50 protein-coding genes and 1 pseudogene (1 of these 51 running past the window's edge) are annotated in these 56,045 nt (G+C 65.7%); 26 read left to right on the top strand and 25 right to left on the bottom strand.

Annotated elements, in window-relative coordinates; all coding sequences use genetic code 11:
- From PYV55_RS15295 to PYV55_RS15275, 5 genes are all read right to left on the bottom strand, one after another.
- Positions 1–963: the 5' portion of a Fic family protein gene (locus tag PYV55_RS15295; RefSeq protein WP_275852943.1), read on the bottom strand. The gene continues 141 nt to the left of window position 1, outside the view; only the first 963 of its 1,104 coding nucleotides appear in the window; its start codon is at positions 961–963; its stop codon lies beyond the left edge, outside the window.
- A complete protein-coding gene (locus tag PYV55_RS15290) occupies positions 960–2,483 on the bottom strand; it encodes a restriction endonuclease subunit S (RefSeq protein WP_275852941.1) in 1,524 nt (507 codons plus the stop codon). Before PYV55_RS15290 ends, PYV55_RS15295 begins: the two co-directional genes overlap by 4 nt.
- Positions 2,480–5,296, bottom strand: a complete 2,817-nt coding sequence (locus PYV55_RS15285; protein ID WP_275852939.1) for a type I restriction endonuclease subunit R — start codon at positions 5,294–5,296, stop codon at positions 2,480–2,482. Before PYV55_RS15285 ends, PYV55_RS15290 begins: the two co-directional genes overlap by 4 nt.
- Positions 5,297–5,359: 63 nt before the next feature.
- The gene (locus PYV55_RS15280; RefSeq protein WP_275852936.1) at positions 5,360–6,451 is read right to left on the bottom strand and encodes a hypothetical protein; all 1,092 of its coding nucleotides are present in this window, start codon (positions 6,449–6,451) and stop codon (positions 5,360–5,362) included.
- Positions 6,448–6,768: a metal-sulfur cluster assembly factor gene (locus PYV55_RS15275; RefSeq protein WP_275852934.1), complete on the bottom strand. Its 321-nt coding sequence runs from the start codon at positions 6,766–6,768 to the stop codon at positions 6,448–6,450. The genes PYV55_RS15280 and PYV55_RS15275 overlap by 4 nt, the downstream gene beginning before the upstream one ends.
- 108 nt (positions 6,769–6,876) lie before the next feature.
- On the opposite strand from PYV55_RS15275, the gene PYV55_RS15270 reads away from it, so the two are divergent.
- From PYV55_RS15270 to PYV55_RS15245, 6 genes and pseudogenes are all read left to right on the top strand, one after another.
- Positions 6,877–7,311, top strand: a complete 435-nt coding sequence (locus PYV55_RS15270; RefSeq protein ID WP_275852932.1) for a c-type cytochrome — start codon at positions 6,877–6,879, stop codon at positions 7,309–7,311.
- 33 nt (positions 7,312–7,344) lie between these two features.
- A complete protein-coding gene (locus PYV55_RS15265; protein ID WP_275852929.1) occupies positions 7,345–8,793 on the top strand; it encodes a cbb3-type cytochrome c oxidase subunit I in 1,449 nt (482 codons plus the stop codon).
- 45 nt (positions 8,794–8,838) lie between these two features.
- The gene (locus PYV55_RS15260; RefSeq protein WP_275852926.1) at positions 8,839–9,651 is read left to right on the top strand and encodes a CbbQ/NirQ/NorQ/GpvN family protein; all 813 of its coding nucleotides are present in this window, start codon (positions 8,839–8,841) and stop codon (positions 9,649–9,651) included.
- A gap of 35 nt (positions 9,652–9,686) precedes the next feature.
- Positions 9,687–10,649: a 4Fe-4S binding protein gene (locus tag PYV55_RS15255; protein ID WP_275852924.1), complete on the top strand. Its 963-nt coding sequence runs from the start codon at positions 9,687–9,689 to the stop codon at positions 10,647–10,649.
- 1 nt (position 10,650) lies between these two features.
- Positions 10,651–12,471 (top strand): nitric oxide reductase activation protein NorD, encoded by a 1,821-nt coding sequence (locus tag PYV55_RS15250; protein WP_275852922.1) that lies wholly within the window; start codon positions 10,651–10,653, stop codon positions 12,469–12,471.
- A gap of 170 nt (positions 12,472–12,641) precedes the next feature.
- Positions 12,642–13,394, top strand: a pseudogene (locus tag PYV55_RS15245) (Crp/Fnr family transcriptional regulator).
- On the opposite strand, the gene PYV55_RS15240 reads toward PYV55_RS15245, so the two are convergent.
- The 6 genes from PYV55_RS15240 to PYV55_RS15215 all read right to left on the bottom strand — a co-directional run bounded on the left by PYV55_RS15240 (position 13,395) and on the right by PYV55_RS15215 (position 18,682).
- Positions 13,395–14,045: a Maf family protein gene (locus PYV55_RS15240; protein WP_275852920.1), complete on the bottom strand. Its 651-nt coding sequence runs from the start codon at positions 14,043–14,045 to the stop codon at positions 13,395–13,397. It abuts the pseudogene before it with no gap.
- Between the two features lie 114 nt (positions 14,046–14,159).
- The gene (gene rlmH / locus PYV55_RS15235; RefSeq protein WP_275852918.1) at positions 14,160–14,627 is read right to left on the bottom strand and encodes a 23S rRNA (pseudouridine(1915)-N(3))-methyltransferase RlmH; all 468 of its coding nucleotides are present in this window, start codon (positions 14,625–14,627) and stop codon (positions 14,160–14,162) included.
- 17 nt (positions 14,628–14,644) lie between these two features.
- Positions 14,645–15,463: a ribosome silencing factor gene (gene rsfS, locus PYV55_RS15230; protein ID WP_275852917.1), complete on the bottom strand. Its 819-nt coding sequence runs from the start codon at positions 15,461–15,463 to the stop codon at positions 14,645–14,647.
- A 161-nt stretch (positions 15,464–15,624) separates the two neighbouring features.
- Positions 15,625–16,662 carry an oxygen-dependent coproporphyrinogen oxidase gene (gene hemF, locus PYV55_RS15225; protein WP_144733337.1) on the bottom strand — a complete coding sequence of 346 codons (1,038 nt, stop codon included), beginning with the start codon at positions 16,660–16,662 and terminating at the stop codon, positions 15,625–15,627.
- Positions 16,659–17,960 carry a phosphoribosylamine--glycine ligase gene (purD, locus tag PYV55_RS15220; protein ID WP_275852914.1) on the bottom strand — a complete coding sequence of 434 codons (1,302 nt, stop codon included), beginning with the start codon at positions 17,958–17,960 and terminating at the stop codon, positions 16,659–16,661. Before purD ends, hemF begins: the two co-directional genes overlap by 4 nt.
- Positions 17,961–17,962: 2 nt before the next feature.
- Positions 17,963–18,682, bottom strand: a complete 720-nt coding sequence (locus PYV55_RS15215) for a YebC/PmpR family DNA-binding transcriptional regulator (RefSeq protein WP_275852912.1) — start codon at positions 18,680–18,682, stop codon at positions 17,963–17,965.
- A gap of 87 nt (positions 18,683–18,769) precedes the next feature.
- Between PYV55_RS15215 and PYV55_RS15210 the strand changes: the two genes are divergently transcribed.
- The 3 genes from PYV55_RS15210 to PYV55_RS15200 all read left to right on the top strand — a co-directional run bounded on the left by PYV55_RS15210 (position 18,770) and on the right by PYV55_RS15200 (position 22,434).
- On the top strand, positions 18,770–20,341 hold the full coding sequence (locus PYV55_RS15210) for a helicase HerA-like domain-containing protein (protein WP_275852910.1): 1,572 nt from the start codon (positions 18,770–18,772) through the stop codon (positions 20,339–20,341).
- 123 nt (positions 20,342–20,464) lie between these two features.
- A complete protein-coding gene (gene upp, locus PYV55_RS15205) occupies positions 20,465–21,100 on the top strand; it encodes a uracil phosphoribosyltransferase (RefSeq protein WP_275852908.1) in 636 nt (211 codons plus the stop codon).
- A 44-nt stretch (positions 21,101–21,144) separates the two neighbouring features.
- Positions 21,145–22,434 (top strand): amidohydrolase family protein, encoded by a 1,290-nt coding sequence (locus PYV55_RS15200; protein WP_275852906.1) that lies wholly within the window; start codon positions 21,145–21,147, stop codon positions 22,432–22,434.
- 46 nt (positions 22,435–22,480) lie between these two features.
- Here the strand turns inward: PYV55_RS15200 and PYV55_RS15195 are convergent, their stop codons facing one another.
- Positions 22,481–23,308 (bottom strand): ferritin-like domain-containing protein, encoded by an 828-nt coding sequence (locus tag PYV55_RS15195; RefSeq protein WP_275852904.1) that lies wholly within the window; start codon positions 23,306–23,308, stop codon positions 22,481–22,483.
- Between the two features lie 141 nt (positions 23,309–23,449).
- On the opposite strand from PYV55_RS15195, the gene PYV55_RS15190 reads away from it, so the two are divergent.
- The 4 genes from PYV55_RS15190 to PYV55_RS15175 are packed head-to-tail and all read left to right on the top strand — an operon-like array spanning position 23,450 to position 27,187.
- On the top strand, positions 23,450–24,679 hold the full coding sequence (locus PYV55_RS15190; RefSeq protein ID WP_275852901.1) for a nucleoside recognition domain-containing protein: 1,230 nt from the start codon (positions 23,450–23,452) through the stop codon (positions 24,677–24,679).
- 56 nt (positions 24,680–24,735) lie between these two features.
- Entirely contained in the window at positions 24,736–25,548 is an 813-nt protein-coding gene (gene aat, locus PYV55_RS15185; RefSeq protein ID WP_144733377.1) for a leucyl/phenylalanyl-tRNA--protein transferase, read from the top strand.
- Positions 25,545–26,303, top strand: coding sequence for an arginyltransferase (locus tag PYV55_RS15180; RefSeq protein ID WP_275852892.1), 759 nt, complete (start codon positions 25,545–25,547; stop codon positions 26,301–26,303). Before aat ends, PYV55_RS15180 begins: the two co-directional genes overlap by 4 nt.
- A 53-nt stretch (positions 26,304–26,356) precedes the next feature.
- Positions 26,357–27,187: an IclR family transcriptional regulator gene (locus tag PYV55_RS15175; protein WP_144733383.1), complete on the top strand. Its 831-nt coding sequence runs from the start codon at positions 26,357–26,359 to the stop codon at positions 27,185–27,187.
- Between the two features lie 98 nt (positions 27,188–27,285).
- Here the strand turns inward: PYV55_RS15175 and pbpG are convergent, their stop codons facing one another.
- From pbpG to PYV55_RS15160, 3 genes are all read right to left on the bottom strand, one after another.
- Positions 27,286–28,485: a D-alanyl-D-alanine endopeptidase gene (pbpG, locus tag PYV55_RS15170; protein WP_144733386.1), complete on the bottom strand. Its 1,200-nt coding sequence runs from the start codon at positions 28,483–28,485 to the stop codon at positions 27,286–27,288.
- A gap of 126 nt (positions 28,486–28,611) precedes the next feature.
- A complete protein-coding gene (locus tag PYV55_RS15165) occupies positions 28,612–30,150 on the bottom strand; it encodes a 2-isopropylmalate synthase (protein ID WP_275852887.1) in 1,539 nt (512 codons plus the stop codon).
- A 260-nt stretch (positions 30,151–30,410) separates the two neighbouring features.
- Entirely contained in the window at positions 30,411–31,808 is a 1,398-nt protein-coding gene (locus PYV55_RS15160) for an aminotransferase-like domain-containing protein (RefSeq protein WP_275853210.1), read from the bottom strand.
- A 138-nt stretch (positions 31,809–31,946) separates the two neighbouring features.
- On the opposite strand from PYV55_RS15160, the gene PYV55_RS15155 reads away from it, so the two are divergent.
- The gene (locus PYV55_RS15155) at positions 31,947–32,810 is read left to right on the top strand and encodes a DMT family transporter (protein ID WP_275852885.1); all 864 of its coding nucleotides are present in this window, start codon (positions 31,947–31,949) and stop codon (positions 32,808–32,810) included.
- A gap of 51 nt (positions 32,811–32,861) precedes the next feature.
- Here the strand turns inward: PYV55_RS15155 and pssA are convergent, their stop codons facing one another.
- From pssA to PYV55_RS15135, 4 genes are all read right to left on the bottom strand, one after another.
- Positions 32,862–33,734, bottom strand: coding sequence for a CDP-diacylglycerol--serine O-phosphatidyltransferase (gene pssA, locus PYV55_RS15150; RefSeq protein WP_275852883.1), 873 nt, complete (start codon positions 33,732–33,734; stop codon positions 32,862–32,864).
- A gap of 140 nt (positions 33,735–33,874) precedes the next feature.
- Positions 33,875–34,891 (bottom strand): ketol-acid reductoisomerase, encoded by a 1,017-nt coding sequence (ilvC, locus tag PYV55_RS15145; RefSeq protein WP_275852881.1) that lies wholly within the window; start codon positions 34,889–34,891, stop codon positions 33,875–33,877.
- A gap of 60 nt (positions 34,892–34,951) precedes the next feature.
- On the bottom strand, positions 34,952–35,443 hold the full coding sequence (gene ilvN / locus PYV55_RS15140) for an acetolactate synthase small subunit (protein WP_144733401.1): 492 nt from the start codon (positions 35,441–35,443) through the stop codon (positions 34,952–34,954).
- A gap of 241 nt (positions 35,444–35,684) precedes the next feature.
- On the bottom strand, positions 35,685–37,478 hold the full coding sequence (locus tag PYV55_RS15135; RefSeq protein ID WP_275852878.1) for an acetolactate synthase 3 catalytic subunit: 1,794 nt from the start codon (positions 37,476–37,478) through the stop codon (positions 35,685–35,687).
- Between the two features lie 294 nt (positions 37,479–37,772).
- Between PYV55_RS15135 and PYV55_RS15130 the strand changes: the two genes are divergently transcribed.
- The 6 genes from PYV55_RS15130 (at position 37,773) to PYV55_RS15105 (ending at position 41,389) form a co-directional block, all read left to right on the top strand.
- Entirely contained in the window at positions 37,773–38,342 is a 570-nt protein-coding gene (locus tag PYV55_RS15130) for an RNA polymerase sigma factor (protein ID WP_275852876.1), read from the top strand.
- Entirely contained in the window at positions 38,339–38,830 is a 492-nt protein-coding gene (locus tag PYV55_RS15125) for a DUF3619 family protein (RefSeq protein WP_275852873.1), read from the top strand. The genes PYV55_RS15130 and PYV55_RS15125 overlap by 4 nt, the downstream gene beginning before the upstream one ends.
- A gap of 46 nt (positions 38,831–38,876) precedes the next feature.
- On the top strand, positions 38,877–39,734 hold the full coding sequence (locus PYV55_RS15120; protein ID WP_275852871.1) for a DUF3106 domain-containing protein: 858 nt from the start codon (positions 38,877–38,879) through the stop codon (positions 39,732–39,734).
- A 73-nt stretch (positions 39,735–39,807) separates the two neighbouring features.
- A complete protein-coding gene (locus PYV55_RS15115) occupies positions 39,808–40,314 on the top strand; it encodes an RDD family protein (protein WP_275853208.1) in 507 nt (168 codons plus the stop codon).
- A gap of 66 nt (positions 40,315–40,380) precedes the next feature.
- The gene (locus PYV55_RS15110) at positions 40,381–40,803 is read left to right on the top strand and encodes a diacylglycerol kinase (RefSeq protein ID WP_275852870.1); all 423 of its coding nucleotides are present in this window, start codon (positions 40,381–40,383) and stop codon (positions 40,801–40,803) included.
- On the top strand, positions 40,796–41,389 hold the full coding sequence (locus PYV55_RS15105; RefSeq protein WP_275852868.1) for an LOG family protein: 594 nt from the start codon (positions 40,796–40,798) through the stop codon (positions 41,387–41,389). Before PYV55_RS15110 ends, PYV55_RS15105 begins: the two co-directional genes overlap by 8 nt.
- A 198-nt stretch (positions 41,390–41,587) precedes the next feature.
- On the opposite strand, the gene PYV55_RS15100 is transcribed toward PYV55_RS15105, so the two are convergent.
- Both PYV55_RS15100 and PYV55_RS15095 read right to left on the bottom strand, forming a co-directional pair.
- Positions 41,588–41,926: a P-II family nitrogen regulator gene (locus PYV55_RS15100; protein ID WP_275852865.1), complete on the bottom strand. Its 339-nt coding sequence runs from the start codon at positions 41,924–41,926 to the stop codon at positions 41,588–41,590.
- A gap of 57 nt (positions 41,927–41,983) precedes the next feature.
- Positions 41,984–43,642, bottom strand: a complete 1,659-nt coding sequence (locus PYV55_RS15095) for an NAD+ synthase (RefSeq protein WP_275852862.1) — start codon at positions 43,640–43,642, stop codon at positions 41,984–41,986.
- A gap of 86 nt (positions 43,643–43,728) precedes the next feature.
- On the opposite strand from PYV55_RS15095, the gene PYV55_RS15090 reads away from it, so the two are divergent.
- The gene (locus PYV55_RS15090) at positions 43,729–44,928 is read left to right on the top strand and encodes a GNAT family N-acetyltransferase (RefSeq protein ID WP_275852859.1); all 1,200 of its coding nucleotides are present in this window, start codon (positions 43,729–43,731) and stop codon (positions 44,926–44,928) included.
- A 57-nt stretch (positions 44,929–44,985) separates the two neighbouring features.
- Here PYV55_RS15090 and PYV55_RS15085 read toward each other — a convergent pair whose 3' ends face one another.
- Positions 44,986–46,803, bottom strand: a complete 1,818-nt coding sequence (locus PYV55_RS15085) for a methyl-accepting chemotaxis protein (protein ID WP_275852857.1) — start codon at positions 46,801–46,803, stop codon at positions 44,986–44,988.
- A 175-nt stretch (positions 46,804–46,978) separates the two neighbouring features.
- On the bottom strand, positions 46,979–47,521 hold the full coding sequence (ppa, locus tag PYV55_RS15080) for an inorganic diphosphatase (RefSeq protein WP_275852855.1): 543 nt from the start codon (positions 47,519–47,521) through the stop codon (positions 46,979–46,981).
- A gap of 241 nt (positions 47,522–47,762) precedes the next feature.
- Here ppa and PYV55_RS15075 point away from each other — a divergent pair, with 241 nt between their 5' ends.
- Positions 47,763–49,844: a sodium-translocating pyrophosphatase gene (locus PYV55_RS15075; RefSeq protein ID WP_275852852.1), complete on the top strand. Its 2,082-nt coding sequence runs from the start codon at positions 47,763–47,765 to the stop codon at positions 49,842–49,844.
- A 94-nt stretch (positions 49,845–49,938) separates the two neighbouring features.
- Here the strand turns inward: PYV55_RS15075 and xdhC are convergent, their stop codons facing one another.
- On the bottom strand, positions 49,939–50,820 hold the full coding sequence (xdhC, locus tag PYV55_RS15070) for a xanthine dehydrogenase accessory protein XdhC (RefSeq protein ID WP_275852850.1): 882 nt from the start codon (positions 50,818–50,820) through the stop codon (positions 49,939–49,941).
- 20 nt (positions 50,821–50,840) lie between these two features.
- On the opposite strand from xdhC, the gene PYV55_RS15065 reads away from it, so the two are divergent.
- Complete coding sequence (locus tag PYV55_RS15065; RefSeq protein ID WP_275852846.1) at positions 50,841–51,356, top strand: hypothetical protein; 516 nt, start codon at positions 50,841–50,843, stop codon at positions 51,354–51,356.
- 33 nt (positions 51,357–51,389) lie between these two features.
- Here the strand turns inward: PYV55_RS15065 and uraH are convergent, their stop codons facing one another.
- On the bottom strand, positions 51,390–51,740 hold the full coding sequence (gene uraH, locus PYV55_RS15060; protein WP_275852844.1) for a hydroxyisourate hydrolase: 351 nt from the start codon (positions 51,738–51,740) through the stop codon (positions 51,390–51,392).
- A 95-nt stretch (positions 51,741–51,835) separates the two neighbouring features.
- Here uraH and puuE point away from each other — a divergent pair, with 95 nt between their 5' ends.
- The 3 genes from puuE (at position 51,836) to PYV55_RS15045 (ending at position 55,925) form a co-directional block, all read left to right on the top strand.
- Positions 51,836–52,792, top strand: coding sequence for an allantoinase PuuE (puuE, locus tag PYV55_RS15055; RefSeq protein WP_275853206.1), 957 nt, complete (start codon positions 51,836–51,838; stop codon positions 52,790–52,792).
- Between the two features lie 19 nt (positions 52,793–52,811).
- Positions 52,812–54,590, top strand: a complete 1,779-nt coding sequence (uraD, locus tag PYV55_RS15050; RefSeq protein ID WP_275852842.1) for a 2-oxo-4-hydroxy-4-carboxy-5-ureidoimidazoline decarboxylase — start codon at positions 52,812–52,814, stop codon at positions 54,588–54,590.
- 66 nt (positions 54,591–54,656) lie between these two features.
- Positions 54,657–55,925, top strand: coding sequence for a M20 family metallopeptidase (locus PYV55_RS15045; RefSeq protein ID WP_275852840.1), 1,269 nt, complete (start codon positions 54,657–54,659; stop codon positions 55,923–55,925).
- Positions 55,926–56,045 lie beyond the last annotated feature (120 nt).

Raw genomic sequence — 56,045 nt, 5'->3', positions numbered from 1 at the left:
GGGGATGCCCGAGCGCTGCACAAAGTCGCCGGACTGGAAAATCGGTCGATCAAACAAGGCATCGAGAACCGCAATGGCGTGCTGCGAGCGGGTCAGCTCGGCGATGCGGCGCTTCATGTCCTCATAAAGCGCCATCATGGCGCGCACCCTCTCGGTGTTGGCCAGCGCCTGCTGTGCCACCGCGTCCAGAAAAAACCCAATCCACCCCGTCCAGTCGCCCTCGCGGCTGATGGCCTGAAGGCGGGCGTAATACACCTCGCGGTGCCCTTCCAGATAGTCCGACAGGTAAAACATCGGGCTGCCCAACGCGCGTTTTTGAAACAGAAACAGCGGAATCAGCAGCCGCCCGATGCGGCCATTGCCGTCCTTGAATGGGTGAATCAGTTCAAACTGCGCGTGCGCGACCGCGCACTGCAACAGCACGTCCACGTCCGCGCCCGCCACATAGGCTTCCCAGGCCTGCAAATGATCCAGCAATTGCAGTGGCGAGGGCGGCACAAAGCTGGCCTGCTCCATCGTGCTGCCAGCGCCGCCAATCCAGTTTTGCTCGCGCCGAAATTCGCCGGGCGCCTTGTTGGCGCCGCGCACGCTGTCCATCAACACACTATGCATCTGCCTGATCAGGCCAAGACTGAGGGGCTCCTCGTCAAGCACCGCCGCAGCCAGCGTCAGGGTTTTGCGGTAATTGACGACTTCCTGAATATCCTTGGTTTTTTCGGCATCGAAATCCATGCCGGCTTCAAACTCCAACACCTCATCCACCGTGGCCTGCGTACCCTCGATTTTTGACGACAACACCGCTTCGCGCTGAGTCAGTGGCGACAGCATCACGGCCGGGTTCACCACGCTTTGCAACAAACCGTCGTAACGCGCCAAGGCCGCATTGGCCGGGCCGATTTTTGGCAGCAAACGCCCCAGATCAAGGTTCGTCAGCGGTAGGGCATCCGGTACATAGGGGTTCATGAACGACGCTCCCTCGGCTTGCCCCCGCGCGGTGTTTTCATGGCCGCTTGCGCCGCCCGCCCGGCGCGGATGCGTGCAAGCAGCACGGCGGCGGGCTCGTCGTTCAGGTCTTGCGGCACCAGTTGGCCGGCGAACGCGGCGCGCAGGATGTTTTGGCGCTGGGCGACGGATTGTTGGAGGGCGTGGTCTATGGTCTGCTCTTGGCTGGATAAAGCAGTCATCGCAGTTTCAATACTCCCGAGAAGCTCTTGTTGCTCATCTTTGGGCGGTAGAGGAAACGGTAAGCTCCGACATACCTCCAGCGTCAAATTGGTCTGCCCTGCCGTGGTTTTGGACCGAGACTTGAGCCACTTTTGAGCCACTGGGGAGAGCAAATAGCGACAAATGAACGATGGCAGTACGCCCTCAACCGAACGGAATATTGCGATCGCCTGATTGATATTCCATTCAGCAAAAGTTGGTGGCACTACAGCAACCTGCCCAAGAGGTGGGCCAACGATGTTCATCAACACGTCGTTAGGATAGACCGCAGATCGAGCCAGGAAACCCCGATGCGTCTCCACAGAAACAAAGACTTCATCAGACAGATCAAGCTCGCCACGATTGGTGAGATTCGTAACCCGCAAAAATGGAATTGTTTTCTGCCCCCTTGGGTCTAGCTCTTTCGGCGGTGTCGTGCCCTTTGTAATGAAATCGCAAATTTGCTCCCCGCTCGCCCACACCCACCCCTGCGGCAATTCCGGCAAACCGATGGTATCTGGCTGCACCGGTTCGGGGTATTTGTTTTGCCAGCCCTTGGGCGGGGTTTTGCCTTGTTCGGCAAACCTGGCAAGCTGCCTGGCTTCCCAGCGGGCGCGGCGCTCGGTAAGGATGCGCTGCAGCAATTGCGCCCCGGTTTCCGATGGCGTGTTTTTCGCCCGCCACTCAGCGGTAAGCACGCCTTCCACTGCGGCTTTGAGCAGCGACTGGCGGTATTGCGCCAGTTTTTTCTGCGCAGCCTTGAGTTCAGCCACACCGGCATCGAGGTCGGACAGCAGTTCTTCGAGTTTAGCGGCGATGCGGGATTGCTGCGCTGGTGTTTCGAAGACGAAGGTGAACGCTGCAATGTCCTTCGGTCGCACTGCAGGATACAGCGCGCCCTGCACGAGGGCTGACATTTCGTCCACAAAGCGTTGTGATTGGACCAGGCGAAGCAAAAATTCCGGGCGCAGCCAACGGGACCGGAGAACATGAAAGCCTGTGGAGCCGATTGCGCCATCAAGCTGCTCGGGGACGAGTGCGACTGCGTTCAGATTGGGACGCGTCATTGAAACCAGCACGTCACCGGCGCGAAGAAGCTGCTTGGCTCGACTCGGAGCCTGCGACAGCGTCAATGGCTTGGCTTCGGTGATTTTTTTGCTTTCACGGTCGATACTGCTGATGTCGACATAAACGAAATCGCTCGTTGGCCCAGTCTGCTCTACAGGCTCATCTGCTAATTCCCCAAGGGCAGCAAGGAAGCGTTGATTTAATTCACTCACGCCACCAACTCCATATTCATTTCATTCATCAAGGTATCCAGTTCCTTACCAAACAGGCCCCAGACTTTTTGCAGGCCGCCCTTGTCGGCCAGTTCCGCATAATCAAAATCTTCGCGGCTGATGCTGCAGCTGCTGGCGATGTGGTCTTTCATGAGGCGCAGCCATTCGGTCTGCTCGGGCGTGAAGGCGGTGCCGCGCTGCGCGTTGTGGCGGAATATCCGGGCCTGAAAGCGCTTGTCCACTTCGTCGGCAAAGGGCCGCAGTTCGCCCTCCAGCCCCAGCGCAAAGCGCACCAGCGACACCAGGTCGGTGAGCTGGCGCTTGCGGTCTGTGCCTTTGACCTTGCTGGCCTGCACGCGGGCGTAGGCGCTCCACAGGCGCTCGGTGGTGAGCATCAGCGGCGGCTTGCTCAGGTGCTGGTGCAGGTCTTCGACCATGTCGAAGGTGAGCGCGCGGCGCTGGTAGGGCTGCTGGTAAAAGAAGTCGAGCGCGGCGATTTCGTCCTTGTGCTGCCGGAGGTAGTCGGCAAAAGTTTGGGTCACTGCCTGGGCCTGCGCCTGGGCCTGCTCTGAGAAGCCGCTGTGCGTGACCTGGTCGAGGTTGATGTGGTCGATGAGCTGTTCGCGCTCGCGGCGGGCGTTTTCGATTTCGTCGCGCAGTTCCGGTTTGTCAAAGGGCGCGCAGGCAGCGGCCACGCGCTCGGCGCGGGCGGCTTCGATTTCTTCGGGCAGCAGGGTGTCTTCGCTGCGCGTGATGCCTTGGGCCCTGGCGGTGGCCAGCGCGGCTTGCACGATGGCGTCGGGGTCGAGTGCAACGATCAGGGCTTTGCCCAGATCGGCCACCGGGATGCCGCCACTGGCTTTGGCGATGCGGGCCTGCGCTTTGGCGTCCAGCTGCTTGGCCAGCCGCACCAGCCGGTTGGCCAGGCTGAGCACGGTGTCTTCGTCGCGGCTGCCCATGGCCACGCCTTGCAGCAGGTCTTTCAGCGGCACGCCGGGTTTCTTTTCCAGCGGACGGCTTTCGGTCTTGAGGCTTTTTTCCACGCCCACGGCGTCGATGAGCACGAAGCGGGTTTTGGCGCCGTCGGCGCTGTTGCTGACGCGCCTCAGGCTGTCGCCATCCAGGCTGCGCACGCCGCGCCCTTTCATCTGCTCGTAGTAGCCCTTGCTGCGCACGTCGCGCATGAACAGCAGCACCTCCAGGGGCTTTACGTCGGTGCCGGTGGCGATCATGTCCACGGTGACGGCGATGCGCGGGTGGTAGTCGTTGCGAAAGCTGCTGAGGATGCTGTCGGCGTCTTCTTCGGCACGGTAGGTGACCTTTTTGCAAAAGGCGTTGCCCTGCCCGTAAACCTCGCGCACGATCTGGATGATGTCGTCGGCGTGGCTGTCGGTTTTGGCAAAAATCAGGGTCTTGGGCGTCTCGGTGCGGGTGGGGAAGATTTCTGTTTCCACCGCGGTTTTCATGGCCTGGATCACCTGGCGGATCTGGCTCGGGTTCACGACGGAGCGGTCCAGCTCCTTGCCGGTGTAGGGGGTGTCTTCCTCAGTTTCTGCCCAGCGTTTCTTGCGCGTGGCGCGTTCGCGGTGGTCCACCCATTCCTTGGCCTTGAGTTCGGCGCCCTTTTGGGTGATTTCGGTTTCGATTTCGTACACGTCGTAGCCGACGTTGACGCCATCGGCCACGGATTGCTCATAGGTGTATTCGGCAACGATGTTTTCGTTGAAAAAGCCAAAAGTGCGTTTGTCGGGCGTGGCGGTAAGGCCTATCAGGAAGGCGTCGAAATAGTCGAGCACCTGCTTCCACAGGTTGTAGATGCTGCGGTGGCACTCGTCGATGACGATGAAGTCGAAGGTTTCCACCGGCACGGCGGGGTTGTAGCGGACGAGCTTTTCCTGCCTGGCGGTCTGCTGCACCTCATTCAGCGACACGTCTTCGGCCGACTCGTCGATCGGCTCGCCACTCAGGATGGAATACATGCGCTGGATGGTGCTGATGCACACCTGCGCGTGCGGGTCTATGCTGGGCGAGGCCAGCCGCTGCACGTTGTAGAGCTCGGTGAACTTGCGGGCATCGTCCGGCGGCGTGTAGGCCATGAACTCCTGCTGGGCCTGCTTGCCAAGGTTGCGCGTATCGACCAGAAACAGGACGCGCCGGGCGCCACCAAACTTGAGCAGGCGATACACCGCCGTGATGGCGGTGAAGGTTTTGCCCGCACCGGTGGCCATGTGCACGAGGGCACGGGGCTTGTTCTGCGCGAGCGACTGTTCCAGCCCCGTGACGGCGCTGATCTGGCAGCTGCGCAGGTTTTGCTCTGGCAGCGCGGGCATGTGCTCTGCCAGGCGGCGGCGCAGGGTGTTGGGCTGCGCGAGCCAGGCTGCCAGCGTTTCGGACCTGAAGAAGTGGAAGATTTCGCGCGAACGCGGCGCCGGGTCGGCGTTGTCGGTAAAGCGGATGATCTGGCCCGTGGCCTCGAACAGGAAGCGCAGGGGCGTGTTGTCTTTGCGCCACTTGAGGTTGGCAGTGGCGTAGCGCGCGGTCTGGCTTTCGACCACCGTGATGTTTTCGCCCGCGTTGTCTTTCTTGGCCTCGATCACCCCCACCGCATTGCGGTGGACGAACAGCACGTAATCCGCCGGGCCGGTGTCGGTGGGGTATTCGCGCACGGCAACGCCGACTCCGGCAGACAAGTCGAGCTGCTTCACGTCCTGCACCACCCAGCCGGCGGACACGAGTTTGTCGTCGATGCGTTGGCGCGCTTTTTCTTCGGGTTTCATGGCAAAAGCAGCCCCGCCCACGGGCGCTGTACCCATGGTCAGTGCGAAGCGTCGTTGATTCGTGCGCAGTATGCCTGCAACACGCCGACGACTCGGGCACTACCGCCCGCGCCGCACCGCGCGCACCATCACCACACCGAACAGCACCAAGGCCAGCGCATGGCCGGCACCGGCCAGCGCCAGCCCGGCCGGCCAGCCGCCGATCGAGGCCAGCACCCGCAGCAGCACGCTTGCGCCGAGCACGCCCAGCGGCAGCAGCGCCCAGCGCGTGGGTGCGGGGCGCCAGCCGGCCAGCGCGGGCAGCATGATGGGCGCGTGGCCGAAGACCATGGCCAACACAAAGCCCAGCCAGAGCACGTGCCAGGCAACCGCCTGCCCCGCCAGGCCCAGCGCGGCGGCCAGCGCGAGCCAGCCGTAGCCCACTAGCAGGCAGATCGCCGTGTGCCCGGCCCAGCCGCGTGCGCGCCATTGGCGCGTCGCCACATCGAAGCGCAGCAGCCAGACGGCCAACAGCGCCGTGGCCACCCACCAGACCGTGTCCGCCAGGCCCAGCCCGAGCAACGCCAGCAACACCGCCACTGCCGCACCGGCCCAGACCAGCAAAAAGGCCTGTGCAGCCCAGGGCGGCAGCTTGACCAGGCGCGTCAGTTCGCGCCGCTCGCCTGCGATGGTCAGCACGAGAAAGGCGCCCCAGCCTGTGCGCGCTGCGTCGGGGTGGGCGGCGGCAAAGACGACAAAGGCGGCGTTTGCAAGCACCAGTGCCACCGTGCCCGAGGCCTCCACGGCCAGCGGCAGGGACAACGCGCGGTGCGCTCCGGCCCAGACGTAAAGCCACACCAACCCCAGCGCCGAGGCGACCCACAGGGTACTGGCCGCGGCCCAGAGGCCACCGCCCCAGCCCAGCCAGCCGCCCAGCGCCGCGAGCACGGGCACCCAGAGGCCGCGCCGCAGCGCGACCGCGCGTTCGAGCGCGATCAGCGCGCCGAAGAAACCCGCCACCATCAGCGCGCCGTGTGCGCCCGTGGCGTGTGCACCCGTGGGTCCGAGCGCCTGCACCGGCAGCGCACCCACGCGCACCAGGCCGCCGACCAGGGCACCCAGCAGGTTAAGCACGGCCATCAGCGCCACCGCGCCCACGGCCCAGCGCGGCAGCGGGGGCGGCTCGGTGCGGCGGCTGCGTGCGGCGCTCACCATCCGAAGCGCTCGCGCAGCGCGGGCGACAGGCGCTCGGGCGACCATTCCGTGTCCCAGTCCATGCGCACGTCCACCTCGGTGCCGGGCGGGCAGGCGCGCTGCACGGCGGCCAGGGCGTCTTCGAGCATCACGTCCGCCATCGGGCAGGTCGCACTCGTGGGGATCAGGTGCACGCGCACGCAGCCGCCGTCCAGCTCGACGCGGCCGACCACGCCCAGGTCCACCAGGTTTTCCCCCATTTCGGGGTCGTCCACGCTGGCCAGCGCAGCCATCACGGCGGCATGCAGCCCGCCTGCTTCATCTTGCTTGTTCATGGCCTCCACTGTGCGGGGCCTGTCGTCGTTGTTCCTTGAACTGGTTCAAGGACGATACCCGAGCAAAAAAGGAGGATTCGTTCCATCAACCAGTGACGGAGGCCTTCCATGAGCCAAGCGCAAAGCGGGTTTACCAAACAGACCGCCCGCAATATGTTTTACGGTGGCAGCGTGTTTTTCGCGCTGCTGTTCGCGGCCATCGTGTTCGACAGCGAACGCCGCATTCCCGAGCGCTCGCACGCGCAGGCGATCACCCCTGCGGTGGTCGCGGGCAAAAAAGTCTGGGAGACGCGCAACTGCATAGGCTGCCACACGCTGCTGGGCGAGGGCGCCTATTTCGCGCCCGAGCTGGGCAATGTGTACAAGCGCCGCGGGGGCGACTTCATCAAGGCCTGGATCAAGGCGCAGCCCACGGGCGCGCCGCACCGCCGCCAGATGCCGCAATTCAACCTGACCGAGCAGCAGCTCGATGACCTGGTCGAGTTCCTCAAGTGGACCGGCGAGGTCAACAACGAACAGTGGCCGCCCAACATCGAAGGCTGACCGAAGGCTCATCCGAGCAACAGGAGCAACACCATGAACATCCCCACCCTCAAATACCAGAGCCAGTCGGTCTCCAAGCCCTATTTCATCGCCGCCATGGCGCTGTTTGCCGGGCAGATTTTGTTTGGCATCACGCTGGGCCTGCAGTACGTCATCGGCGACCTGTTCTTTCCCTACATCCCGTTCAACGTGGCCCGCATGGTGCACACCAACCTGCTGATCGTGTGGCTGCTGTTCGGCTTCATGGGGTCGGCCTACTACCTGGTGCCCGAAGAGGCCGAAACCGAGCTGCATTCACCGCTGCTGGCCAAGGTGCTGTTCTGGGTCTTCCTGGTGGCGGGGGCGCTGACCATCGTCGGCTACCTGACGGTGCCCTACGCCCGGCTTGCCGAGCTCACGGGCAACGAGCTGCTGCAGACCATGGGGCGCGAGTTCCTGGAGCAGCCGCTGCCGACCAAAGTGGGCATCGTGGTGGTGGCCTTGGGCTTTCTATTCAACATCAGCATGACGGTGCTCAAGGGTCGCAAGACGGCTATCAGCCTGGTGCTGCTCATGGGCCTGTGGGGCCTGGCGCTGATGTTCCTGTTCAGCTTCGTCAACCCGCACAACCTGGTGCGCGACAAGATGTACTGGTGGTTCGTCGTCCACCTGTGGGTGGAGGGCGTGTGGGAGCTGATCCTCGGTGCGCTGCTGGCCTATGTGCTGGTCAAGACCACCGGCGTGGACCGCGAAGTGATCGACAAGTGGCTGTACGTGATCATCGCCTTTGCGCTGATGACGGGCATCCTCGGCACCGGCCACCACTTTTACTTCATCGGCCTGCCCGGCTACTGGCACTGGATCGGCTCGATCTTCTCGGCCATGGAACCGATTCCGTTCTTCATGATGACGGTGTTCGCCTTCAACATGGTGCAGCGCCGCCGCCGTGAGCACCCGAACCAGGCCGCCGTGCTGTGGGCCGTGGGCACCTCGGTGCTGGGCTTTCTGGGCGCCGGACTCTGGGGCTTCATCCACACGCTCAGTGCCGTCAACTACTACACGCACGGCTCGCAGATCACCGCGGCCCACGGCCATCTGGCCTTCTATGGCGCCTATGTGCTCGTCGTGATCACGCTGATCAGCTACGCCATGCCCACGCTGCGCGGCCGCATCGCCAACAGCCAGAAGGCGCAGTCTGCCGAAATGTGGAGCTTCTGGATCATGACCATAGGCATGGCCGTGATGGTGCTGGCCCTGACCGGCGCCGGCATCCTGCAGGTCTGGCTGCAGCGCATTCCCACCCAGGGCGCGATGAGCTTCATGAACACGCAGGACCAGCTCGCCTTTTTCTACTGGATCCGCATCGGCGGCGGCGTGACCTTCCTGCTCGGTCAGCTGCTCTACTTTGCCAGCTTCTTCATCGGCGGCGAGCCGGTGCGCGTGGACAACGCCGCCGGCAGTGGCGGCAGCATGCTCGGTGCGCGCCCAGCGCAACGTGCCTGATGCGCCCGATGCACCTGCAGCATCCGATGCAGCAAGGAATCTGCCATGGATCACAGTGAACAGCCGCACCTCATGGACGCGCCGTTTTATGTCGAGCAGGCGGGCGAGGTTGCGCTCTTCGAGCATGCCTTCCGCCAGCGCCTGCCGGTGCTGATCAAGGGGCCCACGGGTTGCGGCAAGACGCGCTTCGTCGAGCACATGGCTGCGCGCCTGGGCCGCCCGCTCATCACCGTGAGCTGCCACGACGACCTGAGCGCGGCCGACCTGGTCGGCCGGCACCTGATCAGTGCGCAGGGCACGGTGTGGGCCGACGGGCCGCTGGCGCGCGCGGTGCGCAGCGGCGCGATCTGCTACCTCGACGAGGTGGTCGAGGCGCGCAAGGACACCACCGTGGTGCTGCACCCACTGGCCGACGACCGCCGCGTGCTGCCCATAGAGCGCACCGGCGAGCAGCTGGCTGCGCCACCGGGCTTCATGCTGGTGGTCAGCTACAACCCCGGCTACCAGAACCTGCTCAAAAGCCTCAAGCCCAGCACGCGCCAGCGCTTCATTGCGCTGAGTTTCGACTACCCGGCGCCCGAGGTGGAGCGCCGCATCGTCGCGGCCGAGGCGGGTGTCGATCCCGCCGCGGCAGCGCAGCTGGTCCAGCTGGCCCAGTCGCTGCGCCGCCTGACCGACCACGACCTCGAAGAGACCGCAAGCACGCGCCTGCTCGTAATGGCGGGCCGGCTCGTGGCCAGCGGCCTGCCGCTGTACGCGGCCTGCCGCGCGGCCATCGTGGACGCGCTGACCGACGACCTGGAGACCGCCGCCGCGCTCGACGACGTGGTGCAGGCGGTGCTGGGCAACGCTGCTTGACACTTCCCCGCGGCGGCAGCACTGCCCTCCTCCTCATGCCAGCGCTGCAACGCCGCCGCCTTTTGTTCCAGCTGGGCTTCTTCGCCCTGTTTCTGCTGGCCCCTGCGCTGAACCTGCTGCGCTTTGACGTGCACGAGACGCAGCTGTGGTTCCTCGGCCAGCGCTGGAGCCTGGGTATCGACGCCTTCAAGGCCGGTCAGATCAGCGCCAACCAGGCGGCAGTGCAGATTGTGCTGCGCGCCTTCGTGCCGGTGATCGCGCTGGTCGCCGCCTTTCTCGCCGTGGCCTGGCGCTACGGGCGCCTTTACTGTGGCTGGCTGTGCCCGCACTTCACGCTGGTGGAAACGCTCAACGCCACGCTGCAGCGCGCCTGCGGCAAGCTCAGCCTGTGGGACAAGCACCGCACCCCGCGCGCGGGCGTGCAGCCCGCGGCACGCTGGTGGCCGGTGTTCTTCGGCCTGTGCCTGGTGTTTGGCTTTCTCTGGGCCGTCACGCTGCTTTCCTACCTGCTGCCGCCGTCCGAGGTCTGGAGTGGTTTGCGCACGGGCAAGCTGGCGCCCAACCCCACGCGCTTTCTGGTCGCCGCCACGGTGGTGTTCACGCTCGAGTTCGCCTTTGCGCGCCATCTGTTTTGCCGCTTCGGTTGCGCGGTCGGCCTGTTTCAGAGTCTGGCCTGGATGGCCAACCCCAAGGGCATGGTGGTCGCGTTCGACCGCGACCATGCGCGCGCCTGCCGCAGCTGCAGCACCGCGGCATTTCCGCAAGGGTCGGCCTGCGACAACGGCTGCCCCATGCGGCTGCACCCGCGCAACATCAAACGCATGATGTTTTCCTGCGTGCAATGCGGCCAGTGCCTCGATGCGTGCTCGCAAACTTGCAGCAATCAGGGACACGAGCCCCTGCTCGAATGGAAGATAGGCGCAGACGCCGTGCGCGAAACGCTGCGCCAGCGCAAGGCCGAAAAAGAGGCCGCCGCCCTGCGCGAAGGAGAGTCCTGAGATGGAAGAGTGGGTAGGCAAACAGTGGGACCGCTTCATCCGCCGCGCCGCGCAACGGCAACACGAAAACGCCGCGGTGGAACTGGGCGAGGTGCAGCGCAGCATCACGCTGATGTTCCGCGCGGCGGGCGGCGCCGCCGCCGTGCGCGTGGCGCCGGCTGGCGCGCGCAAGGTGGGCGGCGCGCGCCACTGGCTCGAGCGCGTGGCGGGCACCGGCACGCACGCGGCCACCGGTCGGCTCGAACCCGAGGTGCTGTCGCTGCCGCCGCGCATCGCGGTGCATGCGGACGCCGCGCTGAACCGCGCGCTCTACCTCTGGCTGGCGGCGCTGGCCGCGCACATCGCGCCCACGGGCGACTGGATCGCCGACAACCGGCGCGCCACGCAGCGCGCGCTGGCCACCTTTCCGGGCCTGGCCGGGCGCTACCGGCAGCTGCTGGCCGCGGAATGCGCGCTGCGCCCTGATCCCTCGGGCCTGCGCGGCCGCGCGGCCGAGGCCGAACACATGGTGCGGCGTGCGCTGAAGGACCGAGAAAGCGACACCGCCGCCGACGTGCGCCCCGAAGAAGTGGCGCCGGTCTGGCTCTGGCTGGACACCGCCGCCGCCACGGTGGCACCAGCGGCGTGCAGACCCGACCCCGCAGGGGCCCACGCCGAGCGCCCCGCCAGCAAGCAAGACCCGCGCCGCCGCCGCGCCCAGGCCGTGGCCGACGAACGCGACAAGGCGCCCTTGCTGATGTTTTTCCGTGCTGAATCCATCTTCTCGTGGGGCGAATTCGTCAAGGTCAACCGCGCGAGCGACGATGACGACGACGGCAACGCCCTGGCCGCGGCAAACGACATGGACCTGCTCGCCATCGCGCCCGACGGCCAGACCACCGCTTCGCGCGTGAAGTTCGACCTGGACCTGCCCAGCGCCGCGGCCGATGACCGGCCACTGGGCCCCGGCATCCGCCTGCCCGAATGGGACTGGCGGCGCGGCCAGCTGATCGCCGAGCACTGCGCGCTGCAGACTCTGGTGCCCGTCGATCCGGCACCCTTTTGCCCCCCGCCCGCGCTGCGCGTGACGGCCCGGCGCGTGCGCCGGCGCATGGAGGTGCTGCGCGGCGGCATGGGGCACCTGCACGCCCAGCCCGAGGGCGAAGAGCTGGACCTTGACGCTTGGGTGCGGCACCGCGTCGACGCTGCGGCCGCGCCGCACAGCGCAACGCCGGCGGTGTTCAGCCGGCGCGTGCGCAGCGAGCGCAGCCTGGCGACGCTGCTGCTGGCCGACCTGTCGCTTTCCACCGACGCCTACGCCACGCAAAACGCGCGCGTGATCGACGTGATCCGCGACGCGCTGTACGTGTTCGGCGAGGCGCTGTCTGCCAGCGGCGACCCGTTCGAGATGCTGGGCTTCTCGTCAGTGCGGCGGCAGAACGTGCGCATCCACCAGCTCAAAAGCTTTGACGAGGCCTGGAACGCGCGCACGCGCGACCGCGTCGGGGCCATCAAACCCGGCTACTACACCCGCATGGGCGCGGCCATCCGCCACGCCACAGTGCAGCTGGCCGCGCGCCCCGAGCGCCTACGCCTGCTGCTGCTGACCGACGGCAAGCCCAACGACCTGGACCAGTACGAAGGCCGCTATGGCCTCGAAGACACGCGCCACGCCGTGCACGCCGCGCGCACGGCCGGGCTGACGCCGTTTTGCGTCACCATAGACGCGCAGGCACACGACTACCTGCCCTACCTGTTCGGCTCTGCCGGCTACGCACTGGTACACCGCCCGCAAGACCTGGTGCGCCGCCTGGCCGCTGCTTATGCTGCGCTGACACGCTGACACGCTGACGCGGCACTTCCCTGCTCCAGCGCTTGCAGCAGACAGCGCCACGGCAAACGGGCACGCGCCCGTGGGGATGTCATGCGATTGCTACATGCGGGATACAGAATTTCTGCAGAAATCAAAGAGTCATTCATAATTCCACTTTAAGTACCCACCCAAGCCAGTCCATGGACATCCAGCAATTCGACATCCCGCGCTATCTTGCGGCCCTGCCCTTGTTCCAGGAAATGACCCCTGCCGAACTGCAGCGACTGGCTGCGGGCTGTCGCCTGCGGCGCTATGCACGCGGCGATGACGTGTTTCGCGTGGGCACCCCCTGCAAGGAGTTCCACGTCACCGTCATGGGGCAGGTCAAGCTGTTCGCCATCTCTTCCGCCGGGCAGGAGAAGGTCATAGAGCTCGTGGGCCCCGGCATGAGCTTCGCCGAGGCGCTGATGTTCACCGACAAGCCCTAAATCATCAACGCCCAGGCCCTGGCCGACACCTTGCTGCTGAGCGTGGGCAAGGCCGCCGTGGTGCAGGAGATCGAGAGCGACCCGCGCTTTGCCATGCGCATGCTGGCGGGCATCTCGCGCCGCCTGCACGGCCTGGTGCACGACGTGCAGACCTATGCACTGCACAACGGCATGCAGCGCGTGATCGGCTACCTGCTGCGCTCGCTGCCAGAGAATGCCGAAGACGCCGCAGCGCTGGCCCTCGCCAGCGCCGGCCGTGCGGCGCCGTGCCTCACCGCGCGCAAAGAGGCCGTGGCGCTGCAGGTGTCGTTGCCGGTGAGCAAGGCCACCATCGCCTCGCTCCTGTCGATCACGCCCGAGTATTTCTCGCGCGTGCTGCACGAACTGGAAGCCGCCGGGCTGATCCGCATCGACAAGCGCGAGATCCACATCCCTGACGTCGAACGGCTTGCGAACTACCAGTGATCAGTGGTCGCGCAGCACGCCCACGGCGCGCAGCAACCGCGCCGTCTCATACAGCGGCAGCCCCATGATGCCGCTGTAGCTGCCGTTCAGGTTCTCCACGTATTGGGCGATGGACCCCTGGATGCCATAGGCCCCGGCCTTGCCCAGCGGTTCGCCGCTGGCCACGTAGGCGGTGATCTGCGCCGGCGTCATGGCGGCAAAACGCACGCGCGAGACCGACAGCGCCGCAAGGCGCCGGGGCCCGGCCTGCAGCGCCACGGCCGTGAGCACGCGGTGCACCCTGCCCGAGAGCGCGGCGAGCATGCGCGCGGCCTCGGCTGCGTCGGCGGGCTTGCCAAAGATGCTGCGCCCGAGCGCGACAGTGGTGTCGGCGCACAGAATCGGCGCTGCGGGCAGGCCGCGGCGCGCATGCCGCGCCACGGCGGCGTCGAGCTTGAGCGCCGTCACGCGCTGCACGTAGCGGGCGGGCGCCTCGCCGGGACGCACGGCTTCGAGCGCTTCGGCGTCTTCGACGAGGTCATCAGCCACCTGCCCGACGGTGTCGTCAGCGCCCGCGGTTTGGGGCAGCAGCAGTGCATGGCGCACGCCGATCTGGCTGAGCAACTGGCTGCGGCGCGGGCTTTGCGAGGCAAGGTAGATGAAGGCGGACATGGCTGCCAAATTATGAAAGAAATATGCCATTTGCGCTTGCGCTGCCAGCGCGAGCAGATACAAACTCCATAGCAATCTGCGGTGGCGCGGCCACCCCCATCATGCCCGAGCACGTCAGGCCCGGTGGTACGGATGGCCCGCGTTGATGGACCAGGCGCGATAGAGCTGCTCGATCAACAGCACGCGCACCAAAGCGTGCGGCAGCGTCAGGTCGGACAGCCGCAGGCTCTCGTGCGCCGCGGCGCGCAGTGCCGGGTCCAGCCCGTCGGGCCCGCCGATCAAGAGCGCCACGTCGTCGCCCGCTTGCTGCCAGCTGCGCAGCCGCTCGGCCAGCGCCGGCGTGGTGAGGCGCGCGCCGCGCTCGTCGAGCACCACCACATGCGCACTACGCGGCAGCGCGGCTTCGATGCGTGCGCGCTCGGCGGCTTGCAGAGTTTGCAGGCTTTTGCTGCCGCGCGGCTCGGTCTTGACGGTCTTGAGCTCGACCTTGAGCTCGGGCGGAAAGCGCTTGGCATAGTCCTCGTAAGCCGTCTGCGCCCAGTCGGGCACCCGCTGGCCCACGGCCACGATCAGCAGCTTCATGGCCTGCGTGCGTCAGCTCAGCGGGAAGCTGGGGCTTTTTTGGCCGCCGTTTTTGCGGCCGCCTTCTTGCGCGCGGGCGGCGCAACGACGATGGTCTGCACGGGTGCCTTGGCGGAAGTTTTGCGCGGGGTTTTGGCCGGCGCCTTGGCGAGCTTTTGCGCAGCCTTCTTCACGGCTGTTTTTGCGGCCGTCTTTGCAGCCGTTTTCGGGGCGGCTTGGGCTGCCGATTTGACTGCGGTTTTGGTAGCTGTCCGCGCTGACGCTTTCTTGGCTACAGGCTCTTTGGCCGTAGATTTTTTCACGGCCGGGACAGCAGTGCCAGCCTCCTCGACGGCTGCCTTGCTGCGCTTGGCCGGCTTCTTTGCCGCAGTTTCATCCTCGGGCGCTGCGGCCTGGGCAGGCTTGGCGGTTTTCTTTGCGGCCTTGGCGGACTTTGCGGGTTTGACGGGCTTGGTGGCACCGAGCTTCAGGCGCACGGGCGTCTCGCCCCAGAGGTCTTCGAGCCGGTAATACTGGCGGATCGCGGGCTGCATGATGTGCGCCACGGCAGCGCCGCAATCGACGATGATCCACTCGCCGTTGTCCTCGCCCTCGACGCGCGGCTTGTCGAAGCCCGCCGCGCGCACCGCGTCGCGCACGCTCGCGGCCAGCGCCTTGGTCTGGCGGTTCGAGGTGCCCGAGGCCACGATCACGCGCTCGAACAGCGGCGAGAGTTCCGCCGTGTTGAAGACTTGTATGTCCTGCGCCTTGACATCCTCCAGGCCATCGACGATGGCGCGCTGGAGCTTGGTGATGTTCTTTTTGGCGGCAGATTCCGAAAGGGTATTGGTGCTCATCAGAAGGGTGTGGGCAAAGGAAATGGACGAAATATTAAGCCGCAAGCCGCATGCCAGCCATAGGCGAGTTCCCTACATCGACGTGCGGGCGCCACGGTGGCGGCTCGGAAATTTCATGTGTTTTTGGCCTTTTGTGCAGGTGCAGCAAGCGCGAGCAGCTCTCATTTTTTGAGCATCGCCGTACTGCCAGCGGCGCCCGCTTCGGCAAGCCAGTCGCGCCGCTGCAAAAAGTCGCGCACGAGCGCCGCTTCGGGCGTGTCGGGGCCGTCTTCACGTTGGTACGACCAGGCCACGAGCGGCGGCATCGAGAGCAGGATGGACTCGGTGCGCCCGCCCGACTGCAGGCCGAAGTGCGTGCCGCGGTCCCACACGAGATTGAATTCGACGTAGCGCCCGCGCCGGTAGAGCTGGAACGCGCGCTCGCGCTCGCCCCAGGGCGTGTGGCGGCGGCGCTGCACGATGGGCAGGTAGGCGCCCAGGAACGCATCGCCCACGGACTGCAGCAGGGCCAGGCTTTGCGCAAAGCCGAGCTCGGCAAAGTCGTCGAAAAAAATACCACCCACGCCGCGCTGCTCGCCGCGGTGGCGCAGGTAAAAATATTCGTCGCACCACTGCTTGAAGCGCGGGTACTTGTCGGCACCAAAGGGCTGCAGCGCGTCGCGGCAGCAGCGGTGGAAATGCTGGACGTCTTCGAGAAAGCCGTAGTACGGCGTCAAGTCCATGCCGCCGCCGAACCAGCAGTGCGCGGGCGCGCCGGGGCCTTGGTCGGGTGGACGGGCGGCGATCATGCGCACGTTCATGTGCACCGTGGGCACGTAGGGGTTGCGCGGGTGGAACACCAGCGACACGCCCATGGCCTCGAACGGCGCGCCCGCGAGCTCGGGCCGGTGCTGCGTGGCCGAGGGCGGCAGGCGCGGCCCGCGCACATGCGAAAACCCGCAACCCGCGCGCTCGAACACCTGCCCGCCTTCGATGATGCGCGTGATGCCGTCGCCCTGGAGCAGCTCGCCGGGCGCTTTGCTCCAAGGATCGATAAGGCTCTTGGCGCCCGTCTGTCCTGCGCAAGCAGCTTCTGCTTCGATAGCATCGAGCGCGTCCATGATGCGCGCCTGCAAGCCCAGCAGATAGGCGCGCACCTGGGGGACTTGGTCGGCCTGGGCGATGGAGAGGGCCTGCGCAGCCGTTTGCTGCGCGCTCATTTCAGCGCCCGGTGGCCGATGTCGCGCCGGTACTGCGCGCCGTCGAAGTGGATGCGCTGCACGATCTCGTAGGCGCGCTGCTGGGCCAGGCGCAGGCTGTCGCCAAGCGCGGTGACGCACAGCACGCGCCCGCCGCTGGTGCGCAGCACGCCGTCCACCAATTCGGTGCCCGCATGGAACACCATGGCGTCGTCGTCCAGCGCGGCATCGGGCGGCAGGCTGGTGATCGCGTCGCCCTTGCGCGGCTGCTCGGGGTAGCCGTGCGCGGCCATGACCACGCCCAGCGCCGTGCGCCGGTCCCACTGCAGCTCGATCTGGTCGAGCTTGCCGTCGATGGCGGCGCCGAGCACGTCGACCAGGTCGCTTTTGAGGCGCATCATGATGGGCTGCGTTTCGGGGTCGCCCATGCGGCAGTTGAATTCGAGCGTCTTGGGCCGACCCTGCGCGTCGATCATCAAACCGGCGTACAGAAAGCCCGTGTAAGGGATGCCGTCCTTGGCCATGCCGCGCACGGTGGGCAGGATGATTTCGCGCATCGCGCGCGCGTGCACGTCGGCGGTGACGACCGGCGCCGGCGAATACGCGCCCATGCCGCCGGTGTTGGGTCCCTGGTCGCCGTCGAGCAGGCGTTTGTGGTCCTGGCTGGTGGCAAGCGCAAGCACGTTTTTGCCATCGCACAGCACGATGAAGCTCGCCTCCTCGCCGGGCAAAAATTCTTCGATCACCACGCGCGGCTGCGCTTTGCCCTCGGCGTCCGCGTTGTGCTGCACGCCGTATTTGTTGTCGATCAGCATGTAATCGACCGCGGCGTGCGCCTCGGCAAGCGTCTGCGCCACGACCACGCCCTTGCCCGCCGCCAGGCCATCGGCCTTGACGACGATGGGCGCGCCGAGCCGTTCGATGAAGGCGTGCGCAGGTGCAGGCTCGGTGAAGGTGTCGTAGTCGGCCGTGGGGATGCCGTGGCGGCGCATGAAGGCTTTGGAAAAAGCCTTGGAGCTCTCGAGCTGCGCCGCAGCGCGCGTGGGGCCGAAGATGCGCAAGCCATGCGCGCGAAATTCATCGACCACGCCCGCCGCGAGCGGTGCCTCGGGGCCGACCACGGTGAGGCCGATTTTGTGCTCCTGCGCCCAGGCGCGCAGCGCCTGCACGTCGGTGATGGGCAGGTTTTCGAACTGGCCAGCCAGCGCCGTGCCGCCGTTGCCCGGCGCGACGTAGATCTTGCCGGCCTTGGGCGACTGGCGCAGCTTCCAGGCCAGTGCGTGCTCGCGGCCACCGCCGCCGATGACGAGAATGTCCATGGTTAAAGCGCCGCGTTGTGATAGACCGCCTGCACGTCGTCGAGGTCTTCGAGCGCGTCGAGGAGCTTTTGCATGCGCGCGGCGTCGTCGCCCGAGAGCTCCACGGTGTTTTCGGGGCGCATGGTGACCTCGGCCACTTCGGGCGTGAGCCCGGGGGCTTCGAGCGCGGCCTTCACGGCCTCGAAGTCGGCGGGCGCGGTGAGCACTTCGATGGTGCCCTCCTCGTCGCTGATGACGTCTTCGGCGCCGGCTTCGAGCGCTACTTCCATGACCTTGTCCTCGCTCGTGCCGGGCGGGAAGATGAGCTGCCCGCAGTGCTTGAACTGGAACGCCACCGAGCCTTCGGTGCCCAGGTTGCCGCCGTATTTGCTGAAGGCGTGGCGCACCTCGGCCACGGTGCGCACGCGGTTGTCCGTCATGGTGTCCACGATCACGGCCGCGCCGCCAATGCCATAGCCCTCGTAGCGGATTTCCTCGTAGTTCACACCCTCGGCGTTGCCCGTGGCCTTGTCGATGTTGTATTTGACGCGGTCCGAAGGCATGTTTGCCGCCCTGGCCTTGTCCACCGCCAGGCGCAGGCGCGGATTGGCCGCCAAGTCGCCCCCGCCGGCGCGCGCGGCCACGGTGATCTCGCGGATGATGCGCGTCCAGATGCGCCCGCGCTTTTCATCCTGCCGCCCCTTGCGGTGCTGGATGTTCGCCCATTTGCTGTGTCCTGCCATGGGATGTCCTTTTGATCCTGTTTTAATCTTGCCGGATTTTACTTTTGCCCTTCAACGCCCCTTCAACCTCTTCAATCGCCATACGCCATGACTGAACCTCTGTTGATCGCGCGCAATGCCCACACCCGCTGCGAGCTGCTGCCGCAGATGGCCAACCGCCACGGCCTCATCACCGGCGCCACGGGCACAGGCAAGACGGTAACGCTGCAGACCTTTGCGGAAAATTTTTCGCGCATCGGCGTGCCGGTGTTCCTCACCGACGTCAAGGGCGACCTCAGCGGCATCAGCCAGCCGGGCAGCATGGGCGACAAGCTCGCCGCCACGCTCGCCGAGCGCGGCCTGCCTGCGCCGACACCGCAAGCCTGCCCCGTGACGCTGTGGGACGTGTTCGGCGTCCAAGGCCACCCTGTGCGCGCCACCATTTCCGACCTGGGGCCGCTGCTGCTGGGGCGCATGCTGGACTTGAATGACACGCAAATGGGCGTGCTGAACCTGGTGTTCAAGCTCGCGGACGACAACGGCCTGCTGCTGCTTGACCTCAAAGACCTGCGCGCCGTGCTGCAGTACGCCGCCGACAACGCGCGCACGCTCACTACCAGCTACGGCAACATCAGCGCCGCGAGCGTGGGCGCAATCCAGCGCGGTCTGCTACAGATCGAGCAGCAAGGCGGCGACCAGTTCTTCGGCGAGCCCATGCTCGACATTGCCGACCTGCTGCAAACCGTGGCTGGCCGTGGCGTGGTCAACATCCTGGCGGCCGACCAGCTCATGCACGCGCCGCGCCTGTATGCGAGCTTTCTGCTGTGGCTGCTGTCGGAGTTGTTCGAGCAGCTGCCCGAAATCGGCGACCCCGAAAAGCCCAAGCTCGTGTTCTTCTTCGACGAGGCGCATTTGCTTTTCGACCAAGCGCCCAAGGTGCTGCTCGAACGCATCGAGCTGGTCGTACGCCTGGTGCGCTCCAAGGGCGTGGGCGTGTATTTCGTCACGCAAAACCCACTCGACATCCCCGACAGCGTGCTCGCGCAGCTGGGCAACCGCGTGCAGCACGCGCTGCGCGCCTTCACCCCGCGCGACCAGAAGGCCGTGCAGGCCGCAGCCAGCACCATGCGCCCCAACCCGGGGCTGGACATAGAACGTGCGATCACCGAGCTCGCCGTGGGCGAGGCGCTCGTGAGCCTGCTCGACGCGCAAGGCCGCCCCGGCGTGACCGAACGCGCCTTCGTGCTGCCGCCGGGCAGCCAGATCGGCCCGATCACGCCGCAGCAGCGCGCGGCGCTGCGCGCGCAATCGCTGGTCGCAGGCGTCTATGAAAAAACCGTGGATCGCGCATCGGCCTACGAAAAGCTCCAGGGCCGCGCTGTATCGGCGTCCGGGGCTTCCGCAGCGCCGGGCACATCCGGCGCATCCGCTCCCGGCGGCGCAGCCCCCGGCGGTCTCGAAGCCGGCGCAACCGATGCCGGCAGCGGCGCGAGCGCCATGTCCAGCGTGCTCGGCGGCCTGGGCGAGGTGCTGTTCGGCAGCACCGGCCCGCGCGGCGGCCAGCGCGACGGCCTGGCACAGACGCTGGCCAAGTCCGCCGTGCGCACCATGGGCTCGGCACTGGGCCGCGAGCTGCTGCGCGGCGTGATGGGCACGCTCGTGGGCGGCAAGCGGCGCTGACGCGGCAGGCCACTGCCCGACACCATGGATTATCAAAACCATAGCTTCCAGTGCTTGCTGCATAAGTCACATTGGCGTTTTTGATTCAAAATCCTGCGCTCCTCCACCTGCCCCATTCCTGCCATGACCGAGCCCCAAGTCCACGTCGTCACCCACCCGCTCGTGCAGCACAAGCTCACGCTGATGCGCAACAAGGAAGCCAGCAGCACGTCGTTTCGCACCTTGCTGGGCGAGCTCGCCATGCTCATGGCCTACGAGATCACGCGCGATGTACCCACGCAGCTCGTGGAGGTCGAGACCCCGCTCGAAAAAACCATGGCGCCCATCATCGACGGCAAGAAGCTGGTCTTTGCCTCCATCCTGCGCGCGGGCAACGGCATGCTCGATGGCCTGCTGCGCGTGGTGCCCAACGCCCGCGTGGGCCACATCGGCCTGTACCGCGACCCGGCCACGCTCGAAGCCGTGGAGTATTACTTCAAGATGCCCACCGGCATGAACGAGCGCGACGTGATCGTCGTCGACCCCATGCTGGCCACGGGCCACTCGGCGGTGGCGGCCATCACGCGGCTCAAGCAGCTGCAGCCGCGCTCGATCAAGTTCCTGTGCCTGCTGGCCGCCCCCGAAGGCATCGCCACGCTGCGCCAGGCGCACCCCGACGTGCCCATCTACACCGCCGCGATAGACCGCCAGCTCAACGAGCACGGCTACATCCTGCCCGGCCTGGGCGACGCGGGGGACAGGATTTTTGGCACGAAGTAGGCCATGCGCTGAATTTCGCCACCGCACATGTGAGGCCACTACCCATGCTCGACCTGCTCATCACCCGCGCCAGCCTGCCCGATGGCCGCCGCAACATGTCCATCGCCGTGCAAGATGGCCGCATCGTCGAAGTCACCGAAGGCCTGCAGGCGCCTGCGCAAGAGACCGTGGATGCCCGCGGTCTGCTGCTCAGCCCGCCCTTCGTCGATGCGCATTTCCACCTCGACTCGGCCCTGAGCTACGGCCAGCCGCGCGTGAACGAAAGCGGTACGCTGCTCGAAGGCATCGCGCTGTGGGGCGAGCTCAAGCCCACGCTCACGCACGAGGCCATCGTCGAGCGCGCGCTGCGCTATTGCGACTGGGCCGTGGCGCGCGGCCTGCTCGCGATCCGCAGCCACGTGGACACGAGCGAGCCGAGCCTGCTGCCGGTGCATGCGCTGCTCGACGTGAAGCGGCGCGTGGCGCCCTACCTCGACCTGCAGCTCGTCGCGTTTCCGCAGGACGGCGTGCTGCGCAGCCCCGGCGGCCTGGCCAACCTGCGGCGCGCGCTGGAACTGGGCGTGGACGTGGTGGGCGGCATTCCGCACTTCGAGCGCACCATGGCCGAGGGCGCAGAGAGTGTGCGCATCCTGTGCGAGATCGCAGCCGAAGCGGGCAAGCGCGTGGACATGCACTGCGACGAGAGCGACGACCCGCACTCGCGCCATGTCGAAACCCTGGCCTTTGAGACGCAGCGCCTGGGCCTGCAGGGGCGCGTGACGGGTTCGCACCTGACTTCCATGCACAGCATGGACAACTACTACGTCAGCAAGCTGATTCCGCTCATGGCCGAGGCGCAGCTCGGCGTGGTCGCGAATCCCCTCATCAACATCACCCTGCAAGGCCGCCACGACAGCTACCCCAAGCGCCGCGGCATGACGCGCGTGCCCGAACTGCTGGCCGCGGGCCTCACGCTCGCCTTCGGGCAGGACTGTGTGCTCGACCCATGGTATGGCCTTGGCAGCGCCGACATGCTCGAAGTCGCGCACATGGGGCTGCACGTGGCGCAGATGACCAGCCAGAGCGCCATGCGCGCCTGCTTCGAGGCCGTGACCACGCAGCCCGCGCGGCTGCTGGGGCTGGAGGGCTACGGCCTGCAGCCGGGTTGCCACGCCGACTTCGTGCTGCTGCACGCGCGCGACCCTGCCGAGGCGATTCGCCTGCGCGCGGCGCGCCTCGCGGTGTACCGACGCGGCAAGCCAATCGCGCAAAGCCCGGCGCCCGTGAGCCAGCTCAAACTACCGGGCCGCCCAAATGGCGTGGATTTTTTGCTGCCGCCTGCAAATTACACATAAAAACGGGCTATAGCCCATGTACAGCAAGCATGTGCTGCTATCAAGATCAATGCAGCAAAGCCCAGCGCGCCACGGCGCTCAAGGGGCGCTCCATGCGCTGCTCCAGCCAGGCTGGCAGTTGCAGCGGTTTGATCGCCATGCGCATGGCCATATCTACGGGGTACTGGGTGCGCATGAGCGCGAACAGCTGGCGGCTCATTGCATCGTAGGACGGCGCGTCGGCGCGGCCGCGAAAGCGCCAGTTCCAGGCATGGCGCAGGGCGACGTCGGCGTCGCTCTGGCGCAGCTCGGCCGCGCGGCGCCACAGCGTGGCGATGACCTGCGGGCGGCTCAAGTGCTCGAGCTCGCGGTAGCTCAAAAAATAGTGGTAGAAGTGCTTGTAGTGCTGCACCTCGTCGGTGCGTATGCGCCAGCACAGGTCGCGCAGCACGGGCTCGTCGCTCACGGCGTGCAGCGCCTGGTAGTAAGTGGTGGTGCCCATCTCGACGATGCAGCGCGCCACCATCTCCTGCCCGCGCGTGGGCTCGAGTTCATCGGTGGTGCAGAGTTTTGAATATTCGGCAAAAAAGTCGGCGTAGGCGCCGTCCCAGTCGAAGTCGGGCCAGACCTGCTGCACGTAGGCCTTGAGCGCCCGGCCGTGTTGCAGTTCCTCGGCCATCCAGTGCGCGTCCAGCCATGCGCCCGTCTCGGCGTCGCCGGCGAAATAATCGACGAGGTTCTGTGCATACACGTCAGCGCCGCTTTCGACGAATGAAGCGCTGCACACCAGCAGGAAAATATCGTCGCGCGCCTGCACCTTCGCGGCGTCAAGGGCAGAAAAATCCAACTCTTCCAGACGCCAGCGCAGGTTCGTGCTCGCTTGGTTTTCGGTCATGGTCTGTCTTCTCCTGGTTGCTGAGATGCCTCCTACGATACCAAGAAACCGCGCAAAATTCCCACGCCGTATGCTTTTGGAGCCCATTCTTACAGGGATACCCTGCTGCATTTGCACAATCACCGCACCTTTCCCAACTCTATGCTCAATCGTCTCTGGCTCGGCTTTTTCCTCACCGCAGCGCTTGCCGCGCTGGGCCAGTGGCTCGGGGGCGGGCAGGCGCAGGTGTTTGCCGCGATGGTCGAGGCGCTGTTCGGCATGGCCAAGCTCTCCGTCGAGGTGATGCTGCTGCTCTTTGGCACGCTCACACTGTGGCTGGGCTTTTTGCGCATCGCCGAGCGCGCGGGGCTGGTCGCGGCGCTCGCGCGCGGGCTTGCGCCGCTGTTTCAGCGCCTCATGCCCGAAGTGCCGCGCGGGCACCCGGCACTCGGGCTCATCACGCTGAACTTTGCCGCCAACGCACTCGGCCTGGACAACGCCGCCACGCCGATCGGCCTCAAGGCCATGCGCGAATTGCAAACGCTCAACCCACACCCCGAGAGCGCGAGCAACGCGCAAATCCTGTTCCTCGTGCTCAACGCGTCTTCGCTCACGCTGCTGCCGGTGACGATTTTCATGTACCGCATGCAGCAGGGCGCCCCCGATCCGGCGCTGGTCTTTCTGCCCATCCTGCTCGCCACCTCGGCCTCGACCCTGGTGGGCCTGCTCAGTGTCGCCTGGGTGCAGCGCCTGCCCCTGTGGAGCCCCGTGGTGCTGGCCTACCTGCTGCCCGTGGCGCTGGCGCTCTCCGGCTTCATGGCGCTGCTGGCCACGTTGCCGGCGGCGGCGCTCACGCAGCTGTCGTCACTGCTGGGCAACCTGCTGCTGTTCGGGCTGCTGCTGCTTTTTCTGCTGCTGGGCGCCTGGCGGCGCGTGCCTGTGTACGAGGCCTTCATCGACGGCGCGCGCGAAGGCTTCGAGGTGGCAAAAAATCTGCTGCCCTACCTCGTGGCCATGCTCTGCGCCGTGGGCGTGCTGCGCGCCTCGGGGGCGCTGGAGTACGCCCTCGCGGCGATCCGCGCCGCGGTGCAATGGCTCGGCTGGGACACGCGCTTCGTCGATGCGCTGCCCACGGCGCTGGTCAAGCCTTTTTCGGGCAGCGCCGCGCGCGCCCTCCTGATCGAAACCATGCAGACCCACGGCGTGGACAGCTTTGCCGCGCTGCTCGCCGCCACGGTGCAGGGCAGCACCGAAACCACCTTCTACGTGCTCGCGGTGTATTTCGGCGCCGTGGGCATACAGCGTGCGCGCCACGCGGTAGCCTGCGCGCTGCTCGCCGAGCTTGCGGGCGTGCTCGCGGCGATTGCCGTGTGCTATTGGTTTTTTGGCTGAGCCCCTTTTTCTGTGCATTTTCTGCAGCCTGGGCCGCTCTTTGCTACGCTTTGCACATGCCCTTGCAACTTCCCTGGCTCGAACCCGAAGACCCGCTGCCGCCCCCCAACCGCGCCTGGGGGCCGGACACGCCCGCCCCCGGCCTGCTGGCCGCGGGCGGCGCGCTCGATCTCGCGTACCTGCGTGCGGCCTATGCGCAAGGCTGCTTCCCGTGGTTCAGCGCGGGGCAGTCCATCCTCTGGTGGTCGCCCGATCCGCGCATGGTGCTGCCGGTGGCCGAATTCCGCCTGCACCGCTCGCTGCGCAAAACCTTGCAGCGCTTTGCCGCCACGCCCGATTGTGAGATTCGCATAGACCACGCCTTTGGCCAAGTCATTCGCGCCTGTGCAAGCACGCCGCGCGCCGGCCAAAACGGCACCTGGATCGTCCCCGAAATGGTGCGCGCCTACGAGCGGCTGCACGCGGCCGGCGACGCGCACAGCGTCGAAACCTGGGTCGATGGCAAGCTCGTGGGCGGGCTGTATTGTGTGGCGCTGGGGCGCGCGGTGTTCGGCGAATCGATGTTCGCGCACGCCAGCGACGCCTCCAAAATCGCGCTCGCGGCCTTGGTGTGCCTGTGTCGACGCGAAGGCGTGGCGCTGATCGACTGCCAGCAAAACACCGCACACCTGGCGTCGCTGGGCGCACGCGAGATTCCACGCACCGACTTCCTGCAGCACATCGCCACTGCACAGACGCTGCCGCCCCTGCGCTGGCACTTCGACCCGTCGTATTGGGACGGCTTGCTCGCGCACCCGCTGGTGCATTCGACGACCGCGGCCACCCCGCCAGCCGCGGCCACAGCTTCCCCCCTGCCGGCCCACGCATGACGCAACTCAACGAACTCCCGCTGCGCGCCCTGCAGTTTTACGCCACGGCCCCCTACCCTTGCAGCTACCTGCCTGGGCGGCAGGCGCGCTCGCAGGTTGCCACGCCCAGCCACTTGATTCAGACGGGGCCGTATTCGGCGCTGGTGGCGCAGGGCTTTCGGCGCAGCGGCATGTTCACCTACCGGCCTTATTGCGACGGCTGCCAGGCCTGCATCCCCTTGCGCGTGCCCGTGGCAGCGTTCCGGCCCGACCGCAGCCAGCGCCGCGCCGCCGCGCGCCACGCCGACTTGCAGGTGCGCGTGCTGCGCCTGGGTTTCGTGGCCGAGCACTACCAGCTCTACCGCCGCTACCAAAGCCTGCGCCACCCCGGCGGCGGCATGGACCAGGACAACATCGACCAATACACCCAGTTCCTGCTGCAAAGCCGCGTGAACTCGCGCCTGGTCGAGTTCCGCGCGCCAGGAACGGGCGGCCAGCCCGGCGCCCTCAAGATGGTGTCCATCCTCGACGTGCTCGACGATGGACTGTCGGCTGTTTATACCTTTTACGAGTCCGACGCACACAGCAGCTACGGCACTTACAGCGTGTTGTGGCAAGTGCAGGAAGCGCGCCAGCTCGGCCTGCCCTACGTCTATCTGGGCTACTGGATCGCGCAAAGCCCCAAGATGGCCTACAAGGCGCGCTTTGTGCCGCACGAGGTGCTCGTGGACGGCAAATGGCAATGGCGGGATGCGCCCGAATCCATTCCCGTTTGATGGCAAGACATTTCACAAGATAAGATGCGCGAACATCGTCTAGCGCATGTCCCATGAAGAAAAATCCCCAGGCCACTGCCAGCAAGCCCAGCATCCAGGTGCTGGAACGCATGTTCACCCTGATCGACGTCCTGGCTTCGCGCGAAGAGCCGATTTCGCTCAAGGAGCTCAGCGAAAAAACCGGCCTGCACCCCTCGACCACGCACCGCATCCTGAACGACCTGACGCTGGGCCGCTTCGTCGACAGGCCAGAAACCGGCAGCTATCGCCTGGGCATGCGTCTGCTGGAGTTGGGCAACCTCGTCAAAGGCCGCCTCAACGTGCGCGAAGCCGCACTCGCCCCCATGCGCAAGCTGCACAAGCTGATCCAACAGCCCGTGAACCTCAGCGTGCGCCAAGGCGATGAAATCGTCTATATCGAACGCAGCTACAGCGAACGCTCGGGCATGCAGGTGGTGCGCGCCATAGGCGGCCGGGCGCCGCTGCACCTGACGTCCACGGGAAAGCTCTTCCTGGCGTACGACGATGCCCAGCGCGTACGCGCCTACGCCACGCGCACGGGCCTCGCGGGCCACACGCGCAACAGCATCACGCAGCTTGCCACGCTCGAGCGTGAGCTCGCCAAAACACGCCAGTACGGTATCGCGCGCGACAACGAAGAGCTGGAACTGGGTGTGCGCTGCATGGCCGCGGGCGTTTTCGACGACCAGGGGCAGCTCGTCGCAGGCTTGTCGATCTCCGCACCGGCCGACCGGCTCGACGAAGGCTGGGGCCCCAAACTGCAGGCCACGGCGCAGGAAATCTCGCTCGCGCTCGGCTACCAGCCTGGCAAGGAAGCCGTCAGCGGTTTGCGCGCGCCCCACGCCACGCAAGGAAAGCGCTGAGAGCTTGCACCCGGGCCGCTCGCGACGGTTTCCACCCAGGCTCCTAGGCACGCGCTCCCGAACAAAATGGCGCTGAAGTCCTTGCCAAGCTTACGGCTTCAGCTATCGCGGGTGGAGCGCGCTGCGGGCTGTATTTTGGCGCCCACTGCCGGTGCCCCGCCTGCGGCCGAGGCTGATTCGACCCAGTTGCGCACGCGCTGCGCATCGGCGATGCGGCTGAGCTTGCCCGCCGAGTCTAGGAACACCATGATGAGCCGGCGCCCGGCAATTTTGGTCTGCATCACGAGGCAGCGCCCGGCTTCGGAGATGTAGCCCGTTTTTTGCAGCCCTATGTCCCAATCGGGGTTTTTGACCAGGCGGTTGGTGTTGTTGTATTGCAGGGTTCTGCGGCCCACCGCGACTTCATAACCTGGCGATGTCGAGAGTTCGCGCATCAGGGGCTCGGCGTAGGCAGCGTTCACGAGCACCGCGAGGTCGCGCGCACTTGCCTGGTTGCTGCTCGATAAACCGGTGGGCTCGACGTAGCGCGTGTTCGTCATGCCCAACTGGCGCGCCTTGGCGTTCATCAGCGCCACAAAGGCATCGAGCCCGCCAGGATAGGTGCGCCCCAGCGCGTGCGCGGCGCGGTTTTCGCTCGACATCAGCGCAAGATGCAGCATTTCACCGCGCGAAAGCGTGGTGCCCACGGCCAGGCGCGAGTGGCTGCCCTTTTCGGTGTCCACGTCTTCCTGCGTGATCGTGATGGGCTCGTCGAGCGGCAGGCGTGCCTGCACCACCAGCAGCCCCGTCATGAGCTTGGTCAGCGAGGCAATGGGCAGCACGGCGCGGTCGTTCTTGCTCAGCAAGACCTCGTGCGTGTCCTGATCGAGCACCAGCGCCACGCTGGACTTCAAGTCCAGCGGATCGTTCACCGCGTGCAGCCCCGCCGCCGCACCAAACGATTGCCGCTCAGGTGCCGCAGCGACGGCACGCGCCGGCGCCTTGGCGGAGCGCGCCGCGAGCGTGCGCCGCACCCGCGGCGCGGCAGTGGACTTGCTTACCACCGTGGTTTTGGCAACGGCAGACTTGCGTGCCGCCACCTGCCGGTGGGACTTGCCACCACTCTTGCTGCTCGCCTTTACGGATTTCGACGCAGCAACTGCGACGTGCTTTTTTGTGGCTGCGGTTTTTTGGCGTGCCGTCGTCGTAGCCGCCTGCACCGCGGGTGCCGACAGCGCCAGTCCGACCAAGGCGATACCGAAAAAGCGCGCGCAATGGCGGATGAAACGATGCGCTGCAGTTGGGCGACGATGGTGCATCCAAATGCTCCCGGTGGTAAAAAATGTCGGTACTTGCAAACCACCCAAAAAAGCCACGCAAAATCAATGCGTTGCATGGCCTTCTCAGAATCGGGATGAATTATAGATGCGCCCTGCCCGCTTGGTTCAGCCTTGCGCCGCCACGCGCTCGGCTTTACTTTGTAACTTGTTCAGCGCGCTCAGATAGGCCTTGGCCGAAGCCACGATGATGTCGGGGTCGGCACCCACGCCATTGACCACGCGTCCGCTGCTTTGCAGCCGCACCGTCACTTCGCCCTGGCTTTCGGTCGAGCCGCTGATCGCGTTCACCGAATACAGCACCATCTCGGCGCCGCTGTGCACGATGGATTCGATCGCCTTGAGCGAGGCATCGACGGGGCCGTTGCCGTTCGCCTCGCCCGCCACCTCGACGCCATCGACCGTGAAGACGATGCGCGCATGCGGCTGCTCGCCGGTTTCGCTCTGCTGGTACAGCGACACGAAGCCGTACTTTTCCTTCTCGCCGCTGAGGTTTTCTTCGCTCACGAGCGCGAGGATGTCCTCGTCGAAAATCTCGCTCTTGCGGTCGGCCAGCTCCTTGAAGCGCAAGAACGCAGCGTTGATCTCGGCCTCGCTGTCCAGGCTCACGCCGAGCTCCTGCAGGCGCTGCTTGAAGGCATTGCGGCCCGAGAGTTTGCCCAGCACGATCTTGTTGGCGCTCCAGCCCACGTCCTCGGCGCGCATGATTTCGTAGGTGTCGCGCGCCTTGAGCACGCCGTCCTGGTGGATGCCGCTCGCGTGCGCAAACGCATTCGCCCCGACCACGGCCTTGTTGGGCTGCACCACGAAACCCGTGGTTTGGCTCACCATGCGGCTCGCGGCAAGGATGTGGCGCGTGTCTATGCCCACGTCGAGCTGAAAATAATCACGCCGCGTCTTCACGGCCATCACCACCTCTTCGAGCGAGCAGTTGCCCGCGCGCTCGCCCAGGCCGTTGATGGTGCACTCGACCTGGCGCGCGCCGCCGATATGCACACCCGCGAGCGAGTTCGCCACCGCCATGCCCAGGTCGTTGTGGCAGTGCACCGACCAGATCGCCTTGTCGCTGTTGGGCACGCGCTCGCGCAAGGTCTTGATGAAGTGGCCGTACTGTTCGGGCACGGCATAGCCCACGGTGTCAGGGACGTTGATCGTGGTCGCCCCTTCGGCGATCACGGTTTCGATCACGCGGCACAAAAAGTCGACGTCGCTGCGCGAGCCGTCTTCGGTGCTGAACTCGATGTCGTCGAGCAGATTGCGTGCAAAGCGCACCGATTGCCGCGCCTGCTCGAGCACCTGTTCGGGCGTCATGCGCAGCTTTTTCTCCATGTGCAGCGGCGAGGTTGCAATGAAAGTGTGGATGCGCGCACGTGCGGCGCCCTTGAGCGCCTCGGCCGCGCGCGCGATGTCGCGGTCATTGGCGCGCGAGAGCGAGCAGACCGTGGAGTCCTTGATGACCTGGGCGATCGCCTTGACGGCCTCGAAGTCACCGTCCGAACTCGCCGCGAAGCCAGCCTCGATCACATCGACCTTCAGGCGCTCGAGCTGGCGCGCGATGCGCAGCTTTTCCTCGCGCGTCATGGAAGCGCCAGGCGACTGCTCGCCGTCGCGCAAGGTGGTGTCGAAAATGATGAGTTGGTCGGCCATGAAATGCTCCTGGTGTCAAAAAACGATGGGATGGATTGGGTTGCGAAATTTTTGCGCGCAAAACAAAAGGCCCGCTGCAGGTGTGCAAACGGGCCTCGTTAGAAAAAGTATGCGCGCGCGCCTACTGCCTCCGCCCGTGGTGAGGTAGCAGTAGAAGGGCTAGCGCAAACTTGCTCATGGGCGTGGAATGTAGCATAGCTTGGGTGACTTCAATTCCTTGCTTTGTTCTGGCGCCAAACCGGTGTTTCTTTTCTTCGCGATCAGGGCGCGGTGCGCATTTGGTGCAAAGCCTGCGCGAGCACGTCGAACACCCGGGAATCGGTCAACTGCGATACGTTGAAACGCATCAGGTTTCTCGCCGAGAGTGACGGGCTGAATACATTGCCCGGCGCCAACACGACTCCCTCTTGCAAACTGGCGCGCGCCAGACGCGCCGCATCGATGCCGTCCGGCAGCCGGCACCAGAGGAACATTCCTGCACGAGGCACGAGCCAGGGCGTGATGCCCAGTGCGCCCAGGCGCTCCACAGCCCTGTCGCGCTCTCTCGCCAGACGCGCCCGCAGCGCCTCCAGGTGCTTGCGGTAGCCGCTTTGGGTCAACACCGTCCGCACCACCTGCGCAGCCAGAAAGCCACCGCTGAAACTGGTGGCGATTTTCAGGTCCACCAGACTATCGATCCAATCCGCACGCGCCGCGATATAGCCGCAACGCAGCGAAGCCGATACGGTTTTGGAAAAGCTGCCGATGTGAATCACCCGCGCAAGGCCATCGAACGCGGCGAGCCGTGGTGCCGGCTGAACTTCAAAATCGGCAAAGATGTCGTCTTCGACCACCACCATGCCGGCCTGCTCTGCAAGTTGCAGCAGGCGATGCGCCGTGCTGGCCGAGAGCGTGCCCCCCGTCGGGTTGTGGATGCCCGAGTTGGTGATGTAGAGCCGGGGCGCATGCTGCTGCAGACAGGCCGCGAACGCTGCGATGTCAGGCCCCTGCGGCGTGTACGCCACACCCACGACCTGAACGCGGTGCGCACGTAGCAGGGCTTGAAAATTGAAGTAGCACGGGTCGTCCACCAGCACGGTATCGCCCGGCTCCAGCAGGAAACGGCAGACCATGTCCAACGCCTGGGTGCCAGAATCGGTCAGCATGATCTGCTCGGCAGGCACTTCTATTCCCACTGCGGCCATGCGGCGCGCGAGCAACTCGCGCAGCGCCGGCAGCCCGAGCGGGCAGGCGTAATCCGCGAGCACGGCGCCATCGGCCCGGGCCACTGCGCGCAATGCGCTGCGCAAGCCATCCACATCCATCCACGATGCGGGCAACCAGCCACACCCTGGTTTGGGCATGGCGTCCGCAGCCTCGAGCGACTGGCGCGAAACCCACAGGGGATCGACGTCACGCTCGCGCGGCGGGCCGATGTGCGCCAGGGCCAAAGGCGCGGCATGCCCCAGCACGTAAAAACCCGAGCCCGCGCGGGCGCCGATGACACCTTCCGCAGCCAGACGGTCATACGCTTCGACGACGGTCGAAACCGATACCTGCATGTTCTTGGCCAGCGCGCGCACGGAAGGCAGGCGTGCATCCGGCGGGTAGGTGCGGGCGGCGATTCTGGTACGAATCGCCTCCATCACGGTGCGAATCTTCGTTCCCTGGCGTGGCATTTTGAGTTTTCGACTGTATGCGTTTTGAAAGCATAACAGTTTCGGAAAACTGTACCTTATTGTTGCTGGTTCTCGCAACACATCCATGCTCCACTGAAGGACTTGCGATAGGCAAGTTTTCACAGAGAGGGGATGGCGATGGATGAATCTGCACGCGGTTGGGTCAATGGTTTTGTCGGCGTGGTGATTTTTGCGGGCTCGCTGCCAGCGACACGCGCAGCCGTCGCAGACTTCGATCCCCTCTTTTTGACCGCCACCCGCGCGAGCCTCGCCGCACTATTGGGCGCGCTGTTGTTGGCTGGCCTGCGTGCGCGACGCCCCGACCGAGCCGACCTGCCCGCGCTCGCACTCGTCGCGTTCGGCGTGGTGCTGGGCTTTCCCTTGCTGACGGCGTTGGCGCTGCAGCAGGTGCCCTCCGCGCATGCCATCGTGTTTCTGGGGCTGCTGCCGCTGTGCACCGCCGTGTTTGGCGTGCTGCGCGGGGGCGAGCGTCCACGTCCGGCTTTCTGGCTGCTGGCGCTGCTGGGCAGCGTCTTCGTCGTCACCTATGCCGTGCGGGGCGGAATCGACGTATCGCCGCGCAGTGATTCGTTGATGCTGGCCGCCATCGTCGTGTGCGGCCTGGGTTATGCCGAAGGCGCACGCCTGACGCGCAAACTGGGCGGCTGGCAGGTCATCAGCTGGGCGCTGCTGTTGTCCGCGCCCGTCATGCTGCCGCTGGCCCTGTGGACGATGCCGGCATCATTCACCCACGTGCATGCGCCAGCCTGGCTGGGGCTGGCGTATGTCTCGATTTTCAGCATGCTGCTGGGCTTTGTGTTCTGGTATCGGGGTCTGGCACAAGGTGGCATTGCCGCCGTCGGGCAATTGCAATTGCTGCAGCCATTCCTTGGCCTGGCGCTGGCGGCCTGGCTGCTGCACGAGCCGGTGACCTGGACGATGCTTCTTTCGACCCTGGGCGCCGTTGTCTGCGTGTCGGGTGCCAAACGGTTCGCGGGCTGACGTGCAGCATCGCCGCTTCAGCATCACGGCGCGGCCTGCACTTTTGCCGAATCAGTCGTGCAGCCCGCGCTCATCGGGCTCGTCGGTCGAGGTGCTCACTATGCTCACCGGATGCCCCTGGGCGCGGCGCCAGACGTAGATCACATAGCCCGACAGCGCGTAGCCTACGAACAGCACGAACAGCATGGTCGCAGGCTCTATGCTGACGATGGCGATGAGCAGCGCCAGCACCACCAGCACCACGAAAGGTACGCTGCGCCGCCCGCCGAAGTCCTTGAAGCTGTAGTAAGGAACGTTGGTGACCATGGTGAGCCCCGCGAACAAGGTCACGATGAAGAGGATCCACGACAGGTCGCCGCGCTCTATGGGTGCGCCGCCAAACACGGAGATCAATGCCCGAAATAGCGGCACCTCGCGGTGCGCCACGAGCATTGCGCTGGTCAGCCAGATGAAGCCCGCCACGAGCGCGGCGGCGGCCGGCGAAGGCAGGCCCTGGAAATAGCGCTTGTCCACCACGCCGACGTTGACGTTGAAGCGCGCCAGGCGCAGCGCCGCACAGGCGCAATAGACGAAGGCCGCGATCCAGCCCCAGCGCCCGAGCGGGCGCAGCGCCCACTCGTAGGCGATGAGCGCGGGCGCCGCGCCGAAGCTGACCATGTCGGAAAGCGAATCCATCTGCTCGCCGAAAGCACTTTGCGTGTGCGTCATGCGCGCCACGCGGCCGTCGAGGCTGTCGAGCACCATGGCGGCAAAAATGCCGGTGGTGGCCAGGTCGAACTGGCCGTTCATGGCCATCACGATGGCATAGAAGCCACCGAACAAGGCCGCGAGCGTGAACAGGTTGGGCAGCACGTAAATGCCCTTGCGCAGCTTGCGCTGCACCAAGGCCGCGCTGGTGGGGACGAAGTCTTCATCTTCATGCATCAAATCGGCCTTTCGTGCTTATCTGACAAGCGCAAGCAGCTACTGTTTCAATAGTTTTTGGCAGCGGCTCACCACAGTGTAGCCCCGCAAAAGCACCAAAGGCCACCGAAGTGGCCCTTGTGTGCGCTGAGCTTTGCAAATCAGTTGCGGCTCTGATCGACCAGCTTGTTCTTCGCGATCCAGGGCATCATGGCGCGCAGCTTGGCGCCCACCACCTCGATGCTGTGATCGGCGGTGTTGCGGCGGCGCGCGGTCATGCTCGGGTAGCCGGTGCGGCCTTCGAGGATGAACTGCTTGGCGTAGTCGCCGTTCTGGATGTTTTTCAGCGCCTCGCGCATGGCCTGGCGTGAGCTTTCGTTGACCACCTTGGGGCCGGTCACGTACTCGCCGTATTCGGCGTTGTTCGAGATCGAGTAGTTCATGTTCGCGATGCCGCCTTCGTAGATCAGGTCCACGATCAGCTTGAGCTCGTGCAGGCATTCGAAGTAGGCCATCTCGGGCGCGTAGCCGGCTTCGACCAGGGTTTCGTAACCCATTTTGATGAGCTCGACGGCGCCGCCGCACAGCACGGCCTGCTCGCCGAACAGGTCGGTTTCGGTTTCTTCCTTGAAGTTGGTCTCTATGATGCCGGCCTTGCCGCCGCCGTTGGCCATGGCGTAGCTCAGCGCCAGATCGCGCGCCTTGCCCGAGCGGTCCTGGTGCACGGCCACGAGGTGCGGCACGCCGCCGCCCTGGGTGTAGGTGTTGCGCACGGTATGGCCGGGGGCTTTGGGCGCGACCATCCACACGTCGAGATCGGTGCGCGGCACGACCTGGTTGTAGTGCACGTTGAAGCCGTGCGCGAAGGCGAGCGACGCGCCGGGTTTGATGTTCGGCTCGATGTTGTTCTTGTAGACCTCGGCGATCTGCTCGTCAGGCAGCAGGATCATGACCACGTCGGCAGCCTTGACCGCGTCATTGACTTCCATCACCGTGAGGCCGGCCTTGCCGACCTTGTCCCAGCTCGCGCCCCCCTTGCGCAGGCCGACCACGACCTTCACGCCGCTGTCGTTGAGGTTTTGTGCATGGGCGTGGCCCTGGCTGCCGTAGCCGATGATGGCCACAGTTTTGCCTTTGATCAGGCTCAGGTCACAGTCTTTGTCGTAGAAAACTTTCATGTTGGCTCCGGGGTTGGATTTTTGGGGAGATGGAAAGGAAAAGAGAATTTCCGAGCGTCCTCAGACGCGCAGGATGCGCTCGCCGCGGCCTATGCCGCTCGCGCCGGTGCGCACGGTTTCGAGAATGGCGGTGCGGTCTATGGCCTGCAAGAAGGCATCGATCTTGGCCTGGTCACCCGTGAGCTCTATGGTGTAGCTCTTTTCGGTCACGTCGATGATGCGGCCGCGGAAGATGTCGGCCATGCGCTTCATTTCTTCGCGCTCCTTGCCCACGGCGCGCACCTTGACCATCATGAGCTCGCGCTCCGTGTAGGCGCCTTCGGTCAAATCGACCACCTTGACGACTTCGATCAGGCGATTGAGGTGCTTGGTGATTTGCTCGATCACGTCGTCCGAGCCCGAGGTCTGGATGGTCATGCGCGAGAGCGTCGGGTCTTCGGTGGGCGCGACGGTGAGCGACTCGATGTTGTAGCCACGCGCCGAAAACAGTCCGACCACGCGCGAGAGCGCTCCGGCTTCGTTTTCGAGCAATACGGCGATGATGTGTTTCATGGTGGGTACTTCCTCTTTTTGCGACGGCAGCACGACCCACAAGGGGTCGCCGGGCACTGCCGTTTCGCTGCCCTCCCCCGGCACCGGTAAGTGCCAGGCTTGGCAGGCAATAGATTCGTCCAAGGTTGAAGGGGACACGCGGCGATGCGCAGTCAAAACTGCCCGCACCGCATGATTGCTTTATTTTTGATAGCTTTCTGTGCTTGCTGTATCTACCTCACGGCGGAATTTTGCTCAGATTTCAGAGGTCTTCCGAGCCGAGCAGCATCTCGGTGATGCCCTTGCCCGCCTGCACCATGGGGAAGACGTTTTCCGTCGGGTCGGTGCGGAAGTCAAGGAACACCGTGCGGTCCTTGAGCCTGCGCGCTTCACGCAGCGCAGGCTCGACGTCCTTGGGGTGTTCGATCAACAGGCCCACATGGCCATAGGCCTCGGCCAGTTTGGCGAAGTTGGGCAGCGCGTCCATGTAGCTGTGGCTGTAGCGGCCCGAGTATTCGATCTCCTGCCACTGACGCACCATGCCGAGGTAGCGGTTGTTGAGCGCGACGATCTTGATCGGCGTGTTGTATTGCAGGCAGGTGGAAAGCTCCTGGATGTTCATCTGCACCGAGCCCTCGCCCGTGATGCAGAACACCTCGCTGTGCGGCTTGGCCAGCTTGATGCCCATGGCGTAGGGAATGCCCACACCCATGGTGCCCAGGCCGCCCGAATTGATCCAGCGGCGCGGCTCGTTGAACTTGTAGAACTGCGCCGCCCACATCTGGTGCTGGCCCACGTCCGAGGTGATATAGGCGTCGGCATCTTTGGTCATGTTCCACAGCGTCTCGACCACGTACTGCGGCTTCAGCACGTCGGTGCTGCTGCGGTCGTACTTGAGGCAGTCGCGCTGGCGCCAGCCCTCGATCGTGTCCCACCAAGCGGCGAGCGCTGCAGGGTCGGGGCGCGTGGAGCTTTCGCGGATCATCGCGATCAGCTCGGTCAGCACGTCCTTCACGTCGCCCACAATGGGCACGTCGACCTTGACGCGCTTGGAAATGCTCGAAGGGTCGATGTCGATGTGGATGATCTTGCGCTCGTTCTGCGCGAAGTGCTTGGGGTTGCCGATCACGCGGTCGTCGAAGCGCGCCCCGACCGCGAGCAGCACGTCGCAGTTTTGCATCGCATTGTTGGCTTCGAGCGTGCCGTGCATGCCCAGCATGCCGAGAAACCTGCGGTCCGTCGCCGGGTAGGCCCCCAGGCCCATCAGCGTGTGCGTGACAGGGTAGCCGAGCAGATCGACCAGCGTGCGCAGCTCTGGCGCGGCATTGCTCATGAGCACGCCGCCACCGGTGTAGATGTAGGGGCGCTTGGCCGAGAGCAGCAACTGCAGTGCCTTGCGGATCTGCCCGCCATGCCCCTTGCGCACGGGGTTGTACGAGCGCATCTCGACCTTGTCGGGGTAGCCGCTGTAGGGCACCTTCTTGAACGAAACGTCCTTGGGGATATCGACCACCACGGGGCCCGGGCGGCCGGTGCGCGCGATGTGGAAGGCCTTTTTCAGCGTCGTCGCGAGGTCGCGCGCATCCTTGACGAGGAAGTTGTGCTTGACGATGGGGCGCGTGATGCCCACGGTGTCGCACTCCTGGAAGGCGTCCAGCCCGATCGCGGCCGTGGGCACCTGGCCAGAAATGATCACCATCGGGATCGAATCCATGTAGGCCGTGGCGATGCCGGTGACCGCATTGGTCAAACCGGGTCCGGAAGTGACCAGCGCCACGCCGACGTCGCCGGTGGCGCGTGCATAACCGTCGGCAGCGTGCACGGCCGCCTGTTCGTGACGCACCAGCACGTGCTGGATGCTGTCTTGCTTGTAGAGCGCGTCGTAGATGTAGAGGACCGCACCGCCGGGGTAGCCCCAGACGTACTGCACGTTTTCGGCCTGCAATGCCTTGACGAGGATTTCGGCGCCCATCAATTCGGGCGTGCCGGCAGTTGTGGTGGCGGGGTGTGCGGTGGCTGCGGCCGCAGAGGTGACTTCAGCCTTGGATATTTCCATGATGAACCTTTCGAGAATTTCTCTGACGAAAAACCTTGGGTGCCCCTTGCACGCGCTCTCGTGAAGCCCGCTTGGGACTTGAGGCCAAGGACATGGGCGGAAAAAGGATGTCCGCCGGACCGTGACCCGTTTGCCTGTTGCTTGATGGCGCAAATTATCGCACCGCAACATGTGCAAAAGTCGGCCCAGAGCGAAAAAAGACAGAGAAATGTGATAATTACCAGCTTGGTTGCGTGCGTTCTGCGCATCTTCCCGTCCGCCTGACTTGGCCCATCACGAACCGCGTTCGTTCTCTTGGCTACCGAACAAGAACTCTCCGACTTCCTGCAAAGCGTGGAAAAGCGCGCCTTCAAGCGCTCGCTCTACCACGTGCGTGACGAAGAGGCGGCGCTGGACATCGTGCAGGACAGCATGCTCAAGCTGGCCGAACACTATGGCGACAAGCCCGTGAACGAGCTGCCCATGCTCTTTCAGCGCATCCTCTCGAACTGCACCCTGGACTGGTTCCGGCGCCAGAAAACGCGCAAGGCGCTGTTTTCCAACCTGTCCGACTTCGAGGGGGCGCACGACGATGACGCCGACTTCGACTTGCTTGAAGCCTACGCAGGTCCGCAAAATGAAGAAAGTGTGGAAAGCGCCGAGGACGAAGTGCGGCGCGCACAGATCTTGCATGAGATCGAGGGCGAAATCGCCGCCCTGCCTGCACGTCAACGCGAAGCCTTTCTCATGCGTTACTGGGAAGAAATGGATGTAACAGAAACGGCAGCCGCCATGGGCTGCTCGGAAAGCAGCGTCAAGCAGCACTGCTTTCGCGCCGTGCAAAAGCTCAGCAAGGCGCTCAAAGCCAAAGGAATCACGCCATGAACCCCACCCTGCCCTCCCCCTCGTCCGCATCTTCCATGGATGCGGGTGCCGAACGCTTTGCGCGCCGTGTCACAGCACGCCTCGAAAGCGGCACTGCAGACCTGCCGTATGACATTTCCGAGCGCCTGCGCGCCGCACGCATGCAGGCGCTGGCCAAGCGCAAACTCGTGGTAGCGCCCAAGCGGGAGCAGGTACGCGGGCTCGCTCACGCCTCTGCACCTGTGCGGGTAGCCGTGGGTGGCGGCGCTGCCGCATGGGGGCACGGTGGCGGCCACGAACGCAGCGGCTGGTGGAACGCCCTCGTGTCGGCCATTCCCATCCTGGCCTTGCTGATCGGCCTGGTCGTGATCAACGACACGCAGGAAGAGCTCAACACGCATGAAATCGCCGCCGTCGATTCGGCGCTGCTCGCTGACGAGTTGCCCCCATCGGCCTACGCCGATCCCGGGTTCATCCAGTTCCTCAAAACCTCGACAGAAAATCGGTGACACTCGCAACCGTCCATCGCTGAAGCGTCACCCATCGCCCCCTTGAATGCCGGAAAACTCCCATAGCCGCTGCGCCACCAGACCAGGCTTCGTGCTGGCCCTGCTGCTGTGGGCGGCATTGGCTGCGGGCGGGTTGCAGGCGCTGCAGTTTTTGCATTGGGCGCCCAGCACCCTGGTGCCTGCCGCGGCGCTGACATCCAAGCCCAGCCCTCGCGGCCAAGGCGAAGCAAGCCCCACGGAAGCTGCCGCACCGGCCTCCGGCCCCGGCTGGGAAACCCTGAGCACGGAACAAAAGCGGGCCCTGTACCCTCTGGCCGAACGCTGGGCCTCTCTCAATCACGCCCAAAAGAAATACTGGCTCACACTGGCCACCACATTCCACGCTTTGCCGCAGAGCGAACAAGACCGCCTGCACGCACGCATGACCGACTGGGCCAGCCTGAGTGCCCAGCAGCGCAACCAGGCGCGTCTGAATTACGCCGGCACCAGTCGCCTCGCGCCCAAAGACAAGCTGGAGCGCTGGAAGGCCTACCAAGCCCTCAGCGAGGAAGAAAAGCGCCGGCTCGCGGCACGCGCCGCCGCCAAGCCGCAGGGCGCCGCCCCGGCCCTGCGCCCTGCGCCATCGCGCAAGCTGGTGCAGGTTCCGGCCGCCTTGCAAGCCAGCCCGAATCGACCCAACCCGCCCAAGATTTCTCCACCCAAGGGCTTCCTGCCCCGTCTGGATACCGTTGTGCCCGCCCCCGCCGCAGCCCCTTTTGGCGGAGCCACGCCAGCGCCCGTCGAAACCGCACCCGTCGATGTGCCCGTGGCCGTGCCGATGCCGCTGCCGCCGCTGTCGCCCATGCAAACCGCACCGGAAGGCGGCGCAGCGGCCAGCCCTGGCGCGGCGCCAGCCAGCCGCTGAGCCTTCCGCCCCCATTCACGTCACACCCACCTTGACCGACGAGCCTCACTCATCCACTGCCGCACGCAATGGCATGGCCGACCCGGCCAGTGCGGCGCTCCTGGCCCCGGCACTGGGCCGGCGCATGGCCTGCTGGCTGTACGAAGGCATCCTGCTGTTTGCCGTGGCGTTTTTCGCCGGTTATCTGTTCAGCACCCTGAGCCAAACGCGCAATGCGCTCGACAACCGCCATGCGCTGCAGGCCTTTTTGTTCGTGGTGTTCGGCCTTTACTTCACCTGGTTCTGGACCAAGGGGCAGACGCTGGCGATGAAAACCTGGCACATCCGCGTGGTGGACCGTGCAGGCCGTCCCTTGACCCAAGGGCGCGCACTGCTGCGCTACGTGCTGAGCTGGCTGTGGTTCCTGCCCCCGCTCGCGGCCATCGCGCCTTTTCACTTGTCTGGTGGCGAAACTGCCGTGCTCATGCTCGGCTGGGTGGCCGTGTGGGCGCTGCTGAGCCGCTTGCACCCGCAGCAGCAGTTCTGGCACGACGCCCTTGCGGGCACGCGCCTCGTACACTGGCAGCCTGCGCCGCGATAGCCCGGGTTTCGCCAGGGGGCGCAGGGTGCCAATTGGGCTGTCACACGGTGGCGCCACAATACGCGCATGTCCACACCCTCCGACGCCCATCCCGCCGAGCCCGATCACACCGTGAACCCGCAAAAAGCGCGCACCGGTCTGAGCCGCATCTGGCATGCCGCGGGTTATTCCATTGCCGGTTTGCGCGCCGGCTGGACCGAGCCCGCCTTCCGCCAGGAGGCCAGCGCCGCGATCGTGCTGCTGCCGTTGTCATTCTGGCTGGGCTCGAACTGGGTCGAGGTAGCCTTGCTGGCCGGCTCGGTCATAGCGGTGCTGGTCATCGAGCTGCTCAACACCGGCATCGAAACCGCCATCGACCGCATCGGCCCCGAGTGGAACCACCTGTCCAAGCGCGCCAAAGACATGGGCAGCGCCGCGGTGCTGCTCGCGCTGCTGCTGTGCGCGGGCATCTGGGCGGCAGCGCTGTGGCAGAGGTTTGGCCATGGCTGAGCCGGCTTTTTCCCTCTGCGTCTATTGCGGCTCGCGCACCGGGGATCGCCCCGGGTTTGCCCAGGCTGCCGTTGCAGTCGGCCAGTGGATAGGCGCGCACGGCGGGCAGCTGGTGTATGGCGGCGGGCGCAACGGCTTGATGGGCCTGGTGGCCGAAGCCACGCGGCAGGCGGGTGGGCGCGTGCTCGGCGTGATCCCGCAGGCGCTGGTGGACAAGGAACAGGCCAACCACGCCTGCGACGAATTGCACATCGTGCAGACCATGCACCAGCGCAAGGCGCTGATGGCCGAACGCTGCGACGCCTTTCTCGCGCTGCCCGGCGGCATAGGCACCTTCGAGGAATTGTTCGAAGTCTGGACCTGGCGCCAGCTGGGCTACCACGACAAACCCGTGGGGCTGCTCAACGTAGACAGTTACTACGACGGATTGCTCACGTTTTTGAAGCACAGCATGGCCGAAGGCTTCATGGGCGCGTGGCAACTCGGGCTGCTGCAGGTGGACACCGACGTGGATGCCCTGTTGCCTGCGCTGGTGCAGGCGGCGGGATTCGGCCAGGAGCTCGTGGCGCTGCGCGCCGTGATTTGAACCCAGATTGTCCATTCGGCGGCGCTTCGCGCCTACGCGGGCGCTGGCGGGCGCCTGCCGGTCATTTTGGCCGCGGCTTCGTCGTCCATGGCACCGGCCATGCACTCCTCAGCCGCGACCAAACTGCCACGCCAGTCGCCTCGCCATCATCCCGCGTCCTAATGAACAATCTGGGTTGAACGCGCTCACGCCGCGCGATCACACCGCCGATTCGTCGAGCTCTCCCGTGCGGATGCGCACCACGCGCTCGACTTCGGTGATGAAAATCTTGCCGTCGCCGATCTTGCCGGTGCGCGCCGCGCCGACGATGGCCTCGAGGCAGCGCTCGACATCGGCCGTCTTCACGGCCACTTCTATCTTCACCTTGGGCAAGAAGTCCACCACGTATTCGGCGCCGCGGTAGAGCTCGGTGTGGCCCTTTTGCCGGCCAAAGCCCTTGACCTCGGTCACGGTGAGGCCGGTGACGCCGCATTCGGCCAGCGCCTCGCGGACTTCTTCGAGCTTGAAGGGCTTGATGATGGCAGTGATCATTTTCATGGTGGGCTCCCTGGGTTTTGCTAATCAATGGGCGGACTGCGACGCTTTGTTTGCGCCTCAGGCACGAAAGCGGTTGGTGATCGGGTAGCGCCAGTCCTTGCCGAAACTGCGGCGCGTGACGCGGATGCCCACGGGGGCCTGGCGGCGCTTGTATTCGTTGACCTTGAGCAGGCGCGTGACCAGATCGACGTCGGCCCGCGCAAAGCCCGCGGCGACGATGCTCTCTATGGACTCGTCGTTTTCCATGTAGCGCTCGACGATGGCATCGAGCACCTCGTAGGGCGGCAGGCTGTCCTGGTCTTTCTGGTCGGGGCGCAGCTCGGCGCTCGGCGGGCGCGTGATGATGCGCTCGGGAATGGGGCTCGCGCCGCTGCCGTAGGGATCGTTGGCATTGCGCCACTGTGCCAGCGCGAAGACGCGCGTCTTGGCCACGTCCTTGATCACGGCAAAGCCGCCCGCCATGTCGCCGTACAGGGTGCAGTAGCCCGTGGCCAGTTCGCTCTTGTTGCCCGTGGTGAGCACGATGGCGCCGAATTTGTTCGACAGCGCCATGAGCAGCGTGCCACGGATGCGCGCCTGCAGGTTTTCTTCGGTCGTGTCCTCGCGCAGGCCCACGAACTGGGGCGCGAGCGCGGCCTTGAAGGCTTCAAACTGCGCCGCGATGGGGATTTCGTCGTAGCGCACACCCAGGCGCGCGGCCATGTCGCGTGCGTCCAGCCAGCTGATGTCGGCCGTGTAGGGCGAGGGCATCATCACCGCGCGCACCTTGTCCGCGCCCAGCGCATCGACGGCGATCGCGAGCACCAGCGCCGAATCGATGCCGCCCGAAAGGCCCAGCACCGCGCCGGGGAAGCCGTTTTTGCCCACGTAGTCGCGCACACCCAGCACCAGCGCATCCCACAAGTCGGCCTCAGGGCTTGCGATCGGCGCTATGGGCGCATCTATTTTGATAGCTGCTTGCGCTTTCTGCACCTGCATGAACAGCAGATTTTCCTTGAAACCGGGAGCGCGCGCGGCCACGCTGCCGTCAGCCTGTAAAGCAAACGAGTGCCCTTCGAACACCACCTCGTCCTGCCCGCCGACGAGGTGCGCATAGACGAGCGGCAGGCCCGTTTCGGCCACGCGCTGGCGCATGATCTGCTCGCGCTCGGCGCTCTTGCCCAGGTGGAAGGGCGAGGCATTGAGCACCGCGAGCAGCTGCGCGCCAGCCGCGGCGGCCTCGCGCGCGGGGGTGGCGTACCAGGCGTCCTCACAAATCAACAGGCCCACGCGCAGGCCCGCGACTTCGACCACGCAGGGCGCGCTGCCCGGCACGAAATAGCGCCGCTCGTCGAACACCTGGTAGTTCGGCAGCTCGCGCTTGATGTAGGTCTGCTCGATGCGGCCGTGGCGCAGCACGCTCGCGACGTTGTGGCAGGTGCTGAAGGCCGGCGCGTCGGGGCGGCACTTTTGCGGGTGGCCGAGCACGATGGCCAGGCCCTGCAACCCTGCGGTCTCGCGGGCCACCGTTTTCACGGCATCATCGCAGGCGTCGAGGAAAGCCGGGCGCAGGAACAAGTCTTCGGCCGCATAGCCGCAAATCGCGAGCTCGGGCGTGAGCAACAGCTGCGCGCCGGCGGCGTGGGCCGTGCGCGCTGCGGCAATGATTTTTTGCGCATTGCCGGGCATGTCGCCCACCACGAAATTGAGTTGCGCTATGCAAATTGAGGGCATCATGGAACCGAAAATGACCAGGGCAACGGGTGGAAGTGGAGCCAAAGCCCGCCGGGGAATGCTCCCGAAAACGCAGCATCGGTACGGGCATGGCTGAAGCGCGCATTATCGCCCGCGTGCTGGATTCGCCGCTCGCATTCGATGCCGCCGCGTGGAACGCGCTGCTCGCGCGCCAGAGCCGCCCCACGCCGTTCATGCGCCACGAATACCTGGCCGCGCTGCACGCGAGCGGCAGCGCCACGCCCGAGACCGGCTGGACGCCGCGCTTCATGGGCCTGTGGGCCGGCGCGGAACTGCTCGCCGCCTGCCCGCTGTACGTCAAAAGTCATTCGTATGGCGAATACGTGTTCGACTGGGCCTGGGCCAATGCCTACGCGCAGCATGGTCTGGCCTACTACCCCAAAGCCGTCGTCGCCGTGCCCTTCACGCCCGTGCCCGGCACGCGCCTGCTCGCGCGCGACCAGGCGCTGCGCGTGCAGCTGCTGCAAGCCGTGCGCGACTGGTGCGAGCGCCAGGGGCTGTCGTCACTGCACCTGCTGTTTGCCGCCGACGAAGACCTGCAAGCCGCGCGTGAGCTGGGCCTGCTGCAGCGCCACACGGTGCAGTTCCACTGGCACAACCAGAGCTCCGCGGGCACGCCCTACCGTGACTTCGACGATTTTTTGCAGCACCTGAGCCAGGACAAGCGCAAGAAAATCCGCCAGGAGCGCCGCCGCGTGGCCGAGGCAGGCGTGCACTTTCGCTGGCTGCGCGGGCGCGACATCGGCCCGGCGGACTGGGATTTTTTCTACCGTTGCTACGAGCGCACCTACCTCGAACACGGCAATCCGCCCTACCTCACACGCGCATTTTTTCGCCTCCAAGCGGAACAAATGCCCGAAGCCTGGCTGCTCTTCGTTGCCGAGCGCGCAGGCCGGCCGATTGCATCGAGTTTGATAGCTATCAGCGCTGATCCTTCCTTGACAAACGGCCAAAAAGACCATGAATTTGTGGCTTACGGCCGCTACTGGGGCGCGCTCGAGCGCGTCGATTGCCTGCACTTCGAGGCCTGCTACTACCAGCCGCTCGCGTGGTGCATAGCGCATGGCGTGCAGCGTTTCGAAGGCGGTGCGCAGGGCGAGCACAAAATGGCGCGCGCGCTGCTGCCTGTGCCCACCCACAGCGCCCACTGGCTCGCGCACCCGGCCTTTGCCGACGCGGTAGAGCGCTTTTTGCTGCGCGAAGGGGCCGCCGTGCAGGACTATCTTGGCGACCTGCAAGCGCGCACGCCGTTCAAGCACAGCGGCTGAGCGGCCACCCGTCTTTCGCTCGGACCCAGCCGCTTACGACACCGCGACACCGCAGGCTCAGAACGACTCCCACTCGCCCTCTGCGGCCGTCTCGGCAGCCCGGGGTGCAGGCGCAGCGGGCGTGCTCGCCATCTTGGCTGCCGCCTTGCCAGCTCCTGGGGTTACCTGGGCTGGTGCACCCAGGCGTGCCGTGTCCTTGCCTGCGCCCGCACGCCCGCCACCCGCCAGCGGCCGCTTGGCCTGCGGCGCGGGCATCGGTGGGCGCGGCACCGACGGTGCAGGCATGGCGGCACGCGGCACAGGTGCTGCGGACGCCACCGCCTGCTGCGCGCCCGCCTCGAGCTTGAACACCGCCACGGCGTTCACGAGCTCGCCCGCCTGGGCGTTGAGGCTGCTTGCCGCAGCAGCCATTTCTTCCACCAGCGCCGCGTTTTGCTGCGTAGCCTGGTCCATTTGCGTGATGGCTTCGCCCACCTGCGCCACGCCGGCGCTTTGCTCGCTGCTGGCCGCGCTGATCTCGCCCACGATGTCGCTCACGCGCCGGATCGCCGTGACCACTTCGGTCATGGTCGCGCCCGCCTTGTCGGCGAGTTCGCTGCCTTGCTCGACGCGCTCCACGCTCGTGCCGATCAGGACCTTGATTTCCTTGGCCGCGTCGGCCGAGCGCCCGGCCAGGTTGCGCACTTCGCTCGCCACCACGGCAAAGCCGCGCCCATGCTCGCCTGCACGTGCAGCTTCGACGGCAGCGTTGAGCGCAAGAATGTTGGTCTGGAACGCAATGCCGTCGATCACGCCAATGATGTCGGCAATCTTGCTCGAAGCTTCGTGGATGCCCTTCATGGTCTGCACGACCTCGCCCACCACGTCTCCGCCCTGCGTGGCCACACTCGAGGCACTTTGCGCGAGCTGGTTGGCCTGGCGTGCGTTGTCGGCGTTCTGGCGCACCGTGGCGCCCACCTCTTCCATAGACGCCGCGGTCTCTTCGAGCGCGCTCGCCTGGCTTTCGGTACGCGCCGACAGATCGCTGTTGCCCGAGGCAATCTGCGCGCTTGCCGCGGCGACGTTCTCGGCATTCTGGCGCACGTGGGCCACGACCGTGCACAAGGCCTCCTGCATGCCCGCCAGCGTGCGCAAAAGTTCGCTCACCTCGTCCTGGCCCTCGATGCGGATGACATAGGCAAGATCACCTTGCGCTACGGCATTGGCCGCGTTCATGGCCTGCGCCAGCGCGCGCGTGACGCCGCGCACCAGGGTCAAGCCGACCACGATCGCCAGGCCCAGGCCTACGGCGATCAAGACCACCGATACCACGCGCATCACCTCGTAGCGCGCCACCGCCGCTTCGTATTCTTGCTTGGCCACTTTGAGCTGCAGGTCCGCCAAAGCCTTGACGTCAGCGGCCATGGGCGCATACAAGGGCGCGACCTTGTCCAGCAGCAACTGGCTGGATGCGGTCAAGTCGTTGGCCCGCAGGGCGGAAACCGTGGCCTTGAGCCCCTGCTCCACGAACGCCGTCCTGCTTTCGCCCAGCTTCTTGGCCAGCTGGGCCTCTTCGGGGGTGAGGTCTGTCGCCAGATAGGCCTTCCAAGTCTTTTCAGCCGCAGCAAGATGGGCGTCGACCTGCTCCGTGTTTTTGCGGATGACTGCAGGCGACAGATCCGATTGCGCATCCACCAGGGCCAGGCGGCTGCTGAGCAGCAGCCGCTCCATGTCCGTGAGTTGCCCCAAAGCCACCGTCCGGTCTTCATAGACCGTCTTGAGCGCCGCATTGGACTGGCTGGTGCCGTACAGCCCCATGCCGCCCACGGCGAGCACCACGATGGAAAGCACTGCCACCAGCAAGCTCAGGCGGGTCGAAATCTTGAAATGGGTCATGGTAGTGAGTGAAGAGCACAAAACAAACGCCTGCCGGGGATCCTCGGCAGGCGCAGCTATTGGAGGGCAGATTGTGTCCAAATGTCAATGCCAGAACACGCATTCGAGACCGAAACAAGGGTTTATCCTGTAGTACATACCCCTTCTTGGCCCTCTTCTTGCCCCCTTCATGGCGTCACAGGATTTTTTGCGCCTTGGCAAAGTTCGCGAGGCCGTCGAGGATTTCCTGCTTGGCCTCGGCCAAGCCCTTCCAGCCGATGATCTTGACCCATTTGCCTTCTTCGAGGTCTTTGTAATGCTCGAAAAAGTGGCCTATGGACTTGAGGATCATGGGGTGCACGTTGTCCACCGACTGCCAGTGCGTGTAAATGGGCAGCACCTTGTTGGTGGGCACGGCCAGCACTTTGCCGTCTATGCCCGCCTCATCTTCCATCAGCAAAATGCCGAGCGGGCGGCAGGGTACGACCACGCCGGGGATCAGGGGGTGCGGCGTGATCACCAGCACGTCGACCGGGTCGCCGTCGCCCGACAGGGTCTGCGGCACATAGCCGTAGTTGGTCGGGTAGTGCATGGACGTGGTCATGAAGCGGTCCACGAAGATGGCGCCGGACTCTTTGTCCACCTCGTACTTGATCGGGTCGGCGTTCATCGGGATTTCGATGACCACGTTGAAGGCTTCGGGGGCGTTTTTGCCGGGAGAGACGTTGTTGAGGGACATTGACAAATAACAAAAAGTTAGAGGATTTTCATCCATAAGACGGGATTCGCCCTGGGGCTAACCCTGATTTTAGGCTCGCAGTTGCGCTTTTCCGTGTCAGAGACAAGGCCTTTTGCGGTAAATTGCCGGCGTTGGCCAATCGCGTCTCCGCAGTTTGGGGGGCACGAGGAAGCAACGCAGAGGAAACACATCCGATGCGTTGTGTTTCCATCCGTGCGACTGACTCATCTAGGAGAATTGAATGGCTGAAAGTTCAGCACTGACGTCCCCTCTCATCCTGGCCTTGGTTTGCGGACTGGTTGCGGTGGCCTATGGCATCTGGGCCCGCGGCTGGATTCTTTCCAAGGACGCGGGCAACGCGCGCATGCAGGAGATCGCCGCCGCCATCCAGGCCGGTGCTGCGGCGTATCTGGCGCGCCAATACAAAACCATCGCGCTCGTCGGCGTGGTGCTGGCCATCCTGATCGGCGTTTTTCTCGACGTGACCACGGCGATCGGCTTCGTGCTCGGGGCCGTGCTTTCGGGCGCTTGCGGCTTCATCGGCATGAACGTCTCGGTGCGCGCGAACGTGCGCACCGCGCAGGCGGCCACGCAAGGCATAGGTCCGGCGCTCGACGTGGCGTTTCGCGGCGGGGCCATCACAGGCATGCTGGTGGTGGGCCTGGGCCTGCTCGGCGTGAGCGGCTTTGCCTGGTTTCTGACCTCGAACGGGCATGCGGGCGCCTCGGCGTCGCTGAGCAATCTGCTCAACCCGCTGATCGGCCTGGCGTTCGGCTCTTCGCTGATCTCGATCTTCGCGCGGCTGGGCGGCGGCATTTTCACCAAGGGCGCGGACGTGGGCGCCGACCTCGTGGGCAAGGTGGAAGCCGGCATCCCCGAGGATGACCCGCGCAACCCCGCCGTGATCGCCGACAACGTGGGCGACAACGTGGGCGACTGCGCCGGCATGGCCGCCGACCTGTTCGAAACCTACGCCGTGACGCTGATCGCCACCATGGTGCTCGGCGTGCTGCTCGTGGCGGCGGCGCCCGGCCAGGCCATGGTGTATCCGCTCGCGCTCGGTGCAGTGTCCATCATCGCGTCCATCATCGGCTGCTTCTTCGTCAAGGCTTCGCCCGGCATGAAGAACGTCATGCCTGCGCTTTACAAAGGGCTGGCGATCGCGGGCGTGCTCTCGCTGATCGCGTTTTATTTCGTGACCACCTGGATCGTCCCTGACAACGCGCTCGGCGGCACGGGGGCGCAGATGCGGCTCTTTGGTGCCTGCGTGGTGGGCCTGGTGCTGACGGCGCTGCTCGTGTGGATCACCGAGTTCTACACCGGCACGCAGTATTCGCCCGTGCAGCACATCGCCCAGGCCTCGACCACCGGCCACGGCACCAACATCATCGCGGGGCTCGGTGTGTCCATGCGCTCCACGGCCTGGCCGGTGCTGTTCGTGTGCATGGCGATCATCGTCGCGTACCAGCTCAGCGGCCTGTACGGCATTGCGGTGGCGGCCACGTCCATGCTGAGCATGGCGGGCATCGTGGTGGCGCTCGACGCCTACGGCCCGATCACCGACAACGCTGGCGGCATCGCCGAAATGGCCGAGTTGCCCAGCAGCGTGCGCGACATCACCGACCCGCTGGACGCCGTGGGCAACACCACCAAGGCCGTGACCAAGGGCTACGCGATCGGCTCGGCCGGCCTGGCCGCGCTGGTGCTGTTTGCCGACTACACGCACAAGCTCGAAGCCCTGGGCCAAAGCGTGCGCTTCGACCTCTCCGAACCCATGGTGATCGTGGGCCTGTTCATCGGCGGGCTGATCCCTTACCTCTTCGGCGCCATGGCCATGGAGGCCGTGGGCCGTGCCGCAGGGGCCGTGGTGGTCGAGGTGCGTCGCCAGTTCAGCACCATCGCCGGCATCATGGAAGGCAAGGCCAAGCCCGAATACGGCAAGGCTGTGGACATGCTCACGGCCGCCGCCATCAAGGAAATGGTGATCCCCAGCCTGCTGCCCGTGATCACGCCGATCGCCGTGGGCCTGCTCCTCGGGCCCAAGGCGCTGGGCGGGCTGTTGATGGGCACCATCGTCACCGGCCTGTTCGTCGCCATCAGCATGTGCACGGGCGGCGGCGCCTGGGACAATGCCAAGAAATACATCGAAGACGGCCACTTTGGTGGCAAGGGCAGCGAAGCCCACAAGGCCGCCGTCACGGGCGACACCGTGGGCGACCCGTATAAAGACACGGCCGGCCCCGCGATCAACCCCTTGATCAAGATCATCAACATCGTCGCGCTGCTCGTGGTGCCGCTGGTGGTCAAGTTCCACGCGGGTTGAGATAAAAAATCCGCTGCTGCCGTCTCTTTTGGGTGGCGCATGCGCAGCACAAAAAGCCTGCCCCGGTCGAGGCATTCGACTGCGGCAGGCTTTTTTATGCTGATGGACTTTGGGGCGTGAGGGTCTGCAGCAACTGCGCGGCCGCGGCCACGGCGATCACTGCCGGCTCCTTGCCGCGGATGCCAGGGACGCCAATCGGGCAGGTGATGTGCGCCAGCTCGTGCTCGGCAAAGCCGCGTGCGCGCAGGCGGCTTGCAAACGTGGCCCACTTGGTGCGGCTGCCGATCAAGCCGATGAAGGGCAAGTCGCCCTGCGCGCGCTGGCGGCGCAGGCAGGCGTGCACGAGGGCAAAGTCTTCGGCGTGGCTGAAGCTCATGATGAGCACGCGCGTGCCCGGTGCGAGGCTGGCAACGGCGCCGTGCACCGGCTCGGAATGCTCGCAGCGCAAAGCCTCCTCCGGCACCATCGGCGCATCGCACGGCTGAGCGGGAAAGGCATCTTCGCGGCTGTCGAACCAGCGCACGGCAAATGGCAGCGGCGCGAGCACCTGCACGAGCGCGCGCCCCACGTGCCCCGCGCCGAACAGCGCCAGCGGGTGGCGACGCGGCGCAAGGCGCAGTTTCAGCGCAGGGACGTCGGCGCTGCCGACGGGCGCAAACTCCAGTTCGACCATGCCGCCGCAGCATTGGCCCAGCGCGGGGCCGAGCGCGTAATGCAGCCGCAGCGGGGCATCGCTGGCGCGGCCGTCGCTGCCGCAGGCACCGCGCGCAGCCAAGAGCCGCCGTGCCTGCGCGATGGCCTGGTGCTCCAGATGCCCGCCGCCTATGCTGCCGAAGACCTGCCCGGCAAACACCATCATCCACGCGCCTGCTTCCCTTGGCGCCGAACCTTGTATAGACTCCACGCGCACCAGGCAGGCAGCCTGGCCCGCAGCCAATGTGCTCCACAGAACCTGCAGGTTACGCAATTCCGCCATTTCCATCCTCAACGCGCCCCATGTCCTCGATTTTTCCCCAGCCTCGAACGGTCGCCGAACCCCGCCGCTGGCGGCTCGCCGGCTTGCTGACCGCAATCACTGCCCTGGTGACGGCGTGCAAGTCGCCCCCCCAGGCCCCCACAGCTTCGCCTTCTGCGCAAGACAGCGTCCTGCCAGGCACCGAAACCGTGCACGCTTCGTCCGCCAATACGGCGCGCGCCTACCGCCAGAATGCCGCGCGGCACCTTTATGAACGCAACGCGCAGCGCATCTACCAAGGCAAGCTGCCGCCCATGCTGTATGCGATCGGCGTGCTCGACGTGGAAATCGATCGCGCGGGCCGCGTCACCGCCCTGCACTGGAAACGTGCGCCCAACCACGCACCCGAGGTCGTGGCCGAGATCGAACGCATCGCGCGCGCCGCCGCGCCCTACCCTGCGCCACAGCGCATGGGCCGCGTCACCTACACCGACGTCTGGTTGTGGGACAAGAGCGGGCACTTTCAGCTCGACACGCTGACCGAAGGGCAGATGTAAGTCAGCAAAGTGCCGGCCATGCGCCTCGGCCTCTCAGGAGCCGCGGTAGGTGGCATAGCTCCAGGGGCTCACGAGCAGCGGCACGTGGTAATGCTGGTCGGCGTGCGCCACGCCAAAGTCCAGATTCACCTGATCGAGAAAATTCGGCTGCGGCAGCACCACGCCGCGCGCCGCAAAGTATCCCGCAACATTGAAGCGCAACCGGTAGGTGCCGCAGCGCAAGCTCACATCGTCGAGCAGGGGCGCGGCGCTGCGCCCGTCCTGATTCAGCACCACGCGCTTGAGCAAGCTCGCGGCTTTGCCGTGCATTTCATACAGCGCGACCTCCATGCCGGCGGCGGGGCAGCCGTGCATGGTATCCAACACATGGGTACTCAGGCCCATCTCGAAACCTCCTGAAAATACGTCCAAGCCTTGGCAGGCACGAAAACTGCACATGCAATCTTCATGCACATGCCGAAATTTTGGGGATGCCATCCATGCTCTACGACACCACGCTAGCCTACCCGCGCGACCTGGTCGGCTACGGCCCCAGGCCGCCGCATGCGCAATGGCCCGGCGGCGCGCGCATCGCCGTGCAGTTCGTGCTCAACTACGAAGAAGGCGGCGAAAACTGCGTGCTGCACGGCAACGCGGGCTCGGAGCAGTTCCTCTCGGAAATGTTCAACCCCGAAAGCTACCCCGCGCGCCACATGAGCATGGAGAGCATCTACGAGTACGGCGCGCGCGTGGGTGTGTGGCGCATTGTGCGCGCGTTCGCCGAGCGCGGGCTGCCGCTCACGGTGTTCGCCGTCGCGAGTGCGCTCGCGCGCCACCCCGAACTCGCACAGGCGCTGGTGCAGCAGGGGCACGAAATCGCCTGCCACGGCCTGCAGTGGATCCACTACCAGAACGTGCCCGAGGACGTGGAGCGCGCCCACATGCAGCAGGCCATGGAAATACTCACGCAGCTCACGGGCACGCGGCCGCTGGGCTGGTACACGGGGCGCGACAGCCCGAACACGCGCCGGCTCGTGGCCGACGATGGCGGCTTTGCCTACGACAGCGACTACTACGGCGACGACCTGCCCTTTTGGATGAAGGTACGGCGCAGCGACGGCCAGGTGGTGCCGCAACTGATCGTGCCCTACACGCTGGACTGCAACGACATGCGCTTTGCGCTGCCGCAGGGCTTTTCGCACGCCGAGCCCTTTTTCCAATACATGAAAGACAGCTTCGACGCGCTCTATGCCGAGGGCGACCCCGCCGGCGCGAATGCGCCCAAGATGATGAGCGTGGGCATGCACTGCCGCCTGCTCGGGCGCCCGGGGCGCATCACGGCACTGCAGCGCTTTCTGGACTACGTGCTGCAGCACGACAAGGTCTGGGTGTGCCGGCGCATAGACATCGCGCGCCACTGGGCGGCCACACATCCGTGCCCCAGCGCCGAAGCATGACCCCAGCATGAGCAGCGCCATGTCCTACACACTAGACCAGCTCAACACCGCCCCCGAGCCCGAAGCGCTGCAGATGCTGGCCGGCATCTACGAGCATTCGCCCTGGATCGCGGCTGCGGCGCTGCGCCAGCGCCCGTTCGCGTCGCTCGCGCAGCTCAAGCACGCCATGGCCGAAGTGGTCACGCGCGCCGACACGGACGCACAGCTCGCGCTGATCCGCGCGCACCCCGAGCTCGCGGGCAAGGCCGCCATCGCACAAAGCCTCACGGCCGAATCTGCGCAGGAGCAAAACCAGGCCGGCCTCACGGCCTGCACGCCGCAGGAGTTTGCGCGCCTGCACGAGCTCAACGCCGCCTACAACGCACGCTTTGGCTTCCCGTTCATCCTCGCGGTGCGCGGGCCGCGCGGCACGGGGCTGCAGCGCACGCAAATCATCGCCGCCCTGGCGCGTCGCCTGCACCAGCACCCCGACGCCGAACGCGCCGAAGCGCTGCGCAACATCCACCGCATTGCCGAGCTGCGCCTGAACGATAAATTCGGCTTCACGCCGGCGCTGGGCAACATGGTCTGGGATTGGCACGAGCAGCTCGCGCGCCACAGCGAGCCGGAGTTTGCCGCGCAAGGCCAGCTCAGCGTCACGTATCTGAGCGACGCGCACCGCACCTGCGCGGCCGAACTGCACGCGCTGATGCAGGCGAGCGGCTTCGACGCCGTGCAGCTCGACGCCGTGGGCAACGTCGTGGGGCGCTACCACGGCGCCACCCCAGGGGCGCGCGCGCTGCTCACGGGATCGCACTACGACACCGTGCGCAACGCCGGCAAATACGACGGGCGGCTGGGCATCTTCGTGCCCATCGCCTGCGTGCGCGAACTCGCGCGTGCCGGGCGGCGCCTGCCCTTTGCGCTCGAAGTGGTGGCCTTTGCCGAGGAAGAAGGCCAGCGCTTTGCCGCCACATTCCTGGGCTCGAGCGCGCTCGTGGGCGACTTCGACCGGGCCTGGCTCGACCAGCGCGACGCCGCCGGCATCACGCTGCGTGATGCCATGCAGCGCGCCGGCTTGCGCATCGAAGACATCCCCAGCCTGCGGCGCGACCCGGCGCAGTACCTGGGCTTCGTCGAGGTGCACATCGAACAAGGCCCGGTGCTGTGCGAATTGAACCTGCCGCTGGGCGTGGTCAGCGCGATCAACGGCAGCGTGCGCTATCTTGGTGAATTCATCGGCGAGGCCAGCCACGCCGGCACCACGCCCATGAACCGCCGGCGCGACGCCGCCTGCACCGCCGCCGAGCTGGCGCTGTACCTGGAGCAGCGCGCTGCGCAGGACGGCGACTCGGTCGCCACCATGGGCCAGCTCGGCGTGCCGCAGGGCTCGGTCAACGTGGTGCCGGGGCGCTGCAGCTTCAGCCTGGACTTGCGCGCGCCCAACGACGCGCAGCGCGACCGCCTGGCCGCCGACGTGCTGGCGCAGGTCGAGCGCATCGCCACCCGGCGCGGCCTGCAGTACGCGCTGCAGGAAACCCTGCGCGCCGCCGCCGCACCCAGTGCGCCCGCGTGGCAGCGCCGCTGGGAGGCGGCCGTGCAGGCGCTGGGCCTGCCCGTGCAGCGCCTGCCCAGCGGCGCGGGCCACGACGCCATGAAGCTGCACCAGATCCTGCCGCAGGCCATGCTGTTCGTGCGCGGCGAAAACGGCGGCATCAGCCACAACCCGCTCGAATCGACCACCAGCGACGACATGGAACTGGCCGTGCGCGCACTGCAGCAGCTGCTAGCAAACCTGGCCGCCGAAATCTCCACATAGCTCCTAACAAAATAGCTGCTAGCGCTTAATGTACGGGCGTTAGAGGCCAATTTCATGCAAAAAAACATGCCCGCAGAAAATCATTACATCCAGCTCGACGCCTGGATAGACGCGCACTTCGACGAAGAAGTCGCCTTCCTGCAGCAACTCGTGCGCGTGCCCACCGACACGCCGCCCGGCGACAACGCGCCGCACGCCGACAAGACGGCCGAGCTGCTCGCCGCCTGGGGCTTTGCCGCCGAAAAATACCCCGTGCCCGCTGCCGAGGTGCGCGCGCACGGCATGCAAAGCATCACCAACCTGATCGTGCGCCGGCGCTACGGCGCGGGCGGCAAAACCATCGCGCTCAACGCCCACGGCGACGTGGTGCCGCCCGGCGAGGGCTGGACGCACGACCCTTACGGCGGCGAGATCGTCGAGGGCAAGCTCTACGGCCGCGCCGCCGCGGTAAGCAAGAGCGACTTCGCCACCTACAGCTTTGCCGTGCGCGCGCTCGAAGCCGTGGCGCGGCCGCAGCGCGGCGCGGTGGAGCTGCACTTCACCTACGACGAGGAATTCGGCGGCGAACTCGGCCCCGGCTGGCTGCTGCGCCAGGGCCTGACGCAACCTGACTTGATGATGGCCGCGGGCTTCAGCTACGAAGTGGTGGTGGCGCACAACGGCTGCCTGCAGCTCGAAGTCACGCTGCACGGCAAGATGGCGCACGCCGCCGTGCCCGACACCGGCGTCGATGCGCTGCAAGGCGCCGTCGCCATCATGAACGCGCTGTACGCCGAGAACGCCAGGTACCGCCAGATCACGTCCCAGGTGCCCGGCATCACGCACCCTTACCTCAACATCGGCCGCATCGAAGGCGGCACGCACACCAACGTGGTGCCCGGCAAAGTCGTGCTCAAGCTCGACCGGCGCATGATCCCTGAAGAAGACCCCGCCAAAGTCGAGGCACAGTTGCGCGCCCTCATCGAGAGCACGGTACAGCGCTACAACGCCGAACGCGGCTACGACAGTGCCGGCGGCGACGCCCTGCGCGTAGGCATCGAGCGCCTGCTGCTCGCGCGCGCCATGACGCCGCTGCCGGGCAACGCGCCGCTGGTGCAGGCGCTGCAAAAGCACGGCGCTGCCGTGTTCGGCGAGCCCATCCCCGCCAAGGGCACACCGCTCTACACCGACGTGCGTCTGTACGTGGCGCGCGGCATCCCCGGCGTGATCTACGGCGCCGGCCCGCGCAGCGTGCTCGAATCGCACGCCAAGCGCGCCGACGAGCGGCTAGCCCTGCAAGACCTGCGCCGCGCCACCAAGGTGGTGGCACGCGCGCTGTGCGACTTGTTGGCGTAAGCCTCCACCGCGGCCCCCTAGTGTAGTGTTTGATGCTTGATGCGACAAATAAAACCGATGGATTTTTGGTCTGGGCAAGGCGCAAACCGCAGCGATACCGGGTGGTATCGCGAGGATTTG

Source organism: Extensimonas soli (genome assembly GCF_029211265.1).
Lineage (GTDB): Bacteria > Pseudomonadota > Gammaproteobacteria > Burkholderiales > Burkholderiaceae_C > Extensimonas > Extensimonas soli.
This window is presented reverse-complemented; position numbering and strand designations above follow the sequence as displayed.

Bases quoted from the DNA above. Each gene is read 5' to 3' on its own strand.
- PYV55_RS15285 (WP_275852939.1), bottom strand. From the start codon at position 5,296: ATGGGTACAGCGCCCGTGGGCGGGGCTGCTTTTGCCATGAAACCCGAA.
- PYV55_RS15275 (WP_275852934.1), bottom strand. From the start codon at position 6,768: ATGAACAAGCAAGATGAAGCAGGCGGGCTGCATGCCGCCGTGATGGCT.
- PYV55_RS15270 (WP_275852932.1), top strand. From the start codon at position 6,877: ATGAGCCAAGCGCAAAGCGGGTTTACCAAACAGACCGCCCGCAATATG.
- PYV55_RS15265 (WP_275852929.1), top strand. From the start codon at position 7,345: ATGAACATCCCCACCCTCAAATACCAGAGCCAGTCGGTCTCCAAGCCC.
- PYV55_RS15260 (WP_275852926.1), top strand. From the start codon at position 8,839: ATGGATCACAGTGAACAGCCGCACCTCATGGACGCGCCGTTTTATGTC.
- PYV55_RS15255 (WP_275852924.1), top strand. From the start codon at position 9,687: ATGCCAGCGCTGCAACGCCGCCGCCTTTTGTTCCAGCTGGGCTTCTTC.
- PYV55_RS15250 (WP_275852922.1), top strand. From the start codon at position 10,651: ATGGAAGAGTGGGTAGGCAAACAGTGGGACCGCTTCATCCGCCGCGCC.
- PYV55_RS15240 (WP_275852920.1), bottom strand. From the start codon at position 14,045: ATGTCCGCCTTCATCTACCTTGCCTCGCAAAGCCCGCGCCGCAGCCAG.
- rlmH (WP_275852918.1), bottom strand. From the start codon at position 14,627: ATGAAGCTGCTGATCGTGGCCGTGGGCCAGCGGGTGCCCGACTGGGCG.
- rsfS (WP_275852917.1), bottom strand. From the start codon at position 15,463: ATGAGCACCAATACCCTTTCGGAATCTGCCGCCAAAAAGAACATCACC.
- hemF (WP_144733337.1), bottom strand. From the start codon at position 16,662: ATGAGCGCGCAGCAAACGGCTGCGCAGGCCCTCTCCATCGCCCAGGCC.
- purD (WP_275852914.1), bottom strand. From the start codon at position 17,960: ATGGACATTCTCGTCATCGGCGGCGGTGGCCGCGAGCACGCACTGGCC.
- PYV55_RS15215 (WP_275852912.1), bottom strand. From the start codon at position 18,682: ATGGCAGGACACAGCAAATGGGCGAACATCCAGCACCGCAAGGGGCGG.
- PYV55_RS15210 (WP_275852910.1), top strand. From the start codon at position 18,770: ATGACTGAACCTCTGTTGATCGCGCGCAATGCCCACACCCGCTGCGAG.
- upp (WP_275852908.1), top strand. From the start codon at position 20,465: ATGACCGAGCCCCAAGTCCACGTCGTCACCCACCCGCTCGTGCAGCAC.
- PYV55_RS15200 (WP_275852906.1), top strand. From the start codon at position 21,145: ATGCTCGACCTGCTCATCACCCGCGCCAGCCTGCCCGATGGCCGCCGC.
- PYV55_RS15195 (WP_275852904.1), bottom strand. From the start codon at position 23,308: ATGACCGAAAACCAAGCGAGCACGAACCTGCGCTGGCGTCTGGAAGAG.
- PYV55_RS15190 (WP_275852901.1), top strand. From the start codon at position 23,450: ATGCTCAATCGTCTCTGGCTCGGCTTTTTCCTCACCGCAGCGCTTGCC.
- aat (WP_144733377.1), top strand. From the start codon at position 24,736: ATGCCCTTGCAACTTCCCTGGCTCGAACCCGAAGACCCGCTGCCGCCC.
- PYV55_RS15180 (WP_275852892.1), top strand. From the start codon at position 25,545: ATGACGCAACTCAACGAACTCCCGCTGCGCGCCCTGCAGTTTTACGCC.
- PYV55_RS15175 (WP_144733383.1), top strand. From the start codon at position 26,357: ATGAAGAAAAATCCCCAGGCCACTGCCAGCAAGCCCAGCATCCAGGTG.
- pbpG (WP_144733386.1), bottom strand. From the start codon at position 28,485: ATGCACCATCGTCGCCCAACTGCAGCGCATCGTTTCATCCGCCATTGC.
- PYV55_RS15165 (WP_275852887.1), bottom strand. From the start codon at position 30,150: ATGGCCGACCAACTCATCATTTTCGACACCACCTTGCGCGACGGCGAG.
- PYV55_RS15160 (WP_275853210.1), bottom strand. From the start codon at position 31,808: ATGCCACGCCAGGGAACGAAGATTCGCACCGTGATGGAGGCGATTCGT.
- PYV55_RS15155 (WP_275852885.1), top strand. From the start codon at position 31,947: ATGGATGAATCTGCACGCGGTTGGGTCAATGGTTTTGTCGGCGTGGTG.
- pssA (WP_275852883.1), bottom strand. From the start codon at position 33,734: ATGCATGAAGATGAAGACTTCGTCCCCACCAGCGCGGCCTTGGTGCAG.
- ilvC (WP_275852881.1), bottom strand. From the start codon at position 34,891: ATGAAAGTTTTCTACGACAAAGACTGTGACCTGAGCCTGATCAAAGGC.
- ilvN (WP_144733401.1), bottom strand. From the start codon at position 35,443: ATGAAACACATCATCGCCGTATTGCTCGAAAACGAAGCCGGAGCGCTC.
- PYV55_RS15135 (WP_275852878.1), bottom strand. From the start codon at position 37,478: ATGGAAATATCCAAGGCTGAAGTCACCTCTGCGGCCGCAGCCACCGCA.
- PYV55_RS15125 (WP_275852873.1), top strand. From the start codon at position 38,339: ATGAACCCCACCCTGCCCTCCCCCTCGTCCGCATCTTCCATGGATGCG.
- PYV55_RS15120 (WP_275852871.1), top strand. From the start codon at position 38,877: ATGCCGGAAAACTCCCATAGCCGCTGCGCCACCAGACCAGGCTTCGTG.
- PYV55_RS15115 (WP_275853208.1), top strand. From the start codon at position 39,808: ATGGCCGACCCGGCCAGTGCGGCGCTCCTGGCCCCGGCACTGGGCCGG.
- PYV55_RS15110 (WP_275852870.1), top strand. From the start codon at position 40,381: ATGTCCACACCCTCCGACGCCCATCCCGCCGAGCCCGATCACACCGTG.
- PYV55_RS15105 (WP_275852868.1), top strand. From the start codon at position 40,796: ATGGCTGAGCCGGCTTTTTCCCTCTGCGTCTATTGCGGCTCGCGCACC.
- PYV55_RS15100 (WP_275852865.1), bottom strand. From the start codon at position 41,926: ATGAAAATGATCACTGCCATCATCAAGCCCTTCAAGCTCGAAGAAGTC.
- PYV55_RS15095 (WP_275852862.1), bottom strand. From the start codon at position 43,642: ATGATGCCCTCAATTTGCATAGCGCAACTCAATTTCGTGGTGGGCGAC.
- PYV55_RS15090 (WP_275852859.1), top strand. From the start codon at position 43,729: ATGGCTGAAGCGCGCATTATCGCCCGCGTGCTGGATTCGCCGCTCGCA.
- PYV55_RS15085 (WP_275852857.1), bottom strand. From the start codon at position 46,803: ATGACCCATTTCAAGATTTCGACCCGCCTGAGCTTGCTGGTGGCAGTG.
- ppa (WP_275852855.1), bottom strand. From the start codon at position 47,521: ATGTCCCTCAACAACGTCTCTCCCGGCAAAAACGCCCCCGAAGCCTTC.
- PYV55_RS15075 (WP_275852852.1), top strand. From the start codon at position 47,763: ATGGCTGAAAGTTCAGCACTGACGTCCCCTCTCATCCTGGCCTTGGTT.
- xdhC (WP_275852850.1), bottom strand. From the start codon at position 50,820: ATGGCGGAATTGCGTAACCTGCAGGTTCTGTGGAGCACATTGGCTGCG.
- PYV55_RS15065 (WP_275852846.1), top strand. From the start codon at position 50,841: ATGTCCTCGATTTTTCCCCAGCCTCGAACGGTCGCCGAACCCCGCCGC.
- uraH (WP_275852844.1), bottom strand. From the start codon at position 51,740: ATGGGCCTGAGTACCCATGTGTTGGATACCATGCACGGCTGCCCCGCC.
- puuE (WP_275853206.1), top strand. From the start codon at position 51,836: ATGCTCTACGACACCACGCTAGCCTACCCGCGCGACCTGGTCGGCTAC.
- uraD (WP_275852842.1), top strand. From the start codon at position 52,812: ATGTCCTACACACTAGACCAGCTCAACACCGCCCCCGAGCCCGAAGCG.
- PYV55_RS15045 (WP_275852840.1), top strand. From the start codon at position 54,657: ATGCCCGCAGAAAATCATTACATCCAGCTCGACGCCTGGATAGACGCG.